This window comes from Wohlfahrtiimonas sp. XWW7 (assembly GCF_056716055.1).
This window is the reverse complement of sequence record NZ_CP168032.1, coordinates 345,491-403,161: the sequence shown is the minus strand read 5'-3', so window position 1 is coordinate 403,161 and position 57,671 is coordinate 345,491. Positions and strand designations below refer to the sequence as shown.

Below are 57,671 nucleotides of genomic sequence, written 5' to 3'. Positions count from 1 at the left end.
AAGTGGAATCAACCAGTTTGATTACAAAAGATGAAGCTTCTCATTGGTTGTAAAGATGTGCTAAACGGCTTAAAATAGCGGACTTATGTTCGGTAGCTTTTAGGAGAAATAATAATGACAATGCCAAACTGTCCAAAATGTGGCTCAGAATTTACGTATGCAGATGGAGAATTATTCGTTTGCCCAGAATGTGCGCATGAATGGTCAGCAGCAGATGCCGAGTCTGATAACGAAGAGTTAACTGTGAAAGATGCACATGGTAATACATTACGTGATGGTGATTCTGTCACGGTTATTAAAGATTTAAAAGTGCGCGGATCTTCTATGGTTGTAAAGCAAGGAACCATGATTAAGGGCATTAGAATTGTGGAAGGTGACCATAACTTAGATTGTAAAGTGAATGGTACAAGTTTGCAGTTAAAATCAGAGTTCATGAAGAAAGCGTAATCAAGTTTTAGGTAAATTATACAAGCATAGGAGAGATGTTGTGAGTGATTCATTTTTTGGTGAGGTTGATACAGCGCATCTCTCTATGCCATATTCGGGAACAGAGTTTACAATTTCATCAGCACATTTAGCTCGTTTAGCGGAGCAGTGCCATTATCGCTTGTCTAATGATATTGTCTTATTTGGTATTCGCGCAGGATGTGCGGTTTCAGAAAGAGGTCGTTGGTTGACTGAACTGACATTAAAAGAAACAGTTTTAGATCATCAACATTTGAATTGTTTATTAGGCATTTGGGATCGTAAAAATCATAAAATTGCAGCATTTCGAGGATCAACAGTTGCCTTGGATAAAAATTTAGTTAAACAACAAGATAATCCAGATAAGCGTTTGAGTAACCAATTATCGCAAGGTTTATATCAATATTATGTTGGTGCTCATGAACCCGATGGCCCAAAAGAAGAAGGTGCTTATCGTTTAACGCGTTATATTGCAGTGCCTGTATGGCGGAATTTAGGTAAGAAAATTGTATTAGATGCTTGCCATCCAAATGATCATATTCATGCCGCAGGTAGTTCTAGTGCAAATTATAAATCTGCAGGTTGTCAGGTGATTTCTGGATATCATGATGAGCCTATGCCAACAGGGGAATATCAGCAGTTTAGAATTTTATCAGGACAGTCAGCTGTACCATCAGAATTGGAGATACATTTACCTTATCAGTATTTATTGACGCATGCTCGCCATTTACAAGCCATTCAACAAGGCTTTGCCAAAGAGCGTTTATTGCAAGGTTCGGAAGGTTATCTCGTGCGATTGCTACAAGAGAAATTGATTGCGAAGCAGTTTTTAGTAGAGCCAAAGATTGATAAAGGTATGATGGAAGGCGAAAGTATTAAAGCGGTATATGAATGGCAGAAATCCCATAGTATCAATGCTGATGGCATTTATCAGATTGAATGATTTAAATTATAAAATATTCTCATAACTAAATTGCTTGCAAATAACAATGATTATCACTATTATCTTACAAAGATCGAAGTAAGGGGTTGTGTATGTATATTTGTATTTGTAATGGTATTACTGATAAAGAAATTAAAGAAGCAGTTGCCAAGGGTGCAACGCAATTGTCTGATCTTCAAATGGATTTAGGTGTTGCTACATGTTGTGGAAAGTGTGCAGATGCTGCTTGTTCTTTCTTACCTAATCCTGAGCCGATTCCTTTGGCTGCGAATAGCCAAATACAGATTTTAAAGAGTAAATAAAAAATTCTTGTAAAAATGCCGCTTCAATTAGCGGCATTTTTATATTTTGGTAAATGATATTAACGTAAATTATTTAGAAATTTATTTAAATCATCAGGTAATGGTGCACTAAAAGCATAATCATACGGTGGCATATCGATCATCAAGCTACTTGCATGTAAGAAAATACGGCCCAAACCTTTAGATCTGAATGTTTTATTGGCATCTGGATCACCATAGCGATCATCACCTAATAGAGGAAATCCCATACTTGCTGCATGCACACGAATTTGATGAGTACGACCAGTGAATAATTTAGCTTCTAATAAGGAAGCTTTAGGATAATGTTCTACGATATCAAAACGAGTGTGTGCCTCTTTTCCATTGGGAGAAACCACAACGTGGCGCTCACCATGTTCACGATTTTCAATATCTAATTTAGCATGTTGATCAAAACGTCCTTTATTCCAATAACCTTTTACTAAGCATAAATAGCGTTTATTCATGCTTGCTTTTTGTAAGTCACGTAAGATTTTTCCAGATTTTGCTAGGACTAGACAACCACTTGTATCTTTATCTAAGCGATGAACGAGCTCTAGGAATTCTAATTCTGGGCGTGCAGCTCGGAGTACTTCGATGACACCATAAGGTAAGCCGCTACCTTTATGGACAGCAATACCAGAAGGTTTATTGATTACTAGTAAACGATCATCTTCATGAATGATATTATTGAGGAGTCGCTCTTTCCAGAAAATAGGAATTTCATTTTCAACACCTGGCGTTAAAGATACAGGAGGAATACGCACAATATCACCAGAATCTAATCGAGTTTCTGGTTTGATACGGCCTTTGTTGACACGAACTTCACCTTTACGAATCATCTGATAGATTCTGCTTTTTGGTAATGTACGGAATTGTGCCATTAAAAAATTGTCGACACGTTGTCCTGCTTGATGTTCATTGACAGTGACAAAACGGACTTCTGTTCGAGTTTCAGTAGGATTTGACATAAAAAATTGAATGTAGAAATAAAAAAGCCACCATGGCGGTGGCTTAATTATAGATGAGATTTACTTTTCAGTCTCATCTTGTTCAAAAGCTTCATCATTAGGATCGCCTAACAAGATATTTTCAATCGGTTGTGCAAGGAAATATTCACGCACTTGTTGTTCGATTTCATCTGCTAATTCAGAATTATCTTTCAAGAATTGTTTAACGTTCTCTTTACCTTGGCCAATACGCTTATCGCCATGGCTATACCAAGAACCAGATTTTTCAATGATATTGGCTTTAACAGCGAGATCAATAATTTCACCTGTACGAGAGATGCCTTCGCCGTACATGATGTCAAATTCAGTTTGTTTGAAAGGCGGAGAAACTTTATTTTTTACAACTTTAACGCGTGTTTCTGCCCCAATGACTTCGTCACCTTTTTTGATGGCACCAATGCGACGGATATCTAAACGAACAGAAGCATAGAATTTTAATGCATTACCGCCAGTTGTTGTTTCAGGGTTACCGAACATTACACCAATTTTCATACGAATTTGGTTAATGAAGATTACTAAAGTGTTGGATTTTTTAATGTTAGCAGTTAATTTACGGAGTGCCTGACTCATTAAGCGAGCTTGTAAGCCCATGTGTGAATCACCCATGTCACCTTCAATTTCTGCTTTTGGTGTTAAAGCTGCAACAGAGTCAACGACAACGATATCAACAGCACCAGAACGGACTAAAGTATCTGCTATTTCTAAAGCTTGTTCACCATTATCAGGTTGAGAGATATACAGATTAGGAACATCTACACCTAATTTTGCAGCATAAACAGGATCTAATGCGTGTTCAGCATCTATAAATGCCGCTGTGCCACCAGCTTTTTGTGCTTCAGCAATAGCATGCAAAGTTAAAGTTGTTTTACCTGATGATTCAGGACCATAAATTTCAACAATGCGGCCACGAGGTAAGCCACCAATTCCTAAAGCGATATCTAAACCTAATGAGCCTGTTGAAACTGGAATAATATCTGTATCTTCATTCTTATCACCAAAGCGCATGACAGAACCTTTTCCGAACTGCTTATCAATTTGGCCAAGCGCAGCTTGGAGTGCTTTGCGTTTATTCTCATCCATTGAATTTCACCTTAGTCTAAATAAATATTTAACAGAATTATAACATAAATATAACAATAAGTAATATTTTTTATGACTTATTGTTATGTGATATTTTTTCAATTGCTTTAGTCGTCGAGTAACCGTCAACAAAATTGAGTAATTTAACAGAACCACCATTGTTGATTACAGCTTGTGCACCAGCGATTTGATCAACAGTATAATCACTCCCTTTGACTAGAATGTCAGGTAGTAATTCGTTAATGACATTCTCGGGAGTATTTTCATCAAATAGGATAACCCAATCGACAGCGCTTAAAGATGCAAGTACTGTTGCTCGGCTGCTTTCATCCATAATGGGGCGATTATCACCTTTTAAGCGTTTGACTGAAGCATCTGAATTCAGTGCAACAATTAAGCGATCACCCAATTTTCTTGCTTCATTAAGGTATGTAACATGACCTTTGTGTAATAAGTCAAAACAGCCATTTGTCATCACAATAGTTTCATTATGAGCACGTGCAGCCTTAAGTTCTTCTTTTAACTCATCTAATGTTAAAACTAAATGATGTGCTCGTTCTTGCGTACTAATGGCGCGATTCAATTCTTGAATGGAAACTTGTGAAGCCCCGAGCTTACCAACAACAATAGATGCTGCAATATTAGCAATAGTTGTGGCTTCAGTGAGCGGCTTACCTTCTGCCATCATAGCCACTAAAGTTGCAATCACCGTATCGCCTGCACCAGTGACATCGTAGACATCTTGTGCTTTTGCAGGAATAGTTAATGGAGGCTCATTTTTTTGAATGAGCGTCATCCCTTCTTCACTGCGAGTAATTAATAGTGCATCTAAGTTAAGAGACTTGCGTAACTGTTCTGCTTTGGCTAATAAATCATCTTCTGAGGATGTTGTACCAACAATTGCTTCAAATTCAGAACGGTTTGGCGTCAATAATGTTGCACCATTATATTTGGTAAAATCATTACCTTTGGGATCAACTATGACAGGAACCTTATGTTTTCGTGCATGTTGAATAAAAGGCTGAGGATTAGTTAAAAAACCTTTTTGATAGTCTGACAAAATGACAATACTAGATTGTTCTATCATTTGTAACAGTTGCTGAATATAGTTTTGATCTAATGCAGAAACTTGGTCTGATTGTTCAAAATCACAGCGTAACATGTGCTGCTGTCTACTGATGATTCTTAATTTTGTAATGGTTTGAAAATTTTCTTTAATCAAAAGATTACTATGAATATGATTAGCTTCACACAATTTAGTAAAACGCTGTCCTTCTGAATCTTTGCCTATTAATCCTGCAAGTATAACTTCTTTTCCTAAAGATCGGAGATTTAAGGCAACATTTGCAGCACCACCCAGACGATCTTCATTATTTTGAACATTAATTACAGGAATAGGGGCTTCAGGTGAAATCCTCTTTGCCGCACCAAACCAGTAGCGATCCAACATAAGATCGCCTAATACAGTAATTTGATTCTTGGACATCGTTATTAATCCAAATTAACGTTGAATAGAGTTTTAAAGTTTTGCGTCGTGATTTCAGCCATTTTTTCAAAGCTGATTTCTTTCAAATCCGCCAGTTTCTCTGCAACATGTTGTACACGGGCAGGATAATTTAATTTACCACGATAAGGCACAGGTGTTAGATAAGGTGAATCGGTTTCCACTAACAAACGATCTAATGGTACTTTTTTAGCAACATCTCGTAAACTTTGTGCATTATTGAATGTCACAATCCCAGAAAATGAGATGTAAAATCCTAAATCTAATGCAGCTTTGGCCATTTCCCAATTTTCAGTGAAACAGTGCATGACGCCACCACATTTATCTGCATGATTCTCTTTGAGTATCGCGATGGTATCTTCGCGTGCATCACGAGTATGGATAATGAGCGGTTTTTGATGAAGGTTAGCAACTTCAATCTGGCGTGCAAAAATCTCTTTTTGCAATTCATGATCTTCACCGTAATGATAATCTAAACCAGTTTCACCAATGGCGATAACTCGCTGATCTTGCATATAAGGTGCAAAGTGCTCAATGGAGAAATCTCTGTCTTTATCTTTAATGTCACCAGGGTGAATTCCGAAAGATAAGAAAACGTTGGAATAAGGAGAAGTTAAATCTGCCATATTTTGCCAATCATCGGGATGCACAGAAACGCAAAGCATATGTGAAATATTGGCTTTGCTATTTTCCAGCATGAGATTATCAAAATTATGGTCAAATGAAGTGAGATCTATGCGATCTAAATGGCAATGTGAATCTATTAGCATATAACTACATGGTTAAGGTGAAAGTTGGTTTTTTCTTTGCAGATCCAACACATCTTTTCAAACGCTCATTCAATGGACCTGCATTCATTCCTGTTAATTGTACACCAATTCCTGGTTTTCTTTTGAGAGAGTTATCAGGGTTGATCCAAACAACTTTGGTTGCAGCAGGATGGCGTTTGCCTGGTTCATCAGGCAGGATTAGTGCGATGAAAATTTCATCGCCCAGTTTAAAATCCACTTTTTGCATAGGGATGAAAAAACCACCACCTACAATAAAATCCATATAGACGTTCGCAACTTGATCAAAGTCTTTGAACTCCAATTGCATCTGTTTACCGACGCTCATATAAGCTCCTTGTTCATACGTCAATTAATCTTCTTTGTGTAAAAGCTTTTTAATTGTCTGTAAAATTTGTTCTTCTTGATATGGCTTGCCACAGTATTCATTTGCACCGATTTCAAATGCACGATTACGGTGTTTCTCACCTGATCGAGATGTTACCATCATCACAGGTGTTTTCATAAATTTTTCTGTGCTGCGTAAATAAGTTAAGACTTCAAAACCATCCATTCTTGGCATCTCAATGTCTAACATGATGAGATCAGGTTGTAGGGAAGCTAATGTTTCGATAGCATCCAAACCATCTTTTGCAGTTGTTACTTTATAACCCGCACGTTCTAACATACGTTGGCTTACACGGCGCATAGTGATGGAGTCGTCTACAACTAAAATCATAGGTGATGTTGATAACGAATCATGTGTTATTTCAATCGGCTCGATGATTTCTGCTTCTTTTTTCTGTGGCTTTGTCATCATCGATTGTGAGAATGCGGAAATATCAACGGTGAAGATTGTTTCACCATCAGGTGTAACTGCACTGCCTGTTAATCCTGGAATATGAGCGATCTGTGGGTTTAATGGATACATGATCACTTCAAGCTGCGATTGAATTGATTCAGCACCAACCGCTACAGATTTACCATTAACTTCAAATAATAAGTAGATGTGAGTTTGCTGTTCATCAAATTCTGCGCTTGAATAAATCTTCGCAAGATCATAGGTTTCATAAATATCATTATGATAAGAGAATTGCGTGCGTTTACCATCGAATATGACATCTTTTTCTTGTGTTACACCGATGATATTATCGATAGGGATTGCATAGTTTTGACCGCCAGCACTCACAATCAATGATTGAACAATCATTAAGGTCGCAGGAATCGAAACTTTAAAAGTAACACCAGCATTAGGTATGAATGATAAACCTGCTGTACCTTTTAGGATTGCCATTGCCTTTGCGAGAACATCCAAACCAACGCCACGCCCTGCATCTTGAGATAATTGTGTTGCGGTAGAGAAGCCAGGTAGCATGATTAAGTTGACAAGTTCATTATCATCGATGATCGTATCTTTCTCGATGAGATTTTTCTCAATCGCTTTTGCGCGAATCTTCTCGATGTCAAAGCCTCGGCCATCGTCAACAATTTCAATGGTTAAATCAGAACCACGTTTGGATACTTTTAATGTGATTGTTCCATTTGCTGGTTTGCCTGCGGCAATGCGCTCTTCTGGTGATTCAATGCCATGAACAATTGAGTTACGAATCATATGTTCAAAGGCTGCTGTCATCTGTTCAAGGACGACTCTTTCCACTTGAGTATCTGCACCAATTGCCACTAATTCAACTTGTTTGTTATTGAACTTACTAACTTGTCTAACGATGCGGCGCAATCTCGGCAAAATATGGTTAAAGCTTACTGTACCAATGTCTGTCAATGTATCAGAAATCAATGTTTGGTTGCCTGAGAATTTTGACAACGAAGCATTCATGGTTTCTACATATTCACTGATGTGTTTATGGAATGTATTGAGATCCTCAATAGACTCTGAAACAGAACGTGCTAAATGTTGTAATTCAGAGAATTGATCGAGTTCTAAAGGATCAAATTCCTCTTTGTTTTGTGAAGCTTTAGCATGTCTTGAAACCATTTGTGCTTCAGTTTCAATTTCAATGTTGCGAGCTGTCATATTGATATGCTGTGTTGTTCTTGCAATTTCAGCTAATATGCCAACGATGCTAGACATAGAGTTATTATACTGAGTTGTTAAAATATTGTTTTCTGATACTTTTTCACTGATTCTGTTTAACTGCACAGGTGAAATTTTTAATGTACTTAACTCGGATTGCGCAGCTGTCGCGGTTTTATCGGTAACTTCTGTTGCAGTTGGTGAGCCTGTAACAGCACCTTCTTTAGTTAATTCAGGTGGATTTTCATGGCCAAGCAATAGATGCAAAGCAGACAATAAATTGAAGCCTTCATGATCTAATAATTTATTATTGCTCTCTAATAATACCTGTAAGTGATCTAAAGCACGCTGTAATACTTCAAAGCGTTTTGGATCAGAGTCAAATAATGTGATGTAGTTAGGATCAAGTAACGATTCTAAAGCATGGCTGAGTTGTCCTAAGCCATCTTTACCTACCATTCGAGCACCACCTTTGAGCGTGTGCATTTGGCGACGCAGTTCGGCGATTTTATCAGATTTAGGATTATAATTTTCTTCTTGCCATTGTTGAATCAGTTCATCTGCTTGCTCTAGTACTTCGTGAGCTTCTTCGATGAAGGCTTGCATCAATTCAGGATCAATTTCCTCTTGTGCATTTTTGTCTTCAATTTTTGCATTAGATTCCGCATGTTCAACTTCTAAAATAGGTTTTTGTAGTTCTTCAATGTATTCATAAGCGATAGAATCATTGATTTGATTAGTTTTGATGATCGCTAAAACAGCCGTTAGAACTTTGCCCCAAAGAATCAAACGCTCATCTTGTGGTGTTAAACCATGTGCACGGAATAATAGTAAATGCTTATGATATGCACTGATGAGCATATGGTGCACAGGATATTCTTTAGAGAAATTTGGATGCAACAAACATAGACCAACATCTTGGCTATAACGTTTCAATGCTGAATACGTTCTGCTTTCACATTTTGTAAACCCTGTGATGAGTTTTTGGCTTAACTCTTCATCGGTGATATCCAATGTTTCATCTGTAAGTTTTTGATCTAAATTACTGAGCTCACTTTGTTCGATCACGCTTTGAATGTTTTCAAACATTGCTTGACGGCGTTCAGATAATATATCTTCAACGCTTGGCTGAGCAGGTGCTGCTGGTGTCGGTTGAGTTATTGATTGCTCTGGTTGTTCGGCAATTAAAGTAGAAATATCACCTTTATGATTTCTAAGCATATTGCCTTGATAGAACAGGCGACGGTTTTCCTCATCAGAAGGTTCTTTATCATCCAAGAACTCTTTTAAAGATTGATACACTTCTGCAATGTGATAAGTAATCGCAGGAGTGAGTTTATATTGACCACCTAAAATTGCATCTAGAATTATTTCAATCGTGCTTGCAATTTCACCCAAAGGATTCAATCCAATCATTAAGGCATTGCCTTTTAATGTATGGAAAACTCTGCGTGTTCGTTCTAAATCTGAATGTGTTGCTGAATCATTAAGAAGATTAGCTGAAACTTGATTAAGCTCTGGTAATAATTCACGTTTAGCTTCATCAAACATGCTATTTTTCAGTTCTGTAACTAAATCTGCATCCAATAAAGTCGCTTCTGTGAATGTCGGGTTTGCTTGTCCATTTAAATGATATGGCGATATGAAAGTTGCAGGCATCTCTGCAAATGATTCATATTTAATAACTTCAGCGGGCTGTTCAATGGGTGCCGCAGTTGTCTCGATAATAGTGTCAGAAGTAGATTCAGATGGTTCAATGATGCCATTATGATCTATTAGATATTGAGCTTGATAAGTAATTCTTTGTAATTCATTATCTTGTAGTTCAGGATTCTCAAGGCGCGCTTTTGCTGCGTGATAACCATCTAATGCATGATATAAAATAGCTTCGCTGAAACCATAGTGATTGTCTCGAACGCCATTAATCACACGTTCAACTTGCCAACCAATTTCTCCGATAATTGGCATGGATGCAGTATAACCACTGCCTTTTAATGTGTGGAAAGCACGGCGCAGATCTAAAATGTCCGCTTCCTGATATGGCGGCGATTGTAGTTTTGCAGAGGCTGCATCAATGAGCGGGAAAATCTCTTCTTCTGCTTCTTCTTTAAAACTTTCTTTTAATTCAATGATTAAATCTTCATCATATTGAGGAGATTCTTTCATTGTAGGTTCTAAACTGCCTTCTAAATAGTAAGGATGTTTTTTGTTTGAAGTGATTGTTGTTTTGTTTGCAGTTTGCTCTGTTGCCTCTGATTTTGTCATTTCACCAGCTTCGATAATGACTTCAGAGCGAACTTGAATGATATCTAAGGCAGACAACTCATCATGAATTTGATTTAAAACCGCAAGTGCATTGGTGAGCGATTGAGTCTCTGTAAATGTGGCTAATAATTCTTTAAGTGTTCCGCTTGGGACAAAGAGTAATTGTGATTTTGCGGCATTGGCAATGTCATTAACATCTTTAAGATATTTAGTATCTTCTTTGGGAGAATTTTTTAAACGCTCAACAGCATCATGATAGTTTTTCTGCGTCAACAATGTATAACGCATGTTGAGAGCAGATTCAAAGTCATCAGACAATGTATGATTATTGGTTTGACCAGAAATGACAAAGAAGTCGGTGATTTTAATCAGTGCGACGATTTTAGCGTTATCAGATGTTGCTTGGGAAAAATTAGGCGCATCTTTATAAAGTGTTTGAAGAGCTGCTTCATAAGGTTTAATGATTGTTGCTGCATTGGCAGGCAATTCACTATTTGCATTAATTTCTAAGACAAGCTTTTGAAGAACATCAATTGGTAGGGCAGTGTAATCAATATTATCAAGTTGAATCACTTCTTCAATTGTAGATTCTTCTATTTCTGCTGATTCAGCAATAACTTCGTTGGATTGGCTATGTTGATTGATCAGCGTATTCAAATCAACCGTAGAAATTTCGGATGTGTTGAGCTCTGCAAATGTTGATAAGATTGATTCTGTTTGTGGTGCTTCACCAGATTCAATCTCTTTAAGGTAACGAATCAAAGCATAGATATTCTTTTGTTCATTATGATTAAAGTATCTTTGATCTTTTTGTAGATAAAAAGAAGCAAAATGCTTCCAAATCGCAGCATTTTCAGAGTCATTCTGAATGAGTGTGATTAAAATGTTAACGTCAAAAGAATCAAATACTTGATTGTTCTTTTCCGCTGATGCGATACTCCAAATTTTACGAATTAGGAAAGCACGTAAACTTTGAACTGCAATTATTAACTCATCATGCAATGCTGCCATTGATTCGTTCCTATATGTCTATATTTAGTTAAGGGCGCATGGTGATTGCCATGCGCCTAATTCTCTATATTTTTATACTATTTGATTTTGAATCCACTGATTGATTCGCGTAGCTCATTAGCTAACTCATTAATTTTCTCAACGGAGCGATTTGTGATCTGCGTACTTGTTACATTTTGCTCTGTGAGCTTCTTGATGGAATCGATACTATCTTTCATCTTGTTACCGAGTGTTGACACTTCGCGAGATGATTTTGATACGTTTTGGATCATCGATGCCAATTGTGTTGAAACAGATTCGATTTCATTCAATGATTCACCTGCACGTTCCGCCAAGTTTGCACCATTAACCACTTCGCTGGTACTTTTTTCCATTGCGAAAATTGCTTCATTTGTATCAGTTTGGATTGCCTTAACGATATTTTCAACACGGCGTGTTGCGTTACCTGTTCTTTCCGCCAAACGCTGGATTTCGTCAGCAACTACGGCAAAGCCTCGGCCTGCGTCACCTGCGGCTGCGGCCTGAATGGATGCGTTCAATGCCAAAATATGGGTCTGATCGGCGATGTCGTTGATCAATTCTACGATGTCACCGATTTCTTGTGATGATTCACCCAAGCGTTTAATACGTTTTGAAGTTTCTTGGATGTGATCACGGATCTGATCCATACCTGAAATTGTTGAGCGTACACGTTCAGAACCTGAGCGAGCTGCTTCTGTTGAGCTCATTGCGATATCAACAGCGGATGATGTTTGGTCAGATACATCGATCATCGCTTCCGTTACGTGAATAACAGTATTCGATGCTTCAGAAATTCTGCGAGCCTGTTCTGTAGATGCTTTTAACAATACTTCCGCAACTGTCGATGAATCACCAACCGCTTCTGATAATTTCTTAGTGGATTGGTTAACCATAGAAACAAGATTTCTCAACTCTTCAACAGAGAAGTTGAATGAGTCAGCCAACGTACCAGTAATATCATCAGATACTTGTGCTTGTACTGTTAAATCACCCTCTGATAATGCTTGAATAACTTCTAAGAACTCTAATAGTGCTTGTTGTGTATGTTGCTGCGTTTGTAAAGATTGAGAATCTTCTACAGATAGAGTTGTACTAGAACGATACATGAAGAAGATTAATAAAATTAAGCTCAGTGCTGCTAAACCCCAGAAAGCATATAAAACAACGCTAGGTACCATGATGCCAAAAATGGAGTAATCATTGCCATGTGTTTCGTAATTAGAGGATGTTACTGCAAGATTTTGATTTTGTGCACTTAAACTCTTTTGTAAAGATGTTAATAATTTTTCAGCTTCTTCTGTGTTGTTTGCTTTAAGCGCATTCACAAGTTTAGTGGCATTTTTAGAGTTAATATTACTCGTAGATAACTGCTGATTTAATAGGTCAGATTGTTCTTGCGAGGTTGTATTGTGGGCATTGTAGACCATGGATAATGCTAAGGTTGTAAAGACAATAATGGCTATAGTGCATAGGAAATGGGGGATGTGTGTTGATATAAATTTTTTAAGTTTGGATAGCATGGTTCTTGCCTCTATAAAATAAATATTATCTCTATAATTCTGGGTGCATAAATGCGTTATTCTGAATGAGTTTGGAGAGGTTTATGTTGTATAAATATCCTTCTTCAATCTCATACATGCCTTGTACTAATTCTGGTAAACCTTGAAATTCTGGCGGGAAAACAGAGGCTTCTCGTTCTTGAGCTTGAATCACGCGAATTCCCATTAATTTATTAACCTTTATACCATATTGCCAGTCACCATCTTTAATGATGAGTATATTATTTTTATGTTGCTCTAAAGAACGATTGGTAATGGATGGATTAGATAGCTTTAAGATATCAGTCACAGGAACGATATTTCCACGTAATTGAATCGTGCCCGTTAACCAATCTTTTGTTAATGGGATTGGTGTGGGGGAAATGCCTTGCACAACCTCAGAGATTGTATCAATCTTTGTGATGCACAGTATGTTATCAATAGTATAAACAATTCCTCTGATACTCATAATGTTAAAGCCTTTATTAAATTAATTTTAGAGAGGTTAACATGTTAGTGAGCAGATCAACTTTACAAGGTTTATTTAAAAATCCTGCTGCTCCAAGTGTTTCGGCCCGAATTTTATCACATATTCCTTCTTTACCTGAAAGAATAATCACGGGAATGTCTTTTGTCGAATCATGTTTTTTTAATATGGATAATATTTCCGTGCCATCCAAAACGGGCATGGATAGATCTAATAATATAACATTAGGTTTAATCTCTAAAACACGTTCTAATGCATCTAGTCCATTATTGGCAGTATGCGCAGCATAGCCAAGGTTCTGTAACATGTTTTTTATGCCGATTCTGGCTGTTGCACTGTCATCTATAATTAATGCTATTTTATTCATTATTTACTCGCAACTCATAAGATCAATGGGATATTATACTTCATTTTAATTTGTTTGCTAAAAGCCCCCCAAGGGCAAATGGCAATCTCTGTTATAGAATATTAGCTGTTTATATTATACTGATCAATCAATAGAAAAAGCGATGATTAAAATGTTGGATCCTTGTATCACTGTTCAAAATATCACGATGAGTTATCAACGTCATCCTGTCGTACACCACGTAAATGTGGACTTTCCGTGTGGTTGTACGAATGCAATTATCGGGCCAAATGGTGCAGGGAAAAGTACGTTGTTGAAGATCATTATGGGGATGTTGTCACCAGATGAAGGTAAAATCATATTTAATCATAAAGAAACAGTAAGTTATTTGCCACAACAATCTGATATTGATCGTTCCTTGCCCATTACAGTGGAAGACTTAGTGGCAACTGGATTCCTTGCAACTGGATCAATTTTTAGCAAAATACCTGAAGATACTATGACGAAAGTCAAAGAAGCATTATCTACTGTTGGATTGACAGGCTTTGAAGGCCGCACAATTGACAATTTATCTAACGGTCAATTTCAACGTGCTTTATTTGCAAGAATTATCGTGCAAGATGCCGATGTGATTTTGTTGGATGAACCATTTAATGCGGTGGATGCAAAAACTAATTTAGATTTATGTCGCGTTATTACCAATTGGCGTAAACAGGGCAAAACAGTTATTGCTGTGATTCATGATTTTCATGTGGCAAAAGAGTATTTTGATTACACGTTGATGATGGCATGCGAAAAAGTTGCCTTTGGTAAAACTAAAGATGTATTGACAGAACAGAATTTTGAAAAAGCATATTCTGCATCCTTATATTGGGATGATAATGCTGAAATTTGTTCGGTACCAGAGTAAGGATAGAGAAGTAAATTATGTGGGATTTTTTCGTTGCACCATTTTTAACATTTCCGTTTATGCAAAGGGCGCTTTTGGCTTCCTTTATGGTGGCGATCTCTTCAGGCGTTGTGGGTAGTTTTTTAGTGATGCGCCGTATGAGTTTGGTGGGCGATGCTCTGAGCCATGGTATTTTGCCAGGTATAGCTTTAGGCTTTATGTTTTATGGTTTTAATTTGATTGCGATGGGCATTGGTGGCGTGTTAGCAGGAATTGCTATCGCGCTTTTAGCTTTTTTAGTTTCGCGCTATACAAAATTGAATGAAGATGCAAGCTTTGCAGCATTTTATCTTATTTCTCTGGCCATTGGTGTGATCATTATTTCTAAAATCGGTTCTCAAGTGGATTTGCTGCACATTTTATTCGGTTCTGTTTTAACTATAGATAATAATATGTTGGTATTTTTATGGGCGATCATGTGCTTTACATTAATCACCATTGCAATTATCTATCGTCCTTTGGTTTTATTTGTGATTGATCCAATTTTCTTACAATCCATGAAGATTAAAGGCGTGACTTATTATGGTATTTTCTTATTCATTGTTGTAGTGAATTTGATCGCAGGATTTCAAGCTCTGGGTTCATTAATGGCTGTAGGTTTATTGATGTTGCCAGTGATTATCGGACAATTATGGGTTCGCTCAATAGAAGGATTGTTTTTTGTTATTTTATTATTGGGATTCCTAATCGCTTATTTTGGTTTGTTGACATCGTTTTATTTAGATGTGCCAAGTGGGCCTGCAATTATTGGTGTAGCAGGATTAATCTATTTTTTCTCTCTGCTCTTTGGAAGAACAGGTGGAGTTTTAATTCGCTTTTTCAGATTGAAGCATAAAGCGGCATAGGAGATAAGTATGATCACAGTTCAATATTTTGGTGTGTTAAAAGATCGCGTTGGTGTGGCGCAAGAAGAACTTGCTTGGGAATCAGGTAATACGGAAGCCTTATTAGATCAATTAAAAGCACGTAATGATGTATGGGCGGATGCATTGGCGCCAGAAAGAGTATTTCGTGTTGTGATCAATGATGAGATTATGTATGAGGTTGCACCGATTCAGAAAGGTGATCGTGTTGCAATTTTACCGCCAGTGACAGGAGGTTAAATGTTCTCTGTTGTGGTGCAAACTGAAATATTTCAGCATGACTCTGAAATGGCTAAATTGATGGAAAATTCACATAATATTGGCGCTTCTAGCAGTTTTGTGGGTTATGTTCGCGGACATGATCATGCTAAAAATTTAAAGGCGTTATTTTTAGAGCATTATGCGGGATTAACTGAGCGTGAAATTATGCGCATCATTGAGATTGCGAAAGAGCGATGGGCGATTACTGGTTGTAGGGTTGTGCATCGTGTGGGTGAAATTCCTGTGGGCGAGCCGATCGTATTGGTTGCGACAATTTCATCACATCGCGAAGCAGCATTTCATGCGACAGAATTTATTATGGATTATTTAAAAGCTGATGCACCTTTTTGGAAGAAAGAGGTTTTCATCGATGAAACCAATCATTGGGTGGAAGCAAAATTGAGTGATCAAGATAGAAAGCAGCGTTGGCATGAGTAAAATTATTGGTTTAATTTTATCGGGCGGCGCAGGCAGTCGATTGGGTGGTGTGAATAAAGGATTGGTGAATGTAGAAGGCAAGCCTCTGATTCAGTGGGTTTATGATGCACTTCTACCTCAAGTGGATGAAATTTATATTTCTGCCAATGAAAACCTGAGTGATTATCAGAAGATTACTGAAAAAATTCTCAATGATGATAAAAGGTTTTATCGAGATGGACCTTTGGCAGGTATTCATTCCTTAAAAAATTATGTTGATGAAGATGATGTTGTACAGGTTGTGACTTGTGATTTGCCTTTGTTACCTAGAGATTTAGTGAGTAAGCAACTGCCCAGATTGCAAGAAAACTTTGATGCTATTTATCCGAAAGATGATGAGCGAGAACATTATGGGTTGTTGATGTTCAAAGCAAAACAGATAGATAAGATCGAGGATTTGTTGTTGCAGGATCGACGAAGAATACGAGATTTTTTGGCACAAATAAACAGTGGATCATTATTATTTGATGATCCAAAAGCTTTTACTAATGGCAATGATTGGGATGCCATCCAACGAATTGCTGAAATTTTAAAGGAAAGATTATGTTAGATTTTCGTGTTGCATTAGAGCAGTTAGATCAAGCTGTTCAGCTGCCACATAAAGTGCGTGAAGTCTCTTTAGTTGAAAGTTTAGGCAAACATTTGAGCGTAGATCTATTCGCCGTTTATGATGCGCCGCTATTTGATAATAGTGCAATGGATGGTTATGCCGTGTGTGATCCTGATGAAAACTTAACTGAATTTAAAATTGTGGGTCGAATAGCAGCGGGTGATTTAGCTGAAGTTGTTTTAAATGCTGGTGAAGCTGTGCGTATTTTTACAGGTGCGCCAACGCCAAAAGGTGCGACAACTGTGGTTATGCAAGAGTATATTGAGTTGGATGGAGATATCATTCGTTTGCAGCGCGATCCTAAAAATGGCATGAACATTCGTTATTGTGGTGAAGAAGTAAGAGCAGGTGACTTATTGTTGTCAAAGAATCGCGAGATGACTGCGGCAACCATCGCTTTATGCGCATCACAAGGTTATAGCAATGTGCCTGTTTATGATGGATTATCTATTGCCGTTGTTTCAACGGGCAGTGAATTAATCCCGCAATCAGAAGCTTTGGCTCCAGGCAAAATTTATGATGCTAATCGTTTTATGTTGCAAGCGTGGTTAAAGAAAAATCACCATGTGCATGATGCAGGTATTGTGAAAGATAATTATGAAGAGACGAAAGCTCAGTTGTTAGCATTGTCAAAAACTCAAGATGTGATTTTATTGAGTGGTGGCGCTTCTGTTGGTGAAGAAGATCATGTGGGTAGAGCCATTGCTGAAGTGGGTGAGCTGAATGGTTGGAAAATTGCCATTAAGCCAGGAAAGCCTTTTGGTTGGGGGAAAATTGGTGATGCTTATGTTTTTATGTTGCCAGGCAATCCTGTATCTGCATATGTGACATTTTACCTATTTGTTTATCCTTTTTTACAAAGAAGTATAGGCGCAACAAATGCAAGTTTTATGAAAGGTACAGCCAGATTTGTCCGTGAAAAATTAGAACCAAGAAGGGAATTTTTGCGTGGCGTATATCAAGAGAATCCTGAAGGTGGTTTTGATTTAACCATTGCAAAAGGGCAAGGTTCGGCAATGTTGTCAGGTTTAGCAGTTGCAAATTGCTTGATTGAAATTGTACCCAATACTGCTGTCGAAGAAGGAATGGCGCTGAACTTTTACCCAATTCAGTAATTAAGACGTAAAGAGATATTATGATGGAATTTGATTTTGTAAAAAATGGATTGGTTGCAGAGGGTTTTGAGTTCTCAGATGAGCAAATCAAACAATGGACGCATTATATGAAAGGCATTCAATTGTGGAATAAAGCTTATAACCTAACTTCCATTGTTGAGCCTGAAGAGATGTTGGTTAAGCATTTGTTTGATTCAATTGTGCTCATACCATATTTAAAAAAAGTGAAGCATGGCCGTATGATTGATGTTGGTACAGGCGCAGGTTTGCCTGGTTTTATTTTGGCAATTGCAATGCCAGAAACACATTTTGTATTGTTGGATACTAATAGCAAACGCACGCGATTTATGACTCAAATGAAGATGGAATTAGGCATGAAGAATGTTGAAATAGTCCATTCGAGAGTACAGGATTATCAACCTGATGAATTGTTTGATGTGATTTTATCTCGTGCATTTGCAAGTGCTGAAGATATGGTTACTTGGTCAAAGCATTTGCTCATTGATGGCGGCTGTTTTGCTGCTATGAAAGGACATGTTACGCCAGGTGAATGGCAGTTTGCAGAAGAAGGTTATCGTAGCGAGATTATCACATTATCTGTGCCAAGGTTAAATGATGCTCGACATTTGGTTTTTTTGTCTTGTTAATGTTTTGATATACTTCGTTCATTAGACTTTAAATAATAATTATAGGAAGGGCTTTGTGGCGATCATAGCGGTTACGAATCAAAAAGGTGGCGTTGGTAAAACAACAACAGCTGTGAATTTGGCAGCATGTTTGGCGGGGATGAAAGCTCGTCCAAATGTTTTATTGATTGATTTAGATCCTCAGGGCAATGCTACAACAGGCATGGGCGTTGATAAACATTCCATAGCTTTAGGTACTGTGGATCTCCTGTTGGATGATGTTGCCATCACAGAAGCCATTATTGAATTGGAAGAAAATGCCATTCGTTTGATTGGTGCCAATGGCGATTTAACTGGTGCTGAGGTTTTATTGACACAGAGAGAGCAGGGCGCTTTTGTTTTAAAAGAAGCACTGGCAGCAGTACAAAGTAATTTTAATTTTATTATCATTGATTGTCCGCCTTCTTTGAATATGTTGACCTTAAATGCATTAACCGCTTCAGATTATGTATTGGTGCCTGTTCAATGCGAATATTATGCCTTAGAAGGATTGTCTGCTTTGATGCAAACGATTGAAGAAGTTAAAGGTACGACAAATCCAAATTTGGATATTTTAGGTGTTTTGAGAACGATGTATGATGGTCGAAATGCTTTGGCTCTACAAGTTTCTGAAAATTTACAAGAGCATTTTGGTGATAAATTACTAGAAACGATCATTCCACGAAATGTTCGTTTAGCAGAAGCCCCAGGGTTTGGTGAATCCATTGTGAAATATGATGCCGCTTCTAAAGGTGCGATTGCATATAATGAACTTGCAAAAGAGATCAGCCGTCGAAGCAAACGTAAATAAGAGATGAGGGAAGTGATTTGAAAAAGCGCGGATTAGGTCGTGGTTTGGATGTTTTGTTGAATAAAACAAAATTACCAACTCAAGATGTTAAAAAAGAAGGTGAAGCATCTTCGATAAAAGATGCTTATGGGGCGATTAAAGAGTTGCCCATAGAGTTTTTGGTGCCTGGAATGTATCAGCCAAGAAAAATATTTAATGCCGAGGCTTTAGAAACATTGGCGGACTCTATTAAATCACAAGGTATTATCCAACCATTAGTTGTTCGTGAAGTTACTAAAGATGGTCAGAAAAAATATGAGATTTTAGCGGGTGAGCGTCGTTGGCGAGCATCACAAATTGCTGAACTGGAAAAAGTTCCAGTCATTATTCAGTCAATGACAGATCAAGAAGCTTTGGCTGTTGCATTGATCGAAAACATTCAACGTGAAGATTTAAATCCTATTGAAGAAGCGGAAGCAATTGCACGCTTCGTTGAAGAGTTTGAGTTGACACACCAAGAAGTAGGTGAGTTGATAGGGCGCTCTCGCTCTGCTGTGAGTAATGTGATTCGTTTATTGGAATTGGCACCAAAAGTTCAAGAATGGTTGCTGGCACGTAGGATAGATATGGGGCATGCGCGTGCAATTTTGCCTTTGAAGCATTTAGAACAAATCCAAATGGCAGAGCTGATCATTGAAAAATCATTAACAGTTCGTGAAGTTGAAAAATTAATGAAAGAAGGTGTGCATTCAGTTGAAAAAAGTAAGCCTGTTAAACGAGATTCAGACGTTGTTCAATTGGAAACAAATTTAAGTGAATTTTTAGGTGCTAAAGTTGGCTTTCATTCTGATAAAAAAGGGAAAGGCAAAATGACAATTCACTATGATTCACTCGATCAATTAGATGGTATTTTGCAGAAAATAGGTGCTCAATAAATTTAAGTAGTTGGCTTTTTTTATCAAATATCCTTGTGAAAAAGATTGACTTTAAGGGCTAACTGCTTATAATCGAGCTACTTTTGCCAAAGGTGTTTTGAAGTGATGAAGCAAGTAATAACGATCCAATTGATCATTACGCTAAGTGCCTCAATTTTGCTTTGGGCAATCGTAGGGGAAAGTGTAGGAAGATCGTACTTTTGGGCAGGTCTTTCTATTATCTTGCCAAATTTATTTGTGATTTTTTTATCCTTTTGGATAAGAAGTAAACAAGTGATTTTTTGGCTGGGTGCGTTTGTAAATAAATTTATCAGTGCAATATTGCTTGCGGGCAGTATTAAATATTTGAAAGATCCAAACTGGGCAGCATTCTTAATAGGGATTGTAGTAACAGTATATCTTCCTATTTTTGTGGTAGGTTTTGGTCAGAAATATTTGAAGCATGATATCAAGCATTAAAATTTAGATTGGGACAAGATATGTCAGCAGAAGAGATTACCGCTAGTAGTTATATCGAGCATCACCTCGTTAATATGACTCAGACAGATTTGCCACAAGAAAACTTTGTGGATTTTAGTTTGATCAACGTAGATACGGTCCTTTGGTCGGTTGTATCGGGTATTATTGTTCTATTCTTTTTATTTAGAGCATCACGTAAAGCATCTTCAGGAGTGCCTACACGCTTTCAAGCTGGCGTAGAAATTCTTGTTGAATTTGCTGAAACTCAGTCAAAAACACTCGTCAGTGGACCCAATGGTTATATTGCACCGTTAGGTTTGACAATTTTCTTATGGGTGATTGTGATGAACTGCATGGACTTAGTACCTGTAGATTTACCAATGACTCTTATCAATGTGTTCGGTTTAGATATCGCACATCAAAGAATTCTTCCTACAGCTGATGTGAATGGCCCATTGGGTATGTCTATGGCTGTATTGGCATTGATTCTTTTCTACTCTTTCAAAGTTAAAAAGGTTGGCGGTTTCGTTAAGGAATTATGTACAGCACCTTTTGGCATCTATTTATTACCATTTAATATTATCTTAAATCTTGTTGAATATATTTCAAAAGCATTCTCGTTAGGTATGCGACTTTTTGGTAATATGTTCGCAGGTGAATTACTATTCTGTTTGATTGCATTATTAGGTGCAACAGGCACGTGGTGGGGCTTCGGATTGCATTGGTTGGCAGGATCAGCATGGGCTATTTTCCATATTTTGATCATTGTTCTTCAAGGCTATATCTTCATGACGTTGACTTTAGTTTATCTTGGTCAAGCTCATGAGGCTCATTAAGAATTCAATCGATTTGGTTGGTGTTTTGTTAGTTTAGTTAGTTATTTTATTTTTAGGAGAAAAAAATGGACATGGGCATGATTGCTTTAGCGTGTGGAATTATCGTTGGTTTGGGTGCTATCGGTGCGGCAATTGGTATCGCATTGTTGGGTTCAAAGTATGTTGAATCTTCAGCACGTCAACCAGAAATGATGGATAAATTGTTACCTAAAGTATTTATTCTTGTTGGTCTTGTAGATGCTGCATTCTTGATCGGTGTTGGTATCGCTATCTTCTTTGCAATGGTTGTATTCAAGTAATAACTCCATTTCGTGGCGTTTGGTATCTAAAATCAAACGCCTTTTATGCATAGATTAGAATAGACAGGCAGATACAACATGAATTTAAATGCTACTTTATTTGCACAGTTTGTCGTCTTCTTTACATTGGTATGGTTCGTAATGAAATTCATTTGGCCACCAATGATCAAAGCACTCGATGAACGCCGTGCCAAAATCGCAGATGGCTTAAAAGCTGCTGAAGATAGCGTTGCAGAAAAATTAGAAGCTGACTCTCAAGTTAAGTTGCTTTTAAAAGATGCAAAGCAAGAAGCATCTTCTATTGTTACGCTTGCTAACAAGCGTGCAGAAGAAGCTGTTGAAGCATCTAGAGCACAAGCTAAAGAAGTGGCTGATAAGCAACTTTTGAACGCACAAGATCAGATTTTAGTTGAAACTAATCAAGCTAAAGAAAAACTAAGACAAGAAGTGGTTGCACTAGCACTTGAAGGTGCGAGTAAGATCGTAGGTAAGGAAGTAGATCGCGCAACGCACGAGTCAATGTTGAAAGATTTAGCATCACGTTTATAAGGCAATAATTAGTCATGACAGATTATATTACAGTTGCTCGTCCCTATGCCAAAGCAGTTTTTTTAATTGCTAAGGAGGAGAACTCTATTTCTGGCTGGAGTAATCTTTTGGCTGTACTCGATGAGATTAGTGCCGATGTAGAGGCGAGTGATTTTATCTCTCGCCCTGATTTTTCTCTGCAAGAAAAAACTCAGTTTTTGCAAACAGCAGTGGCTACGTTATTAAAACGTAAGCTAACGAATCAAGAAGCTAATTTTTTATCAGTAATTTTAAGTGCTAAGCGTTACGAAATGTTTCCATCAATACGCCAAGCGTATGATGAAATGGTTCTTTCAGATGAGTCTATTATCGAAGTTGAATTAGTTTCAGCTTTTGAAGTGAAAGAGTCAGAAAATGAAATGTTCGTTAAAGCGTTAGAAAAGCATTTCCAAAAAAGCATTAAATTAAATGTTTCAATTGACCCGAATTTAATCGGTGGTGCAGTAATTAAAGCTGGCGACTGGGTAATGGATGGATCAATAAAAGGACGTTTAGAGCAAATGACTTCTTTTTTGGTGCAGTCAGCTTAGTGGATTTACGATAAAAGAATTTATTATGTTTAAAGGATGATTTGAATTATGCAATTGAATCCATCAGAAATTAGTGATCTTATCAAATCTAAGATTGAAGAATTTGATGTAAAGCCAGAAGCAAGCACTGAAGGTACAGTTATCAGCTTGACTGACGGTATTGCTACTGTATACGGCTTAGGTGCTGTAATGCAGGGCGAAATGGTTGAGTTACCTCACGGTGTACGCGGTTTGGCGTTGAACTTAGAGCGTGACTCAGTGGGCGTTGTACTTTTGGGTGATTATGCAAAAGTATCTGAAGGCGACGTAGTTAAATGTACTGGTAAAGTAATGGAAGTTCCAATCGGTCCTGAATTGTTGGGTCGTGTTGTGAATACATTGGGCCAACCTATCGATGGTAAAGGTCCAATCAATACTACTTTGTCAGCACCAATTGAGAAGTTAGCACCAGGTGTAATCGAACGTCAATCAGTTGATGAGCCATTACAAACAGGTTATATCGCTATCGACTCAATGGTACCAGTTGGTCGTGGTCAGCGTGAGTTAATCATCGGTGACAGACAAACAGGTAAAACTGCGATTGCAATCGATACAATCATTAACCAAAAAGGTACAGGCGTTAAATGTATCTACGTTGCGATTGGTCAGAAAAACTCAACAATTGCGAATATTGTTCGTAAATTGGAAGAGAATGATGCAATGGCACACACAATCGTTGTAGCATCAAGTGCTGCTGACCCTGCTGCAATGCAGTATTTGTCAGCATACGCTGGTTGTACAATGGGTGAATATTTCCGTGATCGTGGTGAAGATGCGTTGATCATTTATGATGACTTATCTAAGCAAGCGGTTGCATATCGTCAAATTTCATTGTTATTACGTCGTCCACCAGGTCGTGAAGCGTACCCAGGTGACGTATTCTACTTGCACTCACGTCTATTAGAACGTGCTGCACGTGTAAATGCTGACTATGTTGAAGCGTTTACTAATGGTGAAGTTAAAGGTAAAACAGGTTCATTGACAGCTTTACCTATCATCGAAACTCAAGCTGGCGACGTTTCTGCATTCGTTCCAACAAACGTAATTTCTATTACAGATGGTCAGATCTTCTTAGAATCAGACTTATTTAATGCTGGTATTCGCCCTGCGATCAATGCTGGTATTTCTGTATCGCGTGTTGGTGGTGCTGCACAGACTAAAATCATCAAGAAATTGGGTGGTGGTGTTCGTTTGGCATTGGCTCAGTATCGTGAGTTGGAAGCGTTCTCTCAGTTCGCATCTGATTTAGATGAAGCAACACGTAAGCAGTTAGAACGTGGTGAGCGTGTTATGGAGTTGATGAAGCAAGCACAGTACCGTCCATATTCAGTATCTGAAATGGCAGTTATTCTTTTCACAGTTGAAAAAGGTCATTTAGATGATATTTCTGTGAAAGAAGTTGGTGCTTTTGCTGCAGGCTTAGTAACTACAATGAATATTGAAAAAGCTGATCTCATGAAGCAAATCAATGAGACTGGTAATTACAATGATGAAATTGAAAGTCAATTTACACAAGCAATTAAGTCGTACAAATCGACAGAAGCTTGGGTTAAATAATTTTTCTCTTTCTTTATTTTAAATATTAGGATCTTTTCATGGCCGTTGGTAAAGAGATACGTACAAAGATTAAGAGTGTTAAAAACACTCAGAAAATCACAGGCGCTATGCAAATGGTTGCTGCTAGTAAGATGCGTAAAACGCAGACTCAAATGCTAGCAACAAGTCCATATGCTAAGCAAATTGTGAAATTGGTTGCTCATCTTTCGCAGGCTGATGTTGAATTTGATCATGTCTATTTATCCAAACGTGAAGTGAAGAAAGTTGGCGTTATTGTTGTCAGCAGTGATCGCGGCTTATGTGGTGGCTTGAATAATAACTTATTCAAGCTCCTGAGCTCTGATATTGCAAGATGGTCACAAGAAGGCAAAACTGTTGAATTTGCGACGATCGGTAACAAAGCAAACTCTTTCTTTAGTCGTTACGGTGGGAAAATTTTAGCAACTGCAAGCCATTTAGGTGATCAACCAACAATGGCGCAGTTATTGGGTGTAATGAATGTAATGCTTCAAGCTTACCGTGATGGTGAAATTGATGAGCTTCGCATTTATGGCAACCTATTTGTCAACACTATGGTGCAAAAACCAGTTGGCATGCAGTTGTTACCAATAGACTTATCTACATTCGAATCACTCAAAGCTGAAGTTGGCAAAGTGAATGATGAAACGATTGACTTAGAACAATCAATGAAATGGGATTATATCTATGATATGGATCCAAAAAAATTGATCAATGTTGTTCTTAATCGTTATGTTGAATCAACAATTTATCAGGCAGTTGTTGCAAACATTGCATGCGAAATGGCAGCGCGAATGATCGCAATGCAGGCCGCAACAGACAATGCTCAGGCAATTGTTGAGAATTTACAGCTCGTGTATAACAAAGCACGTCAAGCTGCGATTACTCAAGAAATATCTGAGATCGTTGGTGGAGCAGCAGCCCTATAAATCTGGGCAGATTGAATGAGAATAGTAATTTTTAGAGGTTAAATATGTCAGGAAAAATTATTCAGATTATAGGGGCTGTCGTAGACGTTGAATTTCCACGCGATGCTGTTCCTGCAATCTATAATGCATTAAAAGTTGAAGGCCAAGATTTAGTTTTGGAAGTTCAACAACAATTAGGTGATGGCGTAGTGCGTACTATCGCAATGGGCTCATCAGATGGCTTACAACGTGATTTAGTTGTAACAGATACTAAAGCACCAATCAGCGTTCCAGTAGGTGAAGCGACTTTGGGTCGTATCATGAACGTATTGGGTCAACCAGTGGATCATGCAGGTGATGTATCTGCACAAGATCATTGGGGTATCCATCGTAAACCACCTAGCTATGAAGAACAATCAGGTTCTACAGAGTTATTGGAAACTGGTATCAAAGTTATCGACTTATTATGTCCATTTGCTAAAGGTGGTAAAGTAGGTCTATTTGGTGGTGCGGGTGTTGGTAAAACTGTTAACATGATGGAATTGATCAACAACATTGCTAAGGCACACTCAGGTTTATCTGTGTTTGCTGGTGTTGGTGAGCGTACTCGTGAAGGTAATGACTTCTATCATGAAATGAAAGACTCTAACGTACTTGATAAAGTTGCGATGGTTTATGGTCAGATGAATGAACCACCTGGTAACCGTTTACGTGTTGCTTTGACTGGTTTGACGATGGCTGAATACTTCCGTGATGAAGGTAAAGATGTTCTATTGTTCATCGATAACATTTATCGTTATACATTGGCGGGTACAGAAGTATCAGCATTGTTAGGTCGTATGCCATCAGCGGTAGGTTATCAGCCTACATTGTCTGAAGAGATGGGTGTTCTTCAAGAACGTATTACATCTACGAAGAAAGGTTCTATCACATCAGTTCAAGCGGTTTACGTTCCTGCGGATGACTTAACAGATCCATCTCCAGCGACTACGTTTGCTCACTTGGATGCGACAATCGTATTGTCACGTGATATCGCTTCATTGGGTATTTATCCTGCGGTAGATCCATTGGATTCAACTTCACGTCAGTTAGATCCTCAAGTTGTTGGTCAAGAGCATTATGATATTGCTCGTGGTGTTCAAACAGTTCTTCAGCGTTATAAAGAATTGAAAGACATCATTGCAATCTTGGGTATGGATGAATTATCGGAAGATGATAAGTTGGTTGTACAACGTGCTCGTAAGATTCAGCGCTTCTTGTCTCAGCCTTTCCACGTTGCAGAAGTATTTACAGGTGCGCCTGGTAAATATGTTAGCTTGAAAGATACAATTGCTAGCTTTAAAGCAATTTTATCAGGTGAATGTGATTCATTACCAGAACAAGCTTTCTACATGGTTGGTGATATTGAAGAAGCAAGAGCACGTGCTGCTAAGCTTTAATCATAACTGAATAGGGAGTCTCAATGAATACAATGCATGTTGCCATCGTAAGCGCAGAAAAAGAATTGTTTTCTGGAGATGTCACTTTTTTTGCAGGAACAAGTATCTCTGGTGAGCTAGGTGTATATCCTGGGCACTTACCATTGTTGACTCAGCTTGTTCCTGGTCAAGTTCGATTAAAGACAGCTGACGGCAATGAAGATGTTTTCTGGATTTCAGGTGGTATTCTTGAAATTCAGCCGAATCAAATTATTGTCTTAGCTGAATCTGCAGAAAGAGCAGATGATCTTGATGAAGCTGAAGCTAAAGCTGCGAGAGAGCGTGTTGAATCAATGTTGCAAAAGCAAAATGATGATTTCAACTTTGCTAAGGCTCAAACAGAATTACGTGAGATCAGTGCGAAGATTGATGCGATTGAACGTTACCGTAAAATTGGTAAAGTTTAATTAACAATTAAAGTATATAAAGAACCTGCCTTGGCAGGTTTTTTTATGCTTGATATTTAGAGTTGAAAATTTGATTGAATGCTAATGGATGAGATGAAAAAATAGCCTTATTGATATTTAATAAGGCTATTTTTCAATCATTATTTAAAGTGGAGATGCTATTGAGCTTCTGTCTCTATTTGCTTTTTTAATGCTCTATCAGCAGCGACTGTGAATAATACATCTGTTGATGAGTTAAGCGCTGTCTCTACAGAGTCTTGAATCACACCTACAATGAAACCAATCGCAACTAATTGCATTGCAACAGTATTATCAATGCCGAATAAACTACACGCTAAAGGAATCAATAATAATGAGCCACCAGCAACACCCGATGCACCACAAGCACCAACAGCTGCTAATAAACTTAATAATACAGCAGATAGAAAATCAACTTGAATGCCCATTGTATGTACAGCAGCTAGTGTAAATATAGTGATTGTTACAGCAGCTCCTGCCATGTTAATGGTTGCACCTAATGGAATGGATATACTGTAAGTTTCCTCATTAACATCTAATTTTCGACATAATGCTAAGTTAATTGGTAAATTTGCCGCAGAACTTCGTGTAAAGAATGCCGTTAAGCCACTTTCACGTAAACAAGTTAAGATTAATGGATAAGGGTTAGTTCGGATTTTCCAGTAAACTAAGATTGGGTTAACGATGAAAGTTACAATTGCCATTGCGAGTAATAAAACAAGTACAAGTTGTACATATTCTAAAAGAGCTGAACCGCCTGTTTCTGATATTGTTGATGCAACTAAGCCTAAAATGCCTAAAGGTGCGAATTTAATAACAAAACGAACAGCTTTTGTTGTCACCTCAGCAATATCTTCGATGAATTTTTTAGTTGTATGGCTGGAATGACGAAGTGCAAAACCAAAGATAATGCCCCAAGATAATAAGCCGATGTAATTGGCAGAAACAATAGCATTGACAGGATTATCTACCATTTTAAGAATCAAAGTATGCAATACATCGATAATGTTACTAGGAGATGCTTGTGTTGCAGCTTCAGGCAATGATTTTAAAGTGATAGGGAAGATGAAGCTGACTAAAACAGCGACAACTGCAGCAGCAAATGTACCAATTAAATATAAAACTAAGATTGGGCGAATGGCAGATTTATTTTGCGTGTTAACTTTATACTTAGTAATCGCTGCCATGATTAACGAGAAAATTAAGATTGGTGCAATAGCTTTTAAGCCATTGACGAAGAATTCACCGAAAATTTTAACTGCACCTGATGCTGTTTCTGAGCTAAAACCGATAATGATACCTAAAATTAAGCCTATAATTATTTGTTGTATTAGGCTATAGCTGTTGATGAAAGTAAAAAAACGCCTCATATCTTCTCCCGTTTGTTAGTGCGTTAATAAATTTGATATTTGGAAAAATATAGCAAGTAATCCTCTATTTGGGAACTGAATAAATTCGCCATAGTAATCAGCTTTTTATACAATAGGACGATCAATATTAAATACAGGGAATACAAAATGAAAAAAATTCAGGTCTGGGATCTTCCGATCAGGCTCTTTCACTGGACATTGGCTGTGATGATTGTTGTATGCATCTATACAATCAATGTAGAAAATATCACGGCACACCAATATGCAGGCGTGTTTGTTTTAATTTTATTGTTATTCCGTGTTATTTGGGGGCTATTTGGTAGTTCTACGGCTCAGTTTTGGGATTTTTTGAAAGGCCCTGTCGCTATTTATAATTATTTGCGTTATGGCATTAGTAAAACGGAAGGGCATAATCCTATGGGCGCTTATATGGTGCTCTTTATGTTGATTGTATTGCTCACGCAAACAATTACAGGATTGTTTTTAACAGATAACACTTATTTACATCAGGATTCACCTTTATATAAGTTGATTTCTAGTGATACACGTAAATATTTTAAGGCAATTCATCAATATAATTTGTATGTTATTTATGTCATGGTTGGTTTGCATATCGCTGCAATTTTTGGATATTTTTTATTCAAAGGTCAAAATTTGGTGAAAACGATGATCATCGGTTCACGTAAAGAAAATGAGTGGCATTCACCGATGGCCAAAGAAATGAAAGGCAATAAACCATGGTTAGCATTGATGATTTTTATTGTACTTGGCGTTGTTGTACCGTATATTTTGTATGGCTATATGAAGAATGTAGAGTTTTTTATATGGATTAAAAATACAACAATTTGGTTAAAAGGATTAATGTTTTGAGTCGTAGTTTACTAAAATCATCCGCTTGGGAACGCATAGGAATTTCATTATCAGTGATTATCCCTATGACGATCCTATTGTTACTGGTTGTTTATATTAAATAATGATTGCGGATGCTGTTAATGTCCGCACATAATACTTCAGAAAGGTAGCGTTCGCTGCTTTTATAGTTTTCTTGCACAGATTGTATGGCGGTTTCCAAATATTCTTCTTGGACGCCAAACAATCTTTGTATTGTCTCTTTAGATAATTCTTCTGTTGGTAGATTAGAGCGTTCATTTTTGCGTGATTCATAAAGAATCAGGGCAGAATCATTAGAGCGGAGATAGTCTTCCATAATATCATCATGATGAACGCCGAGCGCACTCAGTATTAAGTATGCGCCAAATCCCGTTCTATCTTTTCCCGCACTACAGTGAAACAATAAAGTTTGTCCATCATTTAAAGCATCAGCTAGGATTTGATATTGGTGATGAAAGTGAGTGGGTAATACTCGATAAATATGATTGTAGTATTGATCAATGTTGTCATTGTTTAATCCAATGCGTTTAATTTCATCATGATTAAAGAAATTAGCAACATTCATGGCGGCAGATTGACGATGAAAACGTTCATTAAACTTTTCTTGTAGCAAAATTTGCTTTTCATGTTCATCTCGAAAGTCGATAACAGAATTTATTTGCAAAGAATGAAGTTTTTTAAAGTCATTTTCTGTACCATATTCTGGTGCGGCACTTCTAAAAAGCTTATTCTCTCGAATCCCTGCATTTTCCTTAGTTTTAAGGGTATTGAAAGTACGAAAGTTGATGATTGATTCCATTATTTTCTCCAAATATTGCTCTATTTTTAGTCAGTTACTTGCCAAGGTTATTATAAATGGATATTATACGCACCTCAACGCAATCCAAGCCTGGGTGGCGAAATTGGTAGACGCAGCAGACTTAAAATCTGCCGACCCTTAACGGTCGTGCCGGTTCGATTCCGGCCCTAGGCACCATATCAAAAAACCTGACTTTATGTCAGGTTTTTTTTTGATTAGATGTTGGTAGCATGCAATAATGGCTCAAACAATAAATCAACTGATGTATAATTAACCGAAATTTGCAGTAACAGATTCTGTGAGGATAATAATGAGATTAGACCCATCAACTAAAAAATTATTGATTGTTTTTGGTGTATTGCTTCTGGTTTATGCGGGCATACAAGTTTATAACGTGATGGAAGATAAAAAAGAGGAAGAGCGTTATCAAGTGATGATGGATCAAATCTATGATGCCAATCCTGGGTTAAAGGAAGAGATGGCACGCCAAGAAGAGTTGGTTCGTTTATATGGTCCTAGAGCTTTGGATCCTAATTTCAATGAAAATACAGGTGAAGTTTCTGATCATACGCTACGTGAAACAGAAAAATTAGCAGATGGCCTTGAAAAGATTACAGTGTTTTATGAGGCAGATAAGCCACGCGAAATGTATTTGATGAAAAATGGTAAGTTGGAGGGAACGTTCAGATACTGGGGCACTAATGGTCAATTGATTGAAGAGTCAGAATATAAAGATAATGTTTTAGATGGTACTCAGAAAAACTTCTATTCTAACGGTAGCATTAAAACTGAAATTGCCTTTGTTAAAGGGCAAAAGAATGGTCCAACGAAGAATTGGTATCAAGATGGTAAACAATCCTCACAAACTGAATATAAAGATAATAAGATTGTAGGTTCTACATCCTTTTATCCTGATGGTTCTGTTCGCATGAAAGAGACTTTGAATGAAGAAACAGGCATATTGCTCACGGAAGCTTATTATACAAATGGTACGTTGAGTCACTCTTTTGGTGCTAAGAATAATAAAAAAGAAGGCATGTTAATTAAAAATGCACCAACAGGCTTTACTGTGGCAGAAGCAACTTATAAAAATGGTGTCAATGATGGTTGGTGTCGTATCTGGAATGAAAAAGGTGAGTTAGATGTAGAGTTGTTCTATATCAACGGACAATTGGATCGTAGCAAAAAAATGATTGGAAATGCATGTACGATTGATGTTTGGCGCTTTGGCTTCAGATAAACAGTAGGTTATTAAATATGTGGTGATTATGAATAAGCAGACTGAGTTCTGCTTATTTTATTTTGTGATTCATAAAAATGTCATAAAATTGAAGCATAATTGTCATATTTCAATTTGAGAAATGTATTGATGAAGAAAACAGTATTATTGATTGAGGATGATGAAGCGCTGAGAAGCATGCTTAAACTGCTATTAACGAACAACAGTTTTGATGTGCTAGAAGCGCCAGATTATCATACGGCAGTTTCATTAATTGCGGACAAAGAGTTCCATATTGTTTTGAGTGATTGGATGATTCCAGGTGGTTCAGGCGTTCAGTTAGTGAAAAGGCTCCGCAAAGATGAGCGACTCAAAAGCATTCCTATTATTATGCTGACCGCAAAGGCAGCGGAAGATGATCAAATAGAAGGATTTGATGCTGGGGCTGATGATTATATTACTAAGCCTTTTTCCAATAAAGAGTTGCTGGTACGCATGAAAGCATTGCTGCGTCGCATTTATCCAGAAGATAAACCTAAATTACAGGTGAATAACTTGGCTGTGGATTTAGAATCACATCGCGTTTTTGTGGACAATGAAGAGATCGATTTAGGCCCAACAGAATATAAATTATTATGTTTTTTAATGCAGCGTGTGGAAAGAGTCTTTAGTCGAGATCAATTGATCGATCATATTTGGGGTAATGATGTCTATATTGATGATAGAACCATTGATGTACATATTGGCCGCTTACGGAAACAGTTGGAGAGTAAAAATGCACAGCGCATGATTCAAACGGTGCGTGGTGCAGGATATCGTTTATCCTCACAATCTAAGGATTAAGGTGTGCTGTGTTAAAAGAGACTTTTTTAAGGCGATTTTTAATCGAAGTATTGATCACTCTTGTGATCTCTTTGTGCATCGGTTTCATTTTTCAGCATGTTGCTTTGAGTTTGTTCATCGGTACGATGAGTTTAGTGGCTTGGCATCTGTATAACTTATTTAAGTTATCACGCTGGATTTGGCAGCAGAATGTGCTTTATCCACCGAATAGTTTTGGTAGCTGGGAAATTATCTATTATGGCTTGCATAAGCATCAGCAGCGTCTACGTCAGCGACAGAATGAATTAGCTGCCATTATTAGGCTGTTTAGGCACGGTGTTGAGTCATCGCCAGATGCCTTAGTCATTGTGGATGATTTAGGCAATATTCAATGGTGTAATCAGCAAGTGAAGCAACAATTGGGGATTCGCTGGCCAGATGATAAAGGACAAAACATTGTGAACTTAGTTAGAAATCCTGAGTTTGCTAAATATCTCGCACAAGAAAATTATACAGAGCCATTGACGGTTAAAGTTCATCAGCGTTATTACATTGAGTTTCGGGTATTGCCTTATGAACACAATCGTCACATTGTTGTGGCACGTAATGTTGATCAAGTCTATTTGGCAGAACAGCAGAGAAAGGATTTCTTTACGCATGCCAGCCATGAATTACGCACGCCTTTAACAGTGGTTAAAGGTTATGTGGAAATGTTCCAAGATGAGCTGATTCCTATGGATAACTGTCAAGATGCTTTGGGAAAAGTGGAAGCGCAAATTAGTCGAATGGAATCATTGATCAGCCAGATTTTACTGCTCAGTAAAATTGAAAATATGTCGTCACATTTACCAATGGTGAATATAGATATTTCTAATTTATTACAAACGCTGATTTTAAGTTTGCAAGAAACACATGCTGATTACACGATTGAAGCGAATATTGGAGCTAATTTGAATATTCGTGGCTATCAAGATCAAGTGTACAGCGTGATGTGCAATTTAATTGATAATGCGATTAAGCATAATCCTACAAAAACGATGATTACTGTGACATGGAAAAAAGTTGATACAGGCGCGTATTTCAGTGTTCAGGATAATGGTGTAGGGATTGCAAGGCACCACTTAAATCGTTTAACTGAGCGTTTTTATCAAGTGGATTCATCTCATACTTATAAAAAGAATAGTTCAGGTTTAGGGTTGGCCATTGTCAAGCATGCTTTGCGCAATCATGGCGATGTTGAATTAAAGATAGAAAGTGTTCAAAATCAGGGTTCTACATTCTCTTTTGTCATTCCTGATTCATTCCTAGTGAAAAAAAATTAATAATTTTTTTATTTGTCATCTTAGTGTCATATTCGTTTTTTAGAATGCACACAGTCAATTAAGAAGATCACTCAATTAAGGAGTTTTTATGAAAAAGTTAGGTTGGACTGTTGCTTTAACTGCTGTAGCTTCATTTGGTGTTGCAAATGCTGATGTAAATATCACAGGTGCAGGTGCTTCTTTCCCAGCACCAGTTTATGCAAAATGGGCAGATACATACAATAAAGCTACTGGTGTAAAAATTAACTATCAAGCAATCGGTTCATCTGGCGGTATCAAACAAATCAATGCTAAAACTGTTGATTTTGGTGCAAGTGATGCGCCTTTGGCAGACGAGAAATTAGTAGAAGATGGTTTGATGCAATTCCCAACAGTTATTGGTGGCGTTGTTGTTGCTGTTAATGTAAAAGGCATTAAATCAAACGAATTAGTTTTAGATGGTCAAACGTTGGGTGATATCTATTTAGGTAAAATCAAAAACTGGAACGATGCAGCGATTGCTAAATTGAATCCAAATGTGACATTACCAAACCAACAAATCAATGTGGTTCGTCGTGCGGATGGTTCAGGTACAACATTCGTATTCACAAGCTACTTAAGCAAAGTGAACTCATCTTGGAGTAAAGATGTTGGTAAGAGCACAACAGTTAAATGGCCTGTAGGTGTTGGCGGTAAAGGTAACGATGGTGTTGCAGCTTTCGTACAGCGTTTACCAGGTTCAATTGGTTATGTTGAATATGCATACGCAAAACAAAACAATTTGGCATACACGAAGCTTTATACAGCGGATGGTAAAGTTGTTTCTCCTTCAGCTGATAACTTCAGTGCAGCAGCTAAAGATGCTAAGTGGAGCGAATCTTTTGCTCAAGACTTAACAAACCAAACAGGTGATAATGCGTGGCCAATCACTTCTACAACATTCATCTTGTTGCAGAAAACTCAAGCAGATGCAGCAAAAGCTAAAGAAGTATTGAAATTCTTTGATTGGGCTTATGCAAGTGGCGATAAAGAAGCTGTAGCATTGGATTACGCTGTATTACCAGACAACGTAGTTGAAGAGATCAAGAAAGCTTGGGCTTCAGAATTGAAAGATGCAAACGGTAAAGCTCTATAATTGAAATAGGAAATAGTCGGAATTTATGGCTAAAATGAAAACTAATATGAGATCCCCATCTAAGGTTGGGGATCTAATTTTTGATAATGTCGTTCGCTTCTCAGGGATTTTTGTTCTTGTGTTGTTGAGCGGCATTATTATTTCGTTAATTATTGCTTCTTGGCCAAGCATTAAGGAATTTGGATTACCATTTTTATGGGATAAAAATTGGGATCCACCGATGGACGAATATGGTGCTTTAGTGCCCATTTACGGTACCATCATTACTTCAGTGATTGCATTGGTGATCGCTATACCAGTGAGTTTCGGGATCGCATTCTTCTTAACAGAGTTATCACCAGTGTGGTTAAGGCGCCCTTTAGGGATCGCAATTGAGCTACTCGCAGCAATTCCTAGTATCGTTTATGGTATGTGGGGATTGTTTGTTTTTGCACCGATCTTTGCTGAATATTTCCAAACACCATTGAACGATGTTTTATCGAGCATTCCGATCGTGAATATATTCTTCACAGGGCCAGCTTTTGGTATCGGTTTATTAGCAGCAGGTTTTATTTTAGCGATCATGATCATTCCTTATATTACTTCTGTTATGCGTGATGTGTTTGAACAAACGCCGACATTAATGAAAGAAGCGGCATATGGTATTGGTTGTACAACATGGGAATGTATTCGTCACATCGTTTTACCATATACAAAAAATGGTGTGATTGGTGGCATCATGTTGGGTTTAGGTCGTGCGTTAGGTGAAACGATGGCTGTTACATTTGTGATTGGTAACACTTATCAACTGGATAGTTTATCGTTATTTATGCCAGGGAACAGTATTACATCATCATTGGCGAATGAGTTTGCCGAAGCAGAGCAAGGTCTGCATTCAGCGGCATTGATGGAATTAGGTTTGATTTTATTTGTGATTACATTCATTGTTCTAGCATTGTCTAAAATTATGTTATTGCGCTTGAGTCAGAAAGAGGGGAATCGCTAATGAGAAATGAAGCAGTAGCGACTCGTCTACAAGCGAGACGACGCTTAAAAAATAGAATTGCGATCGTGATTTCAATGATCGCTGTATTATTTGGTTTGATTTGGTTGGCTTGGATTTTATATTCAACCTTCACAAAAGGGATGGGCGGTTTATCATGGGCTGTATTTACAGAAATGACACCGCCACCTAATACTGAAGGCGGTGGTTTGGCGAATGCGATGATGGGTAGCTTCTTATTAATCGTTGTTGCGACATTTATTGGTACACCATTGGGTATTTTATCTGGTATTTATTTAGCTGAATATGGTCGTAAAAACTGGTTGGCAAGCGTGATTCGTTTTATCAATGACGTTTTACTATCAGCGCCTTCTATTATCATTGGTCTATTTGTTTATATGGTAATGATCGTGCCTATGGGCCATTTCTCAGGTTGGGCAGGGATTGTTGCTTTGGCTTTGATTCAGTTACCAATCATCGTAAGAACGACAGAAAATATGTTGTTATTGATCCCAAATAACTTACGAGAAGCTGCGTATGCATTGGGTACACCAAGATGGCGTATGATCTTATCTATTACGTTAAAGGCGTCTGTTTCTGGTATTGTGACAGGTGTTTTATTGGCTGTAGCACGTATTGCAGGTGAAACAGCACCGTTGTTATTCACAGCGTTGTCTAATCAGTTCTGGAGTACAGATTTAAATGCGCCGATTGCTAACTTACCAGTGACAATCTTTAAATTTGCGATGAGCCCATTCCAAGAGTGGCAAGAGCTAGCTTGGGCAGGTGTATTGTTGATTACGCTATTCGTTCTTTTCTTAAATATTTTGGCTCGTTTATTATTCAGCCAGAAAAAAGGGTAAACCATGATGGAAACAAGCATCAAAAACAAAGTTGAAGTTAGAAATTTAAACTTTTATTACCAAAAATTTCATGCATTGAAAGATATCTCTATTGATATTAAAGAGAATTCAGTGACGGCATTTATCGGGCCATCGGGTTGTGGTAAATCAACATTATTGCGTACATTCAATAAAATGTATGAGTTGTATCCAGAGCAACGCGCGGAAGGCGAAATTTTGCTAAATGGTCAAAATATTTTGACAGATAAACGTGATGTTTCGTTATTGCGTGCACAAGTTGGCATGGTTTTCCAAAAACCAACCCCATTCCCAATGTCGATTTATGACAACATTGCTTTCGGTATTAAGCAGTTTGAGAAATTATCTCGTGTTGAAATGGATGAGCGCGTTGAATGGGCTTTGACAAAAGCTGCATTGTGGAATGAAGTTAAAGATAAGATTCATCAAAGTGGTAACAGCTTATCAGGTGGTCAACAACAGCGTTTATGTATTGCGCGCGGGATTGCAATTAAACCTGAAGTTTTATTATTAGATGAACCTTGTTCTGCATTGGATCCAATTTCAACAGGTCGCATTGAAGAGCTCATCACAGAATTGAAAGATAGCTATACGGTTGTAATCGTAACGCACAACATGCAGCAGGCTGCTCGTTGTTCGGATTACACTGCATTTATGTATTTGGGTGAGTTGGTTGAATATGGCAAAACAGATGATATTTTCACATCGCCAGTGAAAAAACAAACAGAAGATTACATCACTGGTCGTTACGGTTAAGGGGATTTAGAATGGATTATTTAGGTAAGCACATTTCTGGGCAGTATGATGCAGATCTCGCACATATCCGTAAAGAAGTGATGACAATGGGCGGCATCGTTGAAAAGCAATTCAGCGATGCAATTAGTACAGTCTTAGTGCATGATGTTGAATTAGCAGAGTCAGTGATCACGAATGATAAACAAGTAAATCGTTTAGAAGTGGAAATTGATGAAGCATGTGTAAAAATTATTGCAAAACGCCAACCAACAGCGAGTGATTTGCGTTTAATCATGTGTATCATTAAAGTGATTTCCGAGTTAGAGCGCATTGGTGATTCTGCACGTGCAATCTGTCAGATTGTTAAGCAAGATTTTACAGAAGAGCAGCAAAGTCTTTTAAGATCTTTGGATTCTATGGGCAACAATGTTGTGAGAATGCTCAAAGAAGTTTTAGATGCATTCACGCGTATGGATATGGATATGGCGCTCAAAATCTATCAGGAAGAGAAGCGCATCGGCCAAAATTATGAAATGTTGATTCGTCAGATGATGACATTTATGATGGAAGATCCAAGATCCATTCCAAATATTTTGATTGCGTTAAATTGTGCACGCGCTATTATGCGAGTAAGCTCACGTTGTCAGAATATTAGTGAGCTGATTTTCTATTTCGTGAAAGGTCAAGATTATCGTCATGTAGGTGATGATGTGATTGAAACTTTATTAGAAGAAAGAAATAAAAAGTCTCGATAGAAAAATTAAAATATTAAAAGAAAATAATTATAGTAAAACATTAATTTAGTTGATTATTATCAATGATGCTTTTCGACACTGGGCTTATACTGAGCCCAGTGGTTCCTGCAATAAAGTCTATTAACAAGGGGGAAAAGATGGGTTGGTTTACAATGCCAGTGTTATTCAGTTTCTTAGGTGTTGCATTCATTTTGGGAATGGCATCGTGGTTTACTTGGTTCTTTATGAGTAAAATGAAAGAGCAAGAACAGGAATCTAAAAAATAACACTTAATCGTATTAATTTTGTGATTCGAAGTGATCCGTTTGGATAAATTGCAGGGCTTTTTGAGCACTTAAATTAGAAAAAATAAGACCTGTATGGCTAATAGGAATGATGGTGTGATCTGTCATTCCTTTTATTTTTGTCTCGTCAATGGTAACGGTACCATCTGTCGCGACTTTTTTGCCTGGCGCAAATAAAATTCTGGCGCCAATGGATGATTTACCCGCAATTGAACCTAAGGCAATGTTTGGAAATTGCCATTCATTGTTCTCTTTGGGCAGCAAAATCTCTAAACTCTTTCCTACAATTCCATCAATGCGATATTGCTGCATGAAGGTTAGAATGGATGCACCTTGCCACGGCGTGCCCATAGAGATCACTTTTTGAACTTTTAGCGCAGGTTGATCCATCATTGAGAGCGTTTTTTGTGTTAATAATCCGCCTAAACTATGACAGACGATCACATTGTTGTCATCTAAAGACTCAATCAGTTTTTTGAGTGCTTCCGCATTTTTTTCTGGTGTTTCGCTGATTGTATGATAAGAAAACACGGTAGTTGTATAGCCTTGCTGTTCGAAAAAATTACGCAGCTTAATCATTGAAACGCCTGGCATAAATAGCCCGTGAACCAAAATGATATTTGTCATATAAAACTTTATCCGTGAAATCTATAGAATGCCTGACATGATAACTAAGGCACATGAAATGTAAATATAAATTTTTATTTTGGAGTTCTGCTAGAATAAGTAAATAAAATATATTCTCGATAAATAAAATAAATGTAATGTTTTGTAAATTTTATTATTATAATAAATGAATGAGCTAGGCTTTATAAAGTTTCACTTGAGTTCTTAGCAATAAAAATAAGCAAAAATTATAAAAGCGAGGGCAGCATGAAAACAGATATAGTGTATAGATTTGATGAATTGAATGTATGTGAAAGAGGGGCTTTAACAAGTCATCGTTTTTTTTCGCATGGAGATTATTATGACTCCGATCGTATTCAATTTGGTACATTACGTTTGTTAAATAGCAATTATTACACGGGCCCTGGGCGATTTGGTCAACATCATCATAATGATCTTGAAGTGATTTTAATGCCATTAACGGGATCCATAGAATATACAGATAGTAAATCCAATTGTTGTGTGATTAAAAAAGGGCAACTGATTACAGTAGGAACAGGCTCTGGCATGAGTTATGCGATTAATAGTGCATCCCCAAAAGAAGAGGTGAATTATCTGAAAATTTGGTTGTTGCCAAGAAAACGTGGCTTAACACCGATTCATCATCTACATACTGTGGATATGGATATGCTGGATAATAATTTTCATTATGTCGTCGTACCTGATACAACCTCTGCACAAGTTGCAACCATTCATCAAGATGCTTGGTTGGCGATTTCTCAAGTTTCAACAAAAACGAAAATTACATATCATAAAAAACATGCCAATCATGGCATATTCATTCGTGTCTGTTTTGGGGAAATTAAAGTCAGAGGTCACAAATTATCAGAAGGTGATTGTATTGCATTTGATGATAAGAATGATGTTTTGGTGGAAGGTTTGAAGAAGAATCGTTTCATTCTGCTAGAAATCCCAATGGATGTCACTATGTATGATTCGGATAGTTCCATTGAGATTCCAGCTAAGATGTAAAGATTAATTATGCTGATATCTTTTTTGGGGATTTTGCAACCCATAAAGAGAGTAAAATAATGGTTGAGCCAATTGTGAATTCAACTGGCATTTTGATTGTACTACCAAATAATAAGTTGATGACAATGCCCAAAGGAATTAATAGATTATTCATGACTGATAATGTGCCTGCAGAAACTTTTGTTGCGCCTTGCAGCCACAAATATTGGCCAAGGCCCGTCGCTAAGAATCCCACATAAATTAAGGATAAGATAGTATTGGTTTCTGGTGTGAATTTAAGTGTGCCAAGCATTAACCATGTTGGGAATACAATGATGAATGCGCCTGCAAAGAACCAGAAAAAGCTTTGGTAGTTTTTTGCAGATCTTTGTTGCGTGCGTTGATAATAAGCTTGTCCAAAAGCAAATACAAAGTTTGCCGCTTGCATTAAACAAAAACCAATGATGAATGATTGGGAAATGGATTGATAACGAATAATAGCAGCACCAATGACTGCCAATAGTGCAGCAATCAATGGACGAATAATAAATTTTCTTTCAAAAAAACAGTGAATCAAGACGATATAAATCGGTGTTGTGATGGAGAATAGTAAGACCTCAATAACTGTAATATATTGAAAGGCTTGATATAAAAATATGTATGTTAAGCCAAATTGACACGCACCAACTGTCATTAATTGGCGAACTTCTTGAGTGGATGTTTTACGGACAAATGGTAAAAAGATTAATATGCCGCACATGATACGAATCAAAACAGCGAGATAAGGATCAACAAAAGGCGATATATATAAACCGATGAGAGAAAAAGAGAGAGACCAAATAATTGATACCAAAGAAAGTTCTAACATACGTCAACTTTAATATGAAAATAAAAAAGACATAATACTGTTCATGAGATCAAAAAGCGAATCTTTTGATAGGATCTTGTTATAATTTGCCCTTTGATTCTTGGCAAGACGATATGGCAGAAGTTGCTCAAAAAACACAAAAGAAAGGGCTGTTAGGCTCATTATTCACAATCAGTGCATTAACACTTGTTTCACGAATTTTAGGATTGATTCGTGACATGGTATTTGCGAGCTTCTTTGGTGCAACAGCGATGATGGATGCATTTAATGTTGCTTTCAGAATCCCTAATTTATTTCGCCGCTTCTTTGGTGAAGGTGCTTTTAATCAATCTTTTGTGCCTGTATTCAGTGAATATTATGAGAAAAAACGTGATCAGTTACCGTTGTTTATTGCGGAAGTTTCAGGTTCTTTAGGCATTGTTTTATTGGGAATTACGATTTTGGGTGTGTTTTTTGCACCAGAATTGGTGATGGTTTTTGCCAGCGGATTTAAAAGTGATCCAGAAAAATTTGCATTAACTGCGGATTTAGTACGAATCATGATTCCTTATGTATTTTTGATCTGTATGCTCGCAATGTATTCCAGTGTATTAAATTCGTTGGATCGTTTTGCATTGCCAGCATTATTGCCAAGTTTGTTAAATATTGCATTGATCATCGGGGCATTTCTCAGCGTGCAATTTTTACAAGTGCCTATTTTGGGTTTGGGGTATGCCGTCATTATTGCTGGCGTGATTCAATGTTTCATTGTGATGTACAGCGTGCGCCAACAAAAATTATTAACACATATGCCAAGAGTTGCATTTGGTGCGCCAGGTGTTAAGCAGGTGATTGTATTGATGATCCCCGCATTGATTGGTTCATCTAGTAGTCAGATTAATATTTTGATCAATACACAATTAGCATCGAGATTAGAAACGGGCAGTGTGACTTGGTTGTATTATTCGGATCGTTTAGTGGAATTTGCTTTGGGTACAGTTGCGGTTGCTTTAGGCACAGTGGTATTGCCTAAATTATCACGCTTGAGCGCATCGAATGACCATGAAGGTTTCGAGAAAACTGTGAACTGGGGGATTCGTTTAGCTCTAGTTTTGGGAATTCCATCCAGTATTGGTTTGATCTTATTGGCAGAACCATTATTAGCATTGTTATTTATGCGTGGAGCATTCACTTATAGCGATGTATTGATGTCGGCTAAAAGTTTAGTGACATATGGCACAAGCATTGCAGCATATTTCTTAATTAAGATTTTAGCGCCAGTCTATTATTCAAGGCAAGATACAAAAACACCATTGAAATTTGGTTTGGTTTCCATCGCTGTGAACATTGTGTTGCAATTCATTTTAGTGAAATATTATGCGCATGCAGGTTTAGCCTTGTCCACATCCATTGCTGCTTGGGTGAATGCATTATTACTGATGTTAGGGCTACATTATTTGGGAATTTATCACATAGGGAAATTATTGACAGGAAAATTATGGGTAGTGATTCCTGCCAACATTTTATTAGCAGGATTTTTATATTGGGTCTGTCAATATGGTGATTTTTGGATTCACTCATCGCTGTGGTTGCGCTTAGTTGGGCTGTTGGGAGTTGTGACTGTTTCCGTGATTGGTTACTTTGTTTGTTTGCATGTTTTGGGTTTTTCTTTGAAGCAATTCAGAAAAGTCTCATAAAATCTTTGATCTAAATCAAAATGTAATGTTTTGTATTTATATTAAACAAATGTAAATTTTGATTTGTAATTACTTTGTTGTCTCGGTATGATTAGCGCCTGCCCAGCAGAGATTGATACAAAAACAACATGCAATAATAATGGTTAAAAACATACTAATTATGAATAGCGCCGAATTGGCGCTTTTTCTTTGTCTAAATTTTGCTAAATGACAAGAATCTCATGAAGTAACTCCATGAGATTCGATAAAACTTAATGATATTAATAACAATTAAACTACATTGCGGACAAATGCATCATCGCTAATACCTTTTTCTAACACAATTTTTGACCATTCTTTCGCTGAATGGAGTGAGTGATCTTTATAGTTACCGCACGCAACTTTCGCAATGCCTTGGACTTTATCGATTGTATAGCTATCTTTTATGATTTCTTCTAAAGTTTTCTTCAATACTTTTGCAACTTCTGTCGCTGTTGGTTCGCCCCAAGCGATGAGATGAAATCCTGTACGACAACCAAAAGGTGAAATGTCGATGACACCATCAAGCTGATTACGCATAAGATCAGCAAAAATATGCTCAAATGTATGCATGCCACTTGTTTCAATAGCTGTTTCATTAGGTTGAGCTAAGCGAACATCAAAATTTGTGATGATGTCACCTTTCGGTCCAACTTCTTTTGCGATTAAACGCACGTAAGGTGCGATGACAATATTATGATCTAATGTAAAACTTTCTACTTCTGCCATGATTACTCCTAAATATATATGTTTAATATGTTTTGGTGCTCATATCTTTATACATTAAAAATTCATTGCACGGAAGGCTAAAGCTTCAGTTAAATGTGTTGCCTTGATATTTTCTGAGGCTTCTAAGTCTGCAATCGTGCGTGCAACCCGTAAAATGCGGTGAAAACTACGCGGTGATAAATTTAATCTTTTTTGTGCCTTATCCATTAATTCTAATTCTCTTGAACCTAATTGACAATCTTCATCAATTTCACGCACTGTGAGTAATGCATTCTGTTTGCCTCGGCGTTGATTTTGAATATTTCTTGCTGCCACAACTTGCTCTCGCATGTTGGTAGATGATTCACCGAGTTGAGTGGTTTGTAATTCTGATGTGAGTAATCTTGGCACTTCTACATGTAGATCTATGCGATCTAAAAAAGGCCCTGAAATCTTGTTGCGATAACGATTCACAGAATCTGTACTGCATTGGCAGGCTTTCTCTTTATCACCAAAGAATCCACATGCACAAGGATTCATCGCTGCAATTAACTGAAATTGAGCAGGAAATTTGGCTTGAGATGTTGCACGTGATATGTTGATCACACCCGATTCTAGAGGCTCTCGAAGTGTTTCTAACACTTTGCGATCAAATTCAGGCAGTTCATCCAAAAATAAAACGCCATGATGGGCTAATGAAATTTCACCAGGACGAGGATTTGAACCACCGCCAACCAGTGCAACAGAAGATGCAGTGTGATGAGGTTGACGGAATGGACGGATACCAAAATTATCAATGTCAAAGCCTTGATGGCTCACAGAAGCAATGGCAGCAGCTTCAATGGCTTCACTTTGCAACATATCTGGGAGGATTGTCATGAATCGTGATGCGAGCATCGTTTTGCCTGTACCAGGTGGGCCAATCAATAGAATGTTATGTCCACCACTTGCGGCGATTTTAAGGGCGCGTTTCGCAAAGATTTGGCCTTTAATGTCTAGCATATCTAATGCTGTATGGCTGTGTGAGACTTCGATCTCTTCAGGCGATTGTAATGTGTGCTTGCTTTCTAAGCACTCCACAACTTCTTTCAATGAATTTGCGATAAAAATATGTTGGCTATCCAAAAAGCCCACTTCGTTAGAGCGATCAGCGGGAATGATGATGTTTTTAGGATGATTAATGGCTGAAATGACCGTGGGTAACAATCCACGAATGGCACGTAAATCACCCGTTAAGGCTAATTCACCAATGAATTCATAATTGTTAATCTCTTTGGATTGTAATTGCCCTGATGCGATTAATACGCCAAGTGCAATGGATAGATCATATCGTCCACCTTCTTTAGGTAGATCGGCTGGTGATAAGTTAACAGTGATTTTACGTGCAGGGAATTCGTAGCCTGAATTAATGATAGCCGCTCGAACACGATCTTTACTCTCTTTAACAGCTGTTTCAGGCATGCCGACAATATTGAAAGCAGGTAAACCATTGCTGATATGAGTTTCCACGCGGACAATTTCGGAAACGAGTGCTTTTTGTGCTCTAGTATATAAAACGGATAAACTCATATCCCACCTTATGATTGAATGTTAATAAATGTAAATTTAACATGTTGATGGGATATGGATTATTAAAATTTTAAAATATTGATTTATCGGCCAGACATAATCTCGGATTCTGCCAAAGTTGAGATTTCAATGCCTCTCATTGGTTGACCTAAATTACGAGATAATTTTGCCAATAGATCGAAATCTTCATAGTTAGCCACAGCTTCTACGATTGCTTTTGCAAATAACTCAGGATTTTCTGATTTAAAAATGCCAGAGCCAACGAATACACCGTCTGCGCCCAATAACATCATCAATACAGCATCTGCTGGTGTTGCAACACCACCTGCTGCATAGTTAACCACTGGTAAACGACCTGTTTTTTTGATCTCTTTGATTAATTCATAAGGTGCTGCAATATCGCGCGCATAAACCATCAATTCATCATCTGATTTAGTTGTTAATAAACGAATATCTTCATTCACTTGACGCATGTGACGAACAGCTTCAACGATATTGCCTGTGCCAGGTTCACCTTTTGTGCGAAGCATTTTTGAGCCTTCACCAATACGACGTAATGCTTCACCGAGATTGCGGCAGCCACAAACGAATGGTACTTTATAATCGCTTTTCAACAAGTGATAAACATCATCCGCGGGTGTTAATACTTCGCTTTCATCAATATAATCAATGCCGATTGCTTCTAAAATACGCGCTTCACCGATGTGACCAATGCGTGCTTTTGCCATTACGGGAATGGAAACTGCTGCTTGAATCTCTTGGATTAAAGCTGGATCTGTCATACGCGCAACGCCGCCTTCTTTACGAATATCAGAAGGTACGCGCTCTAAAGCCATCACTGCAACAGCGCCCGCTGCTTCTGCGATTTTTGCTTCTTTAACATTAACAACATCCATGATTACGCCGCGTTGTGGCATTTCGATCATCTTGCTCATTTTTATCCTCTATGTTTGGGTGGTTTAAAGTGTTCATAGACTAACAAGCTAGAATATTCAGAAATAGATCCAATTGGATGCTTTTTATACCATCCACTTTTATTTCATTTATTCTGCTATGCTTATGCCAGAGAGATTTTGATAAGATGAATGAATATGTTCACAGTACAGAAAAATGGTACAAAGCCACTGTACCAACAGATCATTGAAGGTATAGAAGCTGCAATTATTTCAGGGCAATTGTCGCCTGGCGAGCGCTTGCCTTCAGAAAGAGATTTAAGTATTTGGCTGAATGTGAATCGTTCCACCGTGATTCGTGCTTTGGATGAATTATCAGATCGTAATATTATTATTAGAAAATCTGGTTCAGGAACGTATGTGAACGATCAAAAGTGGGGATTATTAACGTATCCTTCTTTTAATTGGCGTAATAGTCTTGTGGCAAGTTATCAACCATCTCCAAATTTTAAAGAAGATGCTAGCCAAGATTACTATGATCTACGCAGCGGTGATTTGCCCATTGATCTCTATCCTTCTTTGAAACTACCTGAAATTGATTGGCAATCATTAATTCTGGCAGAGCAGCAAGATAATGCCCAACTTGGGATGTTATCACTTCGAGAAACTGTACAGTCATATTTAAAAGCGCGCTTTAATTTCATTGTACCTGTTGAACAAATTATGATTACATCAGGTGCTCAACAAGCAATTTCCCTCATTGCTTTAGGTTTATTGAAACCTGGTGATGCGATCGGGATTGAACAGCCATCTTATTTTTATGCTTTACCTATTTTTCAATCTGTTGGTTTGCGAATTTATGGCATTCCTGTGGATCAACAAGGTTTATCCATTGAACGATTGGATGAGTTGGTGCATAAACATTCATTGAAAATGTTGTTCATTAATCCAAATTTTCAAAATCCTACGGGCGCTGTAATGTCTTTTAAGCGTAAAAAAGAGTTGCTAGATTTTTGTCAGCGTAAGAATTTACCAATTGTGGAAGATGATGCTTATAGTCAGCTCTATTTTTATCAATCTGTGGATGTGAATCCCGTGAAAAAATGGGATATAGAAGGGCAAACAATCTATGTGGGTTCTTTATCTAAATATTTAGGGAAATCTATTCGCATTGGTTGGATGATTGCGCCAGAAGCTGTTGTGAATAATTTGGCGAACATTCGGCAAAAGCTAGATTCGGGTTTAAGTGTTTTGCCACAAGTGATGGCTGAGCATTATTTGAATGATTATTCTTGGGAGCATGAAGCAGAGTTGCGTGCCATTTTGAATCAACGAGCACAATTATGTGTGCAATGGTTAAAAGAATCTTTGTCCAAAGATTATCAGTTTAATCTGCCATTGGGCGGTTTTCACCTTTATTTGATAGGTAAGGATCAACATCAGCCCATTCTTGAATCTTTGTCAAAGAAGAATATTTTAGCGCTATCGAGTGAATATTTTGGTGATACCAAATTCAACAATAGCGCAAGATTGAGTTTTGTGAATTTTAATGTGAAATTTGAAGGAAATGTATGAGTCAAAAGAGTTTTGATCAATATGCTGAGAAATATGACAGCTGGTTTTTAGAGAATGAGAATGTCCTGTTATCAGAAGTTAAGTTGGTGGCAAAAACATTGGAAGGTTGTCAAAATATTTTTTCAGTAGGTTGTGGCAGTGGTTTGTTTGAATCAATCTTGCGTAAAGATTATGGTATTGAAATTCACGAAGGTTTAGAGCCTTCCAAAGATATGGCAGAAATTGCACAAAAGCGTGGCATTAATGTCACCATTTCTACATCGGAAGATTTTGATTATGCGGGCAAAAAATATGACACGATCATTTATAACGGCTGTCCAGGTTACATTACAGATTTAGAAAAAGCATTGAAAAATAGCTTCGATGCTCTGAATATTGGCGGAAAATTGATTGTGATCGATATTCCAAAAGAGAGCGGATATGGGCTTTTGTATAATCTAGCGAAAGCTGTGAAATCTTGGGATCATCCATTATTGAAAGATGTTTATCCTCGCAATCCTTATCCGATTGAATTGGTGGATCAAGCCAATTGGCGCACAACGGGCGAAAAAATTGAAACCATGAAGAAGATTGGTTTAACAGATTTTGAATTCTATCAAACATTGGTTGCGCATCCAGTCTATTCCAATGACAAAGCAGAAGAGCCAATCGAGGGTTACGATAAAGGCGATTATGTCGCGATTTGTGCTTATAAAAGGTAATCAACATGCAGCATAATCAACAAGGTTGGAGCGAAGCTGCATGGCAGAAGCATTTGCCAATTTATGAAAAAACACAGCAATTACCATTCATTCAAGAGCTGATTACAGGGCGATTGAATGCAGATAGCTTTATGTTCTACATTGAGCAAGATGCATTGTATTTGCAAGCATTCACTCAACTATTGCGCACGATGGCGGAGCGCATTCCTGAGCCTAAATATCAGCAATATTTTCGTGATTTTGTGGCAGAAAATATGGCAGCGGAACAAGGTTTGCATGATATCTATTTGCATCGAGATTTATCTGAGATTCAGTCCACAGAAACCTGCCAAGGTTTCATTGAATTCAATGAAGAGCTTGCAACATTGCCGATAGAATTAGCAGTTGCGGGCATGTTGCCATGCTTTATTGTGTATCAGCAACTCGGTATTTATATCTATGATCAACACATCCGAGAAGGTAATCCTTATATTGATTGGATTGATCTATATGCGGGGATCGAGCATTCAGAATCTGTTCGTAAGCTTCGTGAAATTTGTGATCATTATGGTGAGCAAGCCTTGGATTTTATCCGCAATCAAATGGATGAATATTATGAAGAAGGTTGTTTGTGGGATCAGAGATTTTGGCAAAGCTGTTATGAGATGAAATAAAAGTCATACATAAATCATTAATGAAAACAATTTGTTATATTTTATGTAAACTCTGATTACATTTAATAAATTGACATAAAGCGCTGTCGCGTTACAATTTCATCTGTTTTTAATTAAGGCAGAATGAAATGGCAACGATGCAGCGCTTTTTTGTAACAGGCACAGATACAGAAATTGGCAAAACAAAAATTACAACAGGATTATTAGAAAAAGCAGGGCAGTTGGGCTTGCAATCTTTAGGCATTAAACCTGTGGCAAGCGGCAGTGAAATGACACAAGATGGGCTTAGGAATGAAGATGCGGTTTCACATCAAAAAGCTTCTGCATATCCCTGTGATTATGCGGTGATCAATCCCTTTTGCTTTGCACCTGCAATTGCGCCACATATTGTGGCAGCGCAAGAGAATGTTGAATTAACTGTCAATTCAATCAATGAAGTTTTAAAACCTGCATTAGCACAATCAGCAGAATTTGTATTGATCGAAGGTGCTGGTGGTTGGCATACGCCGCTTAATCAACAAGAGTGTTATTCAGATTGGGTGAAATCAGCAGATTTACCTGTGATTTTAGTTGTGGGCGTGAAGTTGGGCGCGATCAATCATGCATTATTAACGCAGGAATCCATTAAAAATTCAGGTTTGCGATTAGCAGGCTGGGTTGCCAATTGTGTTGATCCAAACATGCCGTATCAAGCTGAAAATATTGAGTACTTAAAAGCACATATAAATGCGCCTTGTTTGGGCGTTGTACCATTTTTAGCATCGAATGCTTCTGCAGCTGATTATTTATCCTTACCATCATTGAAATAAGAGAAAACCATGACAGAAAATCAAAAGTGGATGCAACGTGATTTATCCGTTGTTTGGCATCCTTGTACGCAAATGAAAGATCACGAAACTTATCCATTAATCCCGATTAAGCGTGGCGAAGGTTTATGGCTATATGATTTTGATGGCAATAAATATTTGGATGGCATCAGTTCTTGGTGGGTGAATGTTTTTGGGCATGCGAATCCGCGCATTAATCAGGCAGTGAAAGATCAATTGGATCAATTGGAGCATGTGATCATGGCAGGTTTTACGCATGAGCCAATGATCGAGCTGTCAGAAGAGTTGGTGCGCATCACAGGCGAAGGCTTGGATTACTGCTTTTATGCGGATAATGGTTCATCGTGCATTGAATCAGCACTCAAAATGAGCATGCATTATTGGCGCAATATTGGCGAACCCACAAAGAATAAATTTGTGACGTTTACTAATAGCTATCATGGGGAAACTGTGGGCGCGATGTCCGTTGGCGATGCACCTTTATACACGCAAAGCTATAAATCAATGCTGTTTGATACATTCAAAGTGACAGCGCCTGATCTTTACTACAAAGCAGAAGATGAATCAGCAGAAGCTTATACATTGAAAATGTTTGTGGAAATGGAAGAGTTAATCCACAAACATCACAATGAAATTGCGGCTGTGATCATCGAGCCATTGGTGCAATGTGCGGGCGGAATGCGTATGCATTCGCCGCTATATTTAACGAAATTGCGTGAATTGTGTGATCAATACAATGTGCACATTATTTTGGATGAAATTGCTGTAGGTTTTGGGCGCACAGGCACGATGTTTGCTCATGAGAAGGCTAATATGGTGCCAGATTTCTTATGTTTATCGAAAGCATTAACGGGCGGCTATTTGCCGATGTCGGTGTGTATGACGAGCAAAAAAGTCTACGATGCATTTTATCGTGAATATCATCCTGAATCAGTGTTTTTGCATTCACATAGTTATACAGGTAATGCATTGGCTTGTAGCGCTGCATTGGCAACATTATCGATTTTTAGGGAAGATAATGTAATCGAGAATAATCAGAAGCTCATTCAAGCATTTGCAAAACATACGAATCCACTGAAAGATCATCCAAACGTTGCAGAAGTTCGCCAACAAGGGATGATCACGGCGATTGAAGTTGTGAAGGATAAAGCAACGAGAGAATCATTCTCTTGGGATAAGCGTTTAGGTTTGAAGATGTTCGATTACGCAACGAAGCAAGGTTTATTGATTCGTCCGCTTGGTGGAATAGTCTACTTTAATACACCATATATCGTGACAGAAAAAGATATTGAATGGATGGTGAACATTGCAAGTGATGCCATTGATTATGGGTTGAAGAGTATTTAAAAATTCATAATGAAAAGCTTTTCAGGTTATTAACTTGAGAAGCTTTTTGTTTATTTTGGACACTCAATTCTTAAACCTTCTTTGAAGCATCCATTTTTATCTTTGACATAAGCACGCCCAAAAGGTTCTTTTGTTACAAATTCAAAGGTGCTGCCATCGGAGCCAATAATTTTTTCATCATTATAGTAAATACTGTTTTTATCAGTAGCATAGCCCATATCTTGATAGCGTCGAAAAGTTTCAACGTCTGCACCCATAATGAACTCATCGCCTGTGATCACTTTTGAGCCATCATGTAATGTACCAAATTGATTTTTTTTCACCTTATTTGGATCAATGTTAGCAACTTTTTGTCCTGCCACGTACAGATAGTTTTTATCCTTGGCATAATAATCATTAAGTTCGACATATGAACTTAAATCTGTGCCATCAGTGATAATAATCTGTTCTAAGTTTATGAAAAAATAGGCTTGGTTTTTATCGACTGCATGGCGAATAAAAGGTTTGAAGCTTGTATAGTCAATGTTGGCAATTTGTTTACCTTGATAAAAATAATGGCTTTTATCTTTGGTAAAATTTCGATTAATAGCTTTAAATGTTTTGGCATCTGCATTGATGTATGATCTTAGACCAAGCATGGAGCGACCAAGAACCATTTTGTTATCCATCGCATAGCCATGATCAAACTTTATGTGATTGAGATTGAGTTCTGTTTTTTCTCTACGATAATAGACATAAGTATTGTCAGTATAAAATCCATTGCTCAAAGTCTGTAATTGATCACTAGGAATATTTTCAAGAATGTATCCACCAAAATATGAATGATTTTTATCTCGGGAAATTTTTCCGTCAATATCTAAAATTTGAAAGGATGCTTCATCCCATGGACTAGTTTGTGGATCATAATAATTTTTTGAGAAATCAGAAAATAATTTATTTTTATATTCTTTAATTTTATCATTGCCTGTATTTGGCGTAATCGTCCTAAAGTAATAAATATTGTTTTTATCATACGCCAAGCCATCTGATAGCAATGTAAATGTTTCTACATCAATTTTATCTTTAGGTAAGCCAAATGCATTGGCATATTCATCAATGCTTTGATAGTAAAATCCTTGCCAAGGATAGTGTACTTTAGGTGACTGATTTAATATAAATAGATATAAACCAATGCCTGCAATGGCGAGAATAGATGATGCATTTAATAATAATCTTTTTATGTTCATACTTTCCTCAAAGAACTGTATTTGAGGAAAGTATAACTGATTATAAAGGCTTTTTCTTGCTTACGAATCTATTCCCCCAGTGCAAATTTCACTGCAGGAATAGTCGTCATCCAGCAGTAACTTTTTACTTTTTAATGAAAAAAGATCTTTTATTGGGATTTAAATCGAGTGTGCTATCTTTTCTATTATTTTTTTGGTCTGTCTGTTTTCGAGTATATCTGCATATTTTAGAATGTAGAATAGTTAAATGTGGCGAATGAATGATGCATTGAAGAGAAATTTTTAATTCCGTACAGCTTTATGTATTATGTTAACGAACTAATCATTTGAAAAATTTAATAATTATGAGAAATAAAATACTAATTGGCTTTATGTTGATGTGTGGCTTTGCTATAGGTGCATATTTTTATCAACAAAGTAAGGATGATATCCCAGCAGTCATTAAAAAAAATGGTGAATATACAAAAGGACAATATCTTGTTCAGGGGCTTAGTTTTAAATCTTTGGAGCAATATTTTAGTCGATACTCAATACCGTTTGAAATGGTTGATCAAGAAAGCTTTGTGATTTTGTCAGATGGTCTTGCCTATGATGTGAATACAATTTATTACCGAAAAGAGAAAATCCCTAATGATAGAACTGAGTTGCTCACAGAGTACAAGCAGAAATTATTAGATATGTTTTATGAAGAATATCCTGATCTTCAATCTATTAAAATAGATCCTGAGACCTTCCAATATCTGAAATGGAATTACGGTTTAGCCCGAGATGCTAAGAATGTATTTATGAATGGTACTGTGTTAAATAAGGCTCATCCTAAAATGGTACAAGCCATAACAGAGCTAATTTATTCAGATGGCAATGCAATTTATAATTTACAACAGTTAGTAACTGAGGATGTTGAAAATTTTGAATGGTTAGGTGGAATTTTTTTACAAGATTCAAAAAATATTTATGCCATTGATCCTTGGAATATTAGAAATGTACATAAACTCGAAAATATGGATCGTAATAGTTTTGGGGTTGTGAATAATCGTTTTGCTAAAGATAGAAATAAAATATTAATTGGGCTTCAAGAAGTGCCAAATATTGATCATGATTCTGTGAAATTCTTTGATAGCTATTTTGTTGATAGAAATAGAGGATATTTTATTCTTGATAATGATACTCAGCTTAGAATTATCAATGATGTAGATATCGAAACATTTGAAGATCTCGGCAATTATTATGCTAAAGATAAAAATTATGCGTACTTTAAAGGACGAAGAATTATTGGCGCTGATGCAGCTTCGTTTACTATGAATGAATATGGTATTCCTTCTGACCAAAATGGTGCATATGTTGAGGGATATATTATTGTAGGTGCTGATGCATCAACTATTCAAAAAATTCCCAATAGCCCATACCATAAAGATAAATACTCAGTGTATTTTCAAGAGATACCTTTATTGGGATCAGATCCAAAAAGTTTTAAAGTCTTAAAGGATCCATCATCGCAAACACAAAAATATGGAATAGATCAAAATAATTTTTATCAGACATATTTTCCTGTTGGAAATGTAGATGTTAATACTTTAGAAGTAATTGGTAATGGCTGGTTCAAAGATAAAGATCATGTAATTTTTGATAATGCGATTGTGAGTGGTTTAGAGCCGAAGACTTTTCAGATACTCAGTGATAGCATTGTGAGAGACGATAATTCTGTTTATTATTTATATCGTTTTACGAGTAAAGATGATCGCCTGACGAAGATTAATAATATTGCTGATACTAAAACATTTAAACATCTCAAATTTGCTTATTATGCAGACAGTCAAAATATCTACTATATGCAGTCAGATTTTAGCAGAGTAAAAATGTCTCCGTTAGATGCTGACGTGAAGTCATTTGAAATAAAAGCAAAAGGTAAAATAGATAATCCACGATTTGAAACTTCGGATGATTATATCATTCGTGACGCTAAAGGATGTTTTCAGAAAATGGAGAGAGTAAAATGCTAAAAAAAATCTTTTATATGAGCTTGCCATTGTTGCTTGTAGTTTCTCAATCCTATGCAAGAACGGATGCTTATAAGATGACAGGTTATTATGGCGTTCAGGAAATATTTCCTTTTGATGGGGAGTCTTATGATCATGAGTTTAATGAAAAACATTTAGAACGTTTACCTGATTTGAAAAAAATGACAGATCTAGCAAGCTTTAGAGTTGTAGGTGAACGGCATAGTGTGGATAAGGATCATGTCTATTATGGCGATAAAATTGTTCAGGGCGCTGATCCTGAAACATTTGTTGCGCTGAATGTCTCACTGAATAATAGTCAATATTATGCAAAAGATGAAAACTATGTTTATGTTGAAGATAGAGTTGTGGTAGGTGCTAATCCAAAGGCTTTTAGGTTGGTGGCTTCTTTGATTATCAGAGGGCGTACACACATCTATGGTTTGGATGACAAAAATTTATTTGTAAATGGTGTTATTGTTCAAGGTATTGATATCAAATCTTTGACAATCTTTGAGACAGGTACATCAAGAGATAAAAACCGAATGTATTATCTTGGCACTCCTTTAAAAAATATCGGTGAATAATATTGTATGACCATGAAAGATCTTATCTATCATGGCCTATATTATTTTAATTATTATTTACGAATCAAATAGCGAATGGTTGGGCCATGTTGCTCAATAGCCAAGACTTCATAGCCATGATTTTTAGCATCAATTGGAATGTTGTTAATGGATTGTGGGCAATCGCTGATGATTTCTAAAATATCGCCATCATTCAATTGTGGCATTACTTCCAAAGTTGCAACCGCAGGATAAGGGCAAGGCTCGCCCACCATATCTAAGCGTAATGTTGGGATAATTTCATCGACATTGATTGAATTGTTCATATTATTTTCCTTATTAGATTATGAAATCACGTTAATTGGTCGTTGTACAGGCGTTTCAACAGCAGGTTGTTCTTTAGCTGTTTGGCGTTTTTTGAAGAAGCGATATTCCCACCATAAAACTAAGGCTAAACAGGCCATCATCAATGCGTAGTTGATAACTAAACCGCCGTAAGGACCTGCTTTTTGCAATAGATCGATTTTCTCAAAGTCAGCCACTAAATAAGGCGTTAAATCATCCCAGAAATAGGCCAAAATCGTTGCACCTGCAATGTTACCAATGCCAACCCACCAATAGTGAACTTGACCTTCTACTGCACGATACATCCAGCCTGTTTCGCAGCCACCCGCCAATACGATACCGAAGCCAAATAATAAACCGCCCAATAATGCATTTGGGCCAGCCCAATAGATTTTAGGATCAATGCCAGACTCAATGAATGCAAAAGTACCAATTGTGCTCACTAACATACCGATGATGATTGCTTTTGCCATGTGCGTGCGGCCAGTTACCCACAAATCACGGAATGCAGAAGTGAAGCAGATTTGTGCTCGCTCAATCAATAAACCAAAGGCAGTACCAAACAATAACGCAATACCAAACATTGGTTTAATGAATAGCAATACAACGCCAATCACAGCTAGCAACATAAAAATGCCAGAGCCTAACATAAAGCGATTTTTCACTTGCGTTGGGTTTTGCTTTAAAGGTGCTTGTGCAGATACTTTTTGTAAATTCAAAGGAATGCGGAATATAGGATGCAAGGCAACTTTTGCACCTAAGTAAGAGCCAACCGCAGTTGTGATGGCAAAGAACCAAGCATGTAATGAAAATTGTGGAATCCCCGTGAAGAATGCCGCCAAGTTACAACCCATTGCTAAACGCGCGCCAAAGCCCGCGATTAATCCGCCCACTAAAGCTTGGAAAATACGAATTTTATGCGGTGAATTGCGATACTTAATGTTGTTTGCCCATAAAGCAGAAGCAATACAGCCACCAAACATGCCAATGAGCAAAAAGCCATCTGTACGATCTAATGGTGAACCTTGAAAACCGATCATTTTGAAATATGTCCAATTGCTTGGATCTACGCCAACGATTTGCAGTGCATGTCCGCCCCAGCGCGTAAATTCGCCAGTTACAGCCCATAATGTGCCTGTAATGCCAAAATAGTAGGTTGCTAAAATACCAGCTGCGATTACAGCGGGCACGGGATTCCAAAACTTAATTAAGTATTGTTGTTTAAAATTTTTCCACGGATTCATAGTATTAACACGCTCCTTTTTTAAAAGTCGACAAAAGAAGGGTGTTAAAAATTAAATCACCAAACGATCGAACGCTTAACACCCAAGCCTATCTCTAAACTAGAGATTCTTTGAGTGCTTCACTGACAGCGAAAGCAACGAATGATGATCATGTTTAATTTAACCTGAATTTTTTATGTTTTGGTAACTTACTGACCAGGATAGTGCATTTCTCTTAAATTTTATTTTTATTTAACAAAATTTATTGATTTTGTTTCTTACAAATTTTAGAAAAAAATATAAACTATGTTTCTGTGTCATAAGGGAGGCAACATGCACTTTTTAGAAACGGCGGTGAGCGCCGTTAATAATGTTCTATGGAATAATGTTTTAATTTACTTATTGGTTGGTGTGGGCATATTGTTCACTGTCCGATTGGGATTCATTCAGATTCGTGGTTTCGTTTCAGGGATGAAAATGTTTTTTTCAGGCGTTTCTTTGAAAGGGGAAAAAGCAGGGAAAGGCGGGATGAGTTCATTCCAAGCTGTGGCAACAGCAATTGCGGGGCAAGTGGGTACGGGAAATCTTGCAGGACCAGCAACGGCTATTTTATTGGGTGGACCAGGGGCAATTTTTTGGATTTGGGTATCATCTTTTTTAGGCATGGCGACGATTTATGCAGAGGCAATTTTGGCGATCCATTTTAAAACCAAGGATAAGAATGGACAGGTTGTTGGCGGGCCTGCATACTATATCGAACAAGGTTTGGGTTTGAAGTGGCTGGCTATTATCTTTGCAATTTTGATCATTATCGCATTGGGTTTGATCGGTAATATGGTGCAAAGTAACTCCATTGTTGAAGCATTTAATAATTCATTTGGCGTGCCTTCGGGTGTTATGGGGGCGATTTTAGCTGTGATCACGGGATTAGTGATTATGGGTGGAATTAAAAATATTGCTGCGGTTGTAGAGAAGTTGATCCCATTGATGGCGCTGTTTTATCTATTGGGTGTTGTGGTGATTTTAACGCTCAATTATCAATATTTATGGGAAGCTGTACGCATTATTTTTATTGCAGCATTTGATCCAGAAGCGGT

The 57,671-nt window shown here is 37.4% G+C and carries 59 protein-coding genes, 1 tRNA gene and 1 pseudogene (1 of these 61 cut by a window edge); 42 read left to right on the top strand and 19 right to left on the bottom strand.

From position 1 onward, the window contains the following. Positions 1–114: 114 nt before the first annotated feature. The 3 genes from ACA100_RS02055 (at position 115) to ACA100_RS02045 (ending at position 1,710) form a co-directional block, all read left to right on the top strand. Positions 115–447, top strand: a complete 333-nt coding sequence (locus ACA100_RS02055) for a zinc ribbon domain-containing protein YjdM (protein ID WP_481078360.1) — start codon at positions 115–117, stop codon at positions 445–447. 40 nt (positions 448–487) lie between these two features. Continuing rightward, the gene (locus ACA100_RS02050; protein ID WP_481078359.1) at positions 488–1,408 is read left to right on the top strand and encodes a peptidoglycan-binding domain-containing protein; all 921 of its coding nucleotides are present in this window, start codon (positions 488–490) and stop codon (positions 1,406–1,408) included. A 92-nt stretch (positions 1,409–1,500) separates the two neighbouring features. Further along, complete coding sequence (locus ACA100_RS02045) at positions 1,501–1,710, top strand: bacterioferritin-associated ferredoxin (RefSeq protein ID WP_481078358.1); 210 nt, start codon at positions 1,501–1,503, stop codon at positions 1,708–1,710. Between the two features lie 59 nt (positions 1,711–1,769). Here the strand turns inward: ACA100_RS02045 and ACA100_RS02040 are convergent, their stop codons facing one another. The 9 genes from ACA100_RS02040 to ACA100_RS02000 form a co-directional block, all read right to left on the bottom strand. Further along, a complete protein-coding gene (locus ACA100_RS02040) occupies positions 1,770–2,699 on the bottom strand; it encodes an RluA family pseudouridine synthase (RefSeq protein WP_481078357.1) in 930 nt (309 codons plus the stop codon). Between the two features lie 60 nt (positions 2,700–2,759). Next, positions 2,760–3,818, bottom strand: a complete 1,059-nt coding sequence (gene recA / locus ACA100_RS02035; RefSeq protein ID WP_481078356.1) for a recombinase RecA — start codon at positions 3,816–3,818, stop codon at positions 2,760–2,762. Positions 3,819–3,888: 70 nt separating this feature from the next. After that, a complete protein-coding gene (gene hldE / locus ACA100_RS02030) occupies positions 3,889–5,304 on the bottom strand; it encodes a bifunctional D-glycero-beta-D-manno-heptose-7-phosphate kinase/D-glycero-beta-D-manno-heptose 1-phosphate adenylyltransferase HldE (RefSeq protein ID WP_481078355.1) in 1,416 nt (471 codons plus the stop codon). A gap of 5 nt (positions 5,305–5,309) precedes the next feature. Further along, positions 5,310–6,092 (bottom strand): TatD family hydrolase, encoded by a 783-nt coding sequence (locus ACA100_RS02025; protein ID WP_481078354.1) that lies wholly within the window; start codon positions 6,090–6,092, stop codon positions 5,310–5,312. Positions 6,093–6,096: 4 nt separating this feature from the next. Next, on the bottom strand, positions 6,097–6,438 hold the full coding sequence (locus tag ACA100_RS02020; protein WP_481078353.1) for a PilZ domain-containing protein: 342 nt from the start codon (positions 6,436–6,438) through the stop codon (positions 6,097–6,099). Positions 6,439–6,462: 24 nt separating this feature from the next. Further along, positions 6,463–11,397, bottom strand: coding sequence for an Hpt domain-containing protein (locus ACA100_RS02015; protein WP_481078352.1), 4,935 nt, complete (start codon positions 11,395–11,397; stop codon positions 6,463–6,465). Between the two features lie 77 nt (positions 11,398–11,474). Then, a complete protein-coding gene (locus ACA100_RS02010) occupies positions 11,475–12,845 on the bottom strand; it encodes a methyl-accepting chemotaxis protein (protein ID WP_481078351.1) in 1,371 nt (456 codons plus the stop codon). A gap of 124 nt (positions 12,846–12,969) precedes the next feature. Then, complete coding sequence (locus ACA100_RS02005; RefSeq protein WP_481078350.1) at positions 12,970–13,425, bottom strand: chemotaxis protein CheW; 456 nt, start codon at positions 13,423–13,425, stop codon at positions 12,970–12,972. Between the two features lie 16 nt (positions 13,426–13,441). Beyond that, positions 13,442–13,810: a response regulator gene (locus ACA100_RS02000; protein ID WP_481078349.1), complete on the bottom strand. Its 369-nt coding sequence runs from the start codon at positions 13,808–13,810 to the stop codon at positions 13,442–13,444. Positions 13,811–13,952: 142 nt separating this feature from the next. Between ACA100_RS02000 and ACA100_RS01995 the strand changes: the two genes are divergently transcribed. The 18 genes from ACA100_RS01995 (at position 13,953) to ACA100_RS01910 (ending at position 27,573) form a co-directional block, all read left to right on the top strand. Further along, positions 13,953–14,699, top strand: coding sequence for a metal ABC transporter ATP-binding protein (locus tag ACA100_RS01995; protein ID WP_481078348.1), 747 nt, complete (start codon positions 13,953–13,955; stop codon positions 14,697–14,699). A 17-nt stretch (positions 14,700–14,716) separates the two neighbouring features. Further along, positions 14,717–15,583, top strand: coding sequence for a metal ABC transporter permease (locus ACA100_RS01990; protein WP_481078347.1), 867 nt, complete (start codon positions 14,717–14,719; stop codon positions 15,581–15,583). A 9-nt stretch (positions 15,584–15,592) separates the two neighbouring features. Next, entirely contained in the window at positions 15,593–15,841 is a 249-nt protein-coding gene (locus tag ACA100_RS01985) for a MoaD/ThiS family protein (protein WP_481078346.1), read from the top strand. Further along, positions 15,842–16,300, top strand: a complete 459-nt coding sequence (locus tag ACA100_RS01980; RefSeq protein WP_481078345.1) for a molybdenum cofactor biosynthesis protein MoaE — start codon at positions 15,842–15,844, stop codon at positions 16,298–16,300. Next, complete coding sequence (locus ACA100_RS01975) at positions 16,293–16,889, top strand: NTP transferase domain-containing protein (protein ID WP_481078344.1); 597 nt, start codon at positions 16,293–16,295, stop codon at positions 16,887–16,889. The genes ACA100_RS01980 and ACA100_RS01975 overlap by 8 nt, the downstream gene beginning before the upstream one ends. Beyond that, positions 16,883–18,064, top strand: coding sequence for a molybdopterin molybdotransferase MoeA (locus tag ACA100_RS01970; protein ID WP_481078343.1), 1,182 nt, complete (start codon positions 16,883–16,885; stop codon positions 18,062–18,064). The genes ACA100_RS01975 and ACA100_RS01970 overlap by 7 nt, the downstream gene beginning before the upstream one ends. A 20-nt stretch (positions 18,065–18,084) precedes the next feature. After that, complete coding sequence (gene rsmG / locus ACA100_RS01965) at positions 18,085–18,711, top strand: 16S rRNA (guanine(527)-N(7))-methyltransferase RsmG (protein WP_481078342.1); 627 nt, start codon at positions 18,085–18,087, stop codon at positions 18,709–18,711. Positions 18,712–18,766: 55 nt separating this feature from the next. Further along, entirely contained in the window at positions 18,767–19,540 is a 774-nt protein-coding gene (locus tag ACA100_RS01960) for a ParA family protein (RefSeq protein ID WP_481078341.1), read from the top strand. A 17-nt stretch (positions 19,541–19,557) separates the two neighbouring features. After that, positions 19,558–20,454 (top strand): ParB/RepB/Spo0J family partition protein, encoded by an 897-nt coding sequence (locus tag ACA100_RS01955; protein WP_481078340.1) that lies wholly within the window; start codon positions 19,558–19,560, stop codon positions 20,452–20,454. 105 nt (positions 20,455–20,559) lie between these two features. Then, a complete protein-coding gene (locus ACA100_RS01950; protein ID WP_481079091.1) occupies positions 20,560–20,913 on the top strand; it encodes a hypothetical protein in 354 nt (117 codons plus the stop codon). Positions 20,914–20,933: 20 nt separating this feature from the next. Continuing rightward, a complete protein-coding gene (atpB, locus tag ACA100_RS01945) occupies positions 20,934–21,749 on the top strand; it encodes a F0F1 ATP synthase subunit A (protein ID WP_481078339.1) in 816 nt (271 codons plus the stop codon). A 65-nt stretch (positions 21,750–21,814) separates the two neighbouring features. After that, on the top strand, positions 21,815–22,048 hold the full coding sequence (gene atpE, locus ACA100_RS01940) for a F0F1 ATP synthase subunit C (RefSeq protein ID WP_008316830.1): 234 nt from the start codon (positions 21,815–21,817) through the stop codon (positions 22,046–22,048). A gap of 78 nt (positions 22,049–22,126) precedes the next feature. Further along, complete coding sequence (locus tag ACA100_RS01935) at positions 22,127–22,597, top strand: F0F1 ATP synthase subunit B (protein WP_481078338.1); 471 nt, start codon at positions 22,127–22,129, stop codon at positions 22,595–22,597. A gap of 14 nt (positions 22,598–22,611) precedes the next feature. After that, positions 22,612–23,166, top strand: coding sequence for a F0F1 ATP synthase subunit delta (locus ACA100_RS01930; RefSeq protein WP_481078337.1), 555 nt, complete (start codon positions 22,612–22,614; stop codon positions 23,164–23,166). Positions 23,167–23,214: 48 nt separating this feature from the next. Beyond that, positions 23,215–24,762 carry a F0F1 ATP synthase subunit alpha gene (atpA, locus tag ACA100_RS01925; RefSeq protein ID WP_481078336.1) on the top strand — a complete coding sequence of 516 codons (1,548 nt, stop codon included), beginning with the start codon at positions 23,215–23,217 and terminating at the stop codon, positions 24,760–24,762. Positions 24,763–24,800: 38 nt separating this feature from the next. Continuing rightward, complete coding sequence (gene atpG, locus ACA100_RS01920; RefSeq protein WP_481078335.1) at positions 24,801–25,709, top strand: F0F1 ATP synthase subunit gamma; 909 nt, start codon at positions 24,801–24,803, stop codon at positions 25,707–25,709. 44 nt (positions 25,710–25,753) lie between these two features. After that, on the top strand, positions 25,754–27,127 hold the full coding sequence (gene atpD / locus ACA100_RS01915) for a F0F1 ATP synthase subunit beta (protein WP_481078334.1): 1,374 nt from the start codon (positions 25,754–25,756) through the stop codon (positions 27,125–27,127). 23 nt (positions 27,128–27,150) lie between these two features. Further along, on the top strand, positions 27,151–27,573 hold the full coding sequence (locus ACA100_RS01910; protein ID WP_481078333.1) for a F0F1 ATP synthase subunit epsilon: 423 nt from the start codon (positions 27,151–27,153) through the stop codon (positions 27,571–27,573). A 158-nt stretch (positions 27,574–27,731) separates the two neighbouring features. Here ACA100_RS01910 and sstT read toward each other — a convergent pair whose 3' ends face one another. Further along, positions 27,732–28,961, bottom strand: a complete 1,230-nt coding sequence (sstT, locus tag ACA100_RS01905) for a serine/threonine transporter SstT (protein WP_481078332.1) — start codon at positions 28,959–28,961, stop codon at positions 27,732–27,734. Positions 28,962–29,108: 147 nt separating this feature from the next. On the opposite strand from sstT, the gene ACA100_RS01900 reads away from it, so the two are divergent. Beyond that, entirely contained in the window at positions 29,109–29,831 is a 723-nt protein-coding gene (locus ACA100_RS01900; RefSeq protein WP_481078331.1) for a cytochrome b/b6 domain-containing protein, read from the top strand. A gap of 91 nt (positions 29,832–29,922) precedes the next feature. Here ACA100_RS01900 and ACA100_RS01895 read toward each other — a convergent pair whose 3' ends face one another. Then, complete coding sequence (locus tag ACA100_RS01895; RefSeq protein WP_481078330.1) at positions 29,923–30,651, bottom strand: tyrosine-protein phosphatase; 729 nt, start codon at positions 30,649–30,651, stop codon at positions 29,923–29,925. Positions 30,652–30,739: 88 nt separating this feature from the next. Here ACA100_RS01895 and ACA100_RS01890 point away from each other — a divergent pair. The 10 genes from ACA100_RS01890 (at position 30,740) to ACA100_RS01845 (ending at position 38,747) form a co-directional block, all read left to right on the top strand. Beyond that, positions 30,740–30,828: transfer RNA gene (locus ACA100_RS01890), tRNA-Leu, on the top strand. Positions 30,829–30,961: 133 nt separating this feature from the next. Further along, positions 30,962–31,891 carry a toxin-antitoxin system YwqK family antitoxin gene (locus ACA100_RS01885; protein ID WP_481078329.1) on the top strand — a complete coding sequence of 310 codons (930 nt, stop codon included), beginning with the start codon at positions 30,962–30,964 and terminating at the stop codon, positions 31,889–31,891. 129 nt (positions 31,892–32,020) lie between these two features. Further along, positions 32,021–32,713 (top strand): phosphate regulon transcriptional regulator PhoB, encoded by a 693-nt coding sequence (gene phoB / locus ACA100_RS01880; protein WP_481078328.1) that lies wholly within the window; start codon positions 32,021–32,023, stop codon positions 32,711–32,713. 8 nt (positions 32,714–32,721) lie between these two features. Then, positions 32,722–34,014 carry a phosphate regulon sensor histidine kinase PhoR gene (gene phoR / locus ACA100_RS01875; RefSeq protein ID WP_481078327.1) on the top strand — a complete coding sequence of 431 codons (1,293 nt, stop codon included), beginning with the start codon at positions 32,722–32,724 and terminating at the stop codon, positions 34,012–34,014. Positions 34,015–34,102: 88 nt separating this feature from the next. Beyond that, positions 34,103–35,128 carry a phosphate ABC transporter substrate-binding protein PstS gene (gene pstS / locus ACA100_RS01870; RefSeq protein WP_481078326.1) on the top strand — a complete coding sequence of 342 codons (1,026 nt, stop codon included), beginning with the start codon at positions 34,103–34,105 and terminating at the stop codon, positions 35,126–35,128. Between the two features lie 25 nt (positions 35,129–35,153). Continuing rightward, complete coding sequence (pstC, locus tag ACA100_RS01865; protein WP_481078325.1) at positions 35,154–36,113, top strand: phosphate ABC transporter permease PstC; 960 nt, start codon at positions 35,154–35,156, stop codon at positions 36,111–36,113. After that, a complete protein-coding gene (pstA, locus tag ACA100_RS01860) occupies positions 36,113–36,973 on the top strand; it encodes a phosphate ABC transporter permease PstA (protein WP_481078324.1) in 861 nt (286 codons plus the stop codon). Before pstC ends, pstA begins: the two co-directional genes overlap by 1 nt. A 3-nt stretch (positions 36,974–36,976) precedes the next feature. Continuing rightward, the gene (gene pstB / locus ACA100_RS01855) at positions 36,977–37,747 is read left to right on the top strand and encodes a phosphate ABC transporter ATP-binding protein PstB (protein WP_481078323.1); all 771 of its coding nucleotides are present in this window, start codon (positions 36,977–36,979) and stop codon (positions 37,745–37,747) included. 11 nt (positions 37,748–37,758) lie between these two features. Continuing rightward, on the top strand, positions 37,759–38,481 hold the full coding sequence (gene phoU / locus ACA100_RS01850) for a phosphate signaling complex protein PhoU (RefSeq protein ID WP_481078322.1): 723 nt from the start codon (positions 37,759–37,761) through the stop codon (positions 38,479–38,481). A gap of 137 nt (positions 38,482–38,618) precedes the next feature. Then, positions 38,619–38,747 carry a DUF3149 domain-containing protein gene (locus ACA100_RS01845; RefSeq protein ID WP_481078321.1) on the top strand — a complete coding sequence of 43 codons (129 nt, stop codon included), beginning with the start codon at positions 38,619–38,621 and terminating at the stop codon, positions 38,745–38,747. Between the two features lie 12 nt (positions 38,748–38,759). Here ACA100_RS01845 and ACA100_RS01840 read toward each other — a convergent pair whose 3' ends face one another. Next, positions 38,760–39,392, bottom strand: a complete 633-nt coding sequence (locus ACA100_RS01840) for an esterase/lipase family protein (RefSeq protein WP_481078320.1) — start codon at positions 39,390–39,392, stop codon at positions 38,760–38,762. Between the two features lie 246 nt (positions 39,393–39,638). Here ACA100_RS01840 and ACA100_RS01835 point away from each other — a divergent pair, with 246 nt between their 5' ends. Beyond that, entirely contained in the window at positions 39,639–40,403 is a 765-nt protein-coding gene (locus tag ACA100_RS01835; RefSeq protein WP_481078319.1) for a pirin family protein, read from the top strand. Between the two features lie 7 nt (positions 40,404–40,410). On the opposite strand, the gene ACA100_RS01830 is transcribed toward ACA100_RS01835, so the two are convergent. Then, on the bottom strand, positions 40,411–41,250 hold the full coding sequence (locus ACA100_RS01830; protein ID WP_481078318.1) for an EamA family transporter: 840 nt from the start codon (positions 41,248–41,250) through the stop codon (positions 40,411–40,413). Between the two features lie 113 nt (positions 41,251–41,363). Here ACA100_RS01830 and murJ point away from each other — a divergent pair, with 113 nt between their 5' ends. Continuing rightward, a complete protein-coding gene (gene murJ / locus ACA100_RS01825; RefSeq protein WP_481078317.1) occupies positions 41,364–42,926 on the top strand; it encodes a murein biosynthesis integral membrane protein MurJ in 1,563 nt (520 codons plus the stop codon). Between the two features lie 270 nt (positions 42,927–43,196). On the opposite strand, the gene ACA100_RS01820 is transcribed toward murJ, so the two are convergent. From ACA100_RS01820 to pdxS, 3 genes are all read right to left on the bottom strand, one after another. After that, positions 43,197–43,673 carry an S-ribosylhomocysteine lyase gene (locus ACA100_RS01820; RefSeq protein ID WP_481078316.1) on the bottom strand — a complete coding sequence of 159 codons (477 nt, stop codon included), beginning with the start codon at positions 43,671–43,673 and terminating at the stop codon, positions 43,197–43,199. 54 nt (positions 43,674–43,727) lie between these two features. Further along, positions 43,728–45,221 (bottom strand): YifB family Mg chelatase-like AAA ATPase, encoded by a 1,494-nt coding sequence (locus tag ACA100_RS01815; RefSeq protein WP_481078315.1) that lies wholly within the window; start codon positions 45,219–45,221, stop codon positions 43,728–43,730. Between the two features lie 83 nt (positions 45,222–45,304). Beyond that, the gene (gene pdxS / locus ACA100_RS01810; RefSeq protein WP_481078314.1) at positions 45,305–46,156 is read right to left on the bottom strand and encodes a pyridoxal 5'-phosphate synthase lyase subunit PdxS; all 852 of its coding nucleotides are present in this window, start codon (positions 46,154–46,156) and stop codon (positions 45,305–45,307) included. A 156-nt stretch (positions 46,157–46,312) separates the two neighbouring features. On the opposite strand from pdxS, the gene ACA100_RS01805 reads away from it, so the two are divergent. The 5 genes from ACA100_RS01805 to ACA100_RS01785 all read left to right on the top strand — a co-directional run bounded on the left by ACA100_RS01805 (position 46,313) and on the right by ACA100_RS01785 (position 51,217). Beyond that, positions 46,313–47,689 (top strand): aminotransferase-like domain-containing protein, encoded by a 1,377-nt coding sequence (locus ACA100_RS01805; protein WP_481078313.1) that lies wholly within the window; start codon positions 46,313–46,315, stop codon positions 47,687–47,689. Next, the gene (locus tag ACA100_RS01800; RefSeq protein ID WP_481078312.1) at positions 47,686–48,390 is read left to right on the top strand and encodes a class I SAM-dependent DNA methyltransferase; all 705 of its coding nucleotides are present in this window, start codon (positions 47,686–47,688) and stop codon (positions 48,388–48,390) included. Before ACA100_RS01805 ends, ACA100_RS01800 begins: the two co-directional genes overlap by 4 nt. 5 nt (positions 48,391–48,395) lie before the next feature. Further along, positions 48,396–49,043, top strand: coding sequence for a TenA family protein (locus ACA100_RS01795; RefSeq protein WP_481078311.1), 648 nt, complete (start codon positions 48,396–48,398; stop codon positions 49,041–49,043). Positions 49,044–49,171: 128 nt separating this feature from the next. Further along, positions 49,172–49,852 (top strand): dethiobiotin synthase, encoded by a 681-nt coding sequence (bioD, locus tag ACA100_RS01790; protein ID WP_481078310.1) that lies wholly within the window; start codon positions 49,172–49,174, stop codon positions 49,850–49,852. A 9-nt stretch (positions 49,853–49,861) separates the two neighbouring features. Further along, complete coding sequence (locus ACA100_RS01785; protein ID WP_481078309.1) at positions 49,862–51,217, top strand: adenosylmethionine--8-amino-7-oxononanoate transaminase; 1,356 nt, start codon at positions 49,862–49,864, stop codon at positions 51,215–51,217. A gap of 50 nt (positions 51,218–51,267) precedes the next feature. Here the strand turns inward: ACA100_RS01785 and ACA100_RS01780 are convergent, their stop codons facing one another. Continuing rightward, positions 51,268–52,443: a DKNYY domain-containing protein gene (locus ACA100_RS01780; RefSeq protein ID WP_481078308.1), complete on the bottom strand. Its 1,176-nt coding sequence runs from the start codon at positions 52,441–52,443 to the stop codon at positions 51,268–51,270. Positions 52,444–52,787: 344 nt separating this feature from the next. On the opposite strand from ACA100_RS01780, the gene ACA100_RS01775 reads away from it, so the two are divergent. Together ACA100_RS01775 and ACA100_RS01770 are read left to right on the top strand one after the other, a co-directional pair. After that, positions 52,788–54,443: a DKNYY domain-containing protein gene (locus ACA100_RS01775; RefSeq protein ID WP_481078307.1), complete on the top strand. Its 1,656-nt coding sequence runs from the start codon at positions 52,788–52,790 to the stop codon at positions 54,441–54,443. Beyond that, positions 54,437–55,027 (top strand): DKNYY domain-containing protein, encoded by a 591-nt coding sequence (locus ACA100_RS01770; RefSeq protein ID WP_481078306.1) that lies wholly within the window; start codon positions 54,437–54,439, stop codon positions 55,025–55,027. Before ACA100_RS01775 ends, ACA100_RS01770 begins: the two co-directional genes overlap by 7 nt. Positions 55,028–55,080: 53 nt before the next feature. Here ACA100_RS01770 and yedF read toward each other — a convergent pair whose 3' ends face one another. After that, positions 55,081–55,332: a sulfurtransferase-like selenium metabolism protein YedF gene (gene yedF / locus ACA100_RS01765; protein WP_481078305.1), complete on the bottom strand. Its 252-nt coding sequence runs from the start codon at positions 55,330–55,332 to the stop codon at positions 55,081–55,083. 18 nt (positions 55,333–55,350) lie between these two features. After that, positions 55,351–56,604: pseudogene (gene yedE / locus ACA100_RS01760) on the bottom strand (selenium metabolism membrane protein YedE/FdhT); the annotation flags it as partial. 303 nt (positions 56,605–56,907) lie between these two features. Here yedE and ACA100_RS01755 point away from each other — a divergent pair. Further along, positions 56,908–57,671, top strand: the 5' portion of a protein-coding gene (locus ACA100_RS01755; protein WP_481078304.1) for an alanine/glycine:cation symporter family protein. Its footprint extends 625 nt past the window's final position; the window shows 764 of its 1,389 coding nt (coding positions 1–764); the start codon lies at positions 56,908–56,910; the stop codon falls past the right edge of the window.

Coding starts and splice junctions, on each gene's coding strand:
- ACA100_RS02040 (WP_481078357.1), bottom strand. CDS start 2,699: ATGTCAAATCCTACTGAAACTCGAACAGAAGTCCGTTTTGTCACTGTC.
- ACA100_RS01815 (WP_481078315.1), bottom strand. CDS start 45,221: ATGAGTTTATCCGTTTTATATACTAGAGCACAAAAAGCACTCGTTTCC.
- ACA100_RS01785 (WP_481078309.1), top strand. CDS start 49,862: ATGACAGAAAATCAAAAGTGGATGCAACGTGATTTATCCGTTGTTTGG.
- atpD (WP_481078334.1), top strand. CDS start 25,754: ATGTCAGGAAAAATTATTCAGATTATAGGGGCTGTCGTAGACGTTGAA.
- ACA100_RS01930 (WP_481078337.1), top strand. CDS start 22,612: ATGACAGATTATATTACAGTTGCTCGTCCCTATGCCAAAGCAGTTTTT.
- ACA100_RS01775 (WP_481078307.1), top strand. CDS start 52,788: ATGAGAAATAAAATACTAATTGGCTTTATGTTGATGTGTGGCTTTGCT.
- ACA100_RS01805 (WP_481078313.1), top strand. CDS start 46,313: ATGTTCACAGTACAGAAAAATGGTACAAAGCCACTGTACCAACAGATC.
- bioD (WP_481078310.1), top strand. CDS start 49,172: ATGGCAACGATGCAGCGCTTTTTTGTAACAGGCACAGATACAGAAATT.
- ACA100_RS01795 (WP_481078311.1), top strand. CDS start 48,396: ATGCAGCATAATCAACAAGGTTGGAGCGAAGCTGCATGGCAGAAGCAT.
- pstC (WP_481078325.1), top strand. CDS start 35,154: ATGGCTAAAATGAAAACTAATATGAGATCCCCATCTAAGGTTGGGGAT.
- atpG (WP_481078335.1), top strand. CDS start 24,801: ATGGCCGTTGGTAAAGAGATACGTACAAAGATTAAGAGTGTTAAAAAC.
- ACA100_RS01885 (WP_481078329.1), top strand. CDS start 30,962: ATGAGATTAGACCCATCAACTAAAAAATTATTGATTGTTTTTGGTGTA.
- ACA100_RS01910 (WP_481078333.1), top strand. CDS start 27,151: ATGAATACAATGCATGTTGCCATCGTAAGCGCAGAAAAAGAATTGTTT.
- ACA100_RS01770 (WP_481078306.1), top strand. CDS start 54,437: ATGCTAAAAAAAATCTTTTATATGAGCTTGCCATTGTTGCTTGTAGTT.
- ACA100_RS01935 (WP_481078338.1), top strand. CDS start 22,127: ATGAATTTAAATGCTACTTTATTTGCACAGTTTGTCGTCTTCTTTACA.
- ACA100_RS01895 (WP_481078330.1), bottom strand. CDS start 30,651: ATGGAATCAATCATCAACTTTCGTACTTTCAATACCCTTAAAACTAAG.
- ACA100_RS02055 (WP_481078360.1), top strand. CDS start 115: ATGACAATGCCAAACTGTCCAAAATGTGGCTCAGAATTTACGTATGCA.
- ACA100_RS01820 (WP_481078316.1), bottom strand. CDS start 43,673: ATGGCAGAAGTAGAAAGTTTTACATTAGATCATAATATTGTCATCGCA.
- ACA100_RS01980 (WP_481078345.1), top strand. CDS start 15,842: ATGTTCTCTGTTGTGGTGCAAACTGAAATATTTCAGCATGACTCTGAA.
- ACA100_RS01950 (WP_481079091.1), top strand. CDS start 20,560: ATGAAGCAAGTAATAACGATCCAATTGATCATTACGCTAAGTGCCTCA.
- ACA100_RS01970 (WP_481078343.1), top strand. CDS start 16,883: ATGTTAGATTTTCGTGTTGCATTAGAGCAGTTAGATCAAGCTGTTCAG.
- ACA100_RS02015 (WP_481078352.1), bottom strand. CDS start 11,397: ATGGCAGCATTGCATGATGAGTTAATAATTGCAGTTCAAAGTTTACGT.
- atpA (WP_481078336.1), top strand. CDS start 23,215: ATGCAATTGAATCCATCAGAAATTAGTGATCTTATCAAATCTAAGATT.
- recA (WP_481078356.1), bottom strand. CDS start 3,818: ATGGATGAGAATAAACGCAAAGCACTCCAAGCTGCGCTTGGCCAAATT.
- ACA100_RS02005 (WP_481078350.1), bottom strand. CDS start 13,425: ATGAGTATCAGAGGAATTGTTTATACTATTGATAACATACTGTGCATC.
- atpE (WP_008316830.1), top strand. CDS start 21,815: ATGGACATGGGCATGATTGCTTTAGCGTGTGGAATTATCGTTGGTTTG.
- ACA100_RS01985 (WP_481078346.1), top strand. CDS start 15,593: ATGATCACAGTTCAATATTTTGGTGTGTTAAAAGATCGCGTTGGTGTG.
- yedF (WP_481078305.1), bottom strand. CDS start 55,332: ATGAACAATTCAATCAATGTCGATGAAATTATCCCAACATTACGCTTA.
- pstA (WP_481078324.1), top strand. CDS start 36,113: ATGAGAAATGAAGCAGTAGCGACTCGTCTACAAGCGAGACGACGCTTA.
- ACA100_RS02020 (WP_481078353.1), bottom strand. CDS start 6,438: ATGAGCGTCGGTAAACAGATGCAATTGGAGTTCAAAGACTTTGATCAA.
- pstS (WP_481078326.1), top strand. CDS start 34,103: ATGAAAAAGTTAGGTTGGACTGTTGCTTTAACTGCTGTAGCTTCATTT.
- ACA100_RS01995 (WP_481078348.1), top strand. CDS start 13,953: ATGATTAAAATGTTGGATCCTTGTATCACTGTTCAAAATATCACGATG.
- ACA100_RS02025 (WP_481078354.1), bottom strand. CDS start 6,092: ATGCTAATAGATTCACATTGCCATTTAGATCGCATAGATCTCACTTCA.
- ACA100_RS02045 (WP_481078358.1), top strand. CDS start 1,501: ATGTATATTTGTATTTGTAATGGTATTACTGATAAAGAAATTAAAGAA.
- ACA100_RS02010 (WP_481078351.1), bottom strand. CDS start 12,845: ATGGTCTACAATGCCCACAATACAACCTCGCAAGAACAATCTGACCTA.
- ACA100_RS01840 (WP_481078320.1), bottom strand. CDS start 39,392: ATGACAAATATCATTTTGGTTCACGGGCTATTTATGCCAGGCGTTTCA.
- ACA100_RS01835 (WP_481078319.1), top strand. CDS start 39,639: ATGAAAACAGATATAGTGTATAGATTTGATGAATTGAATGTATGTGAA.
- murJ (WP_481078317.1), top strand. CDS start 41,364: ATGGCAGAAGTTGCTCAAAAAACACAAAAGAAAGGGCTGTTAGGCTCA.
- ACA100_RS02000 (WP_481078349.1), bottom strand. CDS start 13,810: ATGAATAAAATAGCATTAATTATAGATGACAGTGCAACAGCCAGAATC.
- ACA100_RS01975 (WP_481078344.1), top strand. CDS start 16,293: ATGAGTAAAATTATTGGTTTAATTTTATCGGGCGGCGCAGGCAGTCGA.
- pstB (WP_481078323.1), top strand. CDS start 36,977: ATGATGGAAACAAGCATCAAAAACAAAGTTGAAGTTAGAAATTTAAAC.
- ACA100_RS01780 (WP_481078308.1), bottom strand. CDS start 52,443: ATGAACATAAAAAGATTATTATTAAATGCATCATCTATTCTCGCCATT.
- ACA100_RS01990 (WP_481078347.1), top strand. CDS start 14,717: ATGTGGGATTTTTTCGTTGCACCATTTTTAACATTTCCGTTTATGCAA.
- phoU (WP_481078322.1), top strand. CDS start 37,759: ATGGATTATTTAGGTAAGCACATTTCTGGGCAGTATGATGCAGATCTC.
- rsmG (WP_481078342.1), top strand. CDS start 18,085: ATGATGGAATTTGATTTTGTAAAAAATGGATTGGTTGCAGAGGGTTTT.
- ACA100_RS01845 (WP_481078321.1), top strand. CDS start 38,619: ATGGGTTGGTTTACAATGCCAGTGTTATTCAGTTTCTTAGGTGTTGCA.
- sstT (WP_481078332.1), bottom strand. CDS start 28,961: ATGAGGCGTTTTTTTACTTTCATCAACAGCTATAGCCTAATACAACAA.
- pdxS (WP_481078314.1), bottom strand. CDS start 46,156: ATGAGCAAGATGATCGAAATGCCACAACGCGGCGTAATCATGGATGTT.
- ACA100_RS01800 (WP_481078312.1), top strand. CDS start 47,686: ATGAGTCAAAAGAGTTTTGATCAATATGCTGAGAAATATGACAGCTGG.
- atpB (WP_481078339.1), top strand. CDS start 20,934: ATGTCAGCAGAAGAGATTACCGCTAGTAGTTATATCGAGCATCACCTC.
- ACA100_RS01830 (WP_481078318.1), bottom strand. CDS start 41,250: ATGTTAGAACTTTCTTTGGTATCAATTATTTGGTCTCTCTCTTTTTCT.
- phoB (WP_481078328.1), top strand. CDS start 32,021: ATGAAGAAAACAGTATTATTGATTGAGGATGATGAAGCGCTGAGAAGC.
- hldE (WP_481078355.1), bottom strand. CDS start 5,304: ATGTCCAAGAATCAAATTACTGTATTAGGCGATCTTATGTTGGATCGC.
- ACA100_RS01900 (WP_481078331.1), top strand. CDS start 29,109: ATGAAAAAAATTCAGGTCTGGGATCTTCCGATCAGGCTCTTTCACTGG.